This is a genomic window from Geodermatophilus africanus (assembly GCF_900107105.1).
GTDB lineage: Bacteria > Actinomycetota > Actinomycetes > Mycobacteriales > Geodermatophilaceae > Geodermatophilus > Geodermatophilus africanus.
Map to the genome: position 1 here is coordinate 57,672 of NZ_FNOT01000002.1, position 55,440 is coordinate 113,111.

General features: G+C 75.7%; 58 protein-coding genes and 1 pseudogene (2 of these 59 running past the window's edge). 34 read left to right on the top strand and 25 right to left on the bottom strand.

All coding sequences use genetic code 11. The features are described 5' to 3' along the window. The 3 genes from BLW63_RS02900 to BLW63_RS28860 form a co-directional block, all read left to right on the top strand. Nucleotides 1-153, top strand: the 3' portion of a protein-coding gene (locus BLW63_RS02900; protein WP_091151327.1) for a vitamin B12-dependent ribonucleotide reductase. 2,736 nt of this gene lie to the left of the window's left edge; 153 of the gene's 2,889 nt are visible here — the last part of the coding sequence; its start codon lies beyond the left edge, outside the window; its stop codon occupies nt 151-153. A gap of 297 nt (nt 154-450) precedes the next feature. Further along, complete coding sequence (locus BLW63_RS28855) at nt 451-951, top strand: nitroreductase/quinone reductase family protein (RefSeq protein WP_091151329.1); 501 nt, start codon at nt 451-453, stop codon at nt 949-951. Between the two features lie 135 nt (nt 952-1,086). Beyond that, entirely contained in the window at nt 1,087-1,686 is a 600-nt protein-coding gene (locus BLW63_RS28860; protein ID WP_425284237.1) for an alpha/beta fold hydrolase, read from the top strand. Between the two features lie 79 nt (nt 1,687-1,765). On the opposite strand, the gene BLW63_RS27745 is transcribed toward BLW63_RS28860, so the two are convergent. Then, a complete protein-coding gene (locus tag BLW63_RS27745) occupies nt 1,766-3,826 on the bottom strand; it encodes an epoxide hydrolase family protein (RefSeq protein ID WP_091151333.1) in 2,061 nt (686 codons plus the stop codon). Between the two features lie 373 nt (nt 3,827-4,199). On the opposite strand from BLW63_RS27745, the gene BLW63_RS02920 reads away from it, so the two are divergent. From BLW63_RS02920 to BLW63_RS02935, 4 genes are all read left to right on the top strand, one after another. Then, entirely contained in the window at nt 4,200-5,402 is a 1,203-nt protein-coding gene (locus BLW63_RS02920) for an MFS transporter (protein ID WP_091151335.1), read from the top strand. A 364-nt stretch (nt 5,403-5,766) separates the two neighbouring features. Continuing rightward, nucleotides 5,767-6,441 carry a SemiSWEET transporter gene (locus tag BLW63_RS02925; protein ID WP_091151337.1) on the top strand — a complete coding sequence of 225 codons (675 nt, stop codon included), beginning with the start codon at nt 5,767-5,769 and terminating at the stop codon, nt 6,439-6,441. 72 nt (nt 6,442-6,513) lie between these two features. Beyond that, the gene (locus BLW63_RS02930) at nt 6,514-7,458 is read left to right on the top strand and encodes a quinone oxidoreductase family protein (RefSeq protein WP_170856613.1); all 945 of its coding nucleotides are present in this window, start codon (nt 6,514-6,516) and stop codon (nt 7,456-7,458) included. Nucleotides 7,459-7,493: 35 nt separating this feature from the next. Further along, nucleotides 7,494-7,874, top strand: coding sequence for a DUF1801 domain-containing protein (locus BLW63_RS02935; RefSeq protein WP_091151340.1), 381 nt, complete (start codon nt 7,494-7,496; stop codon nt 7,872-7,874). A gap of 130 nt (nt 7,875-8,004) precedes the next feature. On the opposite strand, the gene BLW63_RS25980 is transcribed toward BLW63_RS02935, so the two are convergent. After that, nucleotides 8,005-8,400, bottom strand: coding sequence for a hypothetical protein (locus tag BLW63_RS25980; RefSeq protein WP_170856614.1), 396 nt, complete (start codon nt 8,398-8,400; stop codon nt 8,005-8,007). A 159-nt stretch (nt 8,401-8,559) separates the two neighbouring features. Between BLW63_RS25980 and BLW63_RS02940 the strand changes: the two genes are divergently transcribed. Further along, nucleotides 8,560-9,192: a GDSL-type esterase/lipase family protein gene (locus BLW63_RS02940; protein ID WP_170856615.1), complete on the top strand. Its 633-nt coding sequence runs from the start codon at nt 8,560-8,562 to the stop codon at nt 9,190-9,192. Beyond that, the gene (locus tag BLW63_RS02945) at nt 9,189-9,752 is read left to right on the top strand and encodes a GNAT family N-acetyltransferase (protein ID WP_244522316.1); all 564 of its coding nucleotides are present in this window, start codon (nt 9,189-9,191) and stop codon (nt 9,750-9,752) included. Before BLW63_RS02940 ends, BLW63_RS02945 begins: the two co-directional genes overlap by 4 nt. On the opposite strand, the gene BLW63_RS02950 is transcribed toward BLW63_RS02945, so the two are convergent. Further along, a complete protein-coding gene (locus BLW63_RS02950) occupies nt 9,713-10,636 on the bottom strand; it encodes a ketopantoate reductase family protein (protein WP_211516975.1) in 924 nt (307 codons plus the stop codon). The genes BLW63_RS02945 and BLW63_RS02950 overlap by 40 nt on opposite strands. A gap of 147 nt (nt 10,637-10,783) precedes the next feature. Here BLW63_RS02950 and BLW63_RS02955 point away from each other — a divergent pair, with 147 nt between their 5' ends. Further along, nucleotides 10,784-12,781, top strand: coding sequence for an HNH endonuclease signature motif containing protein (locus tag BLW63_RS02955; RefSeq protein ID WP_244522317.1), 1,998 nt, complete (start codon nt 10,784-10,786; stop codon nt 12,779-12,781). Between the two features lie 136 nt (nt 12,782-12,917). Here the strand turns inward: BLW63_RS02955 and BLW63_RS02960 are convergent, their stop codons facing one another. After that, nucleotides 12,918-13,403 carry a GNAT family N-acetyltransferase gene (locus BLW63_RS02960; RefSeq protein WP_091151349.1) on the bottom strand — a complete coding sequence of 162 codons (486 nt, stop codon included), beginning with the start codon at nt 13,401-13,403 and terminating at the stop codon, nt 12,918-12,920. A 98-nt stretch (nt 13,404-13,501) separates the two neighbouring features. On the opposite strand from BLW63_RS02960, the gene BLW63_RS02965 reads away from it, so the two are divergent. Beyond that, nucleotides 13,502-14,059 (top strand): dihydrofolate reductase family protein, encoded by a 558-nt coding sequence (locus tag BLW63_RS02965; protein ID WP_091151351.1) that lies wholly within the window; start codon nt 13,502-13,504, stop codon nt 14,057-14,059. Nucleotides 14,060-14,070: 11 nt separating this feature from the next. Here BLW63_RS02965 and BLW63_RS02970 read toward each other — a convergent pair whose 3' ends face one another. Continuing rightward, complete coding sequence (locus tag BLW63_RS02970) at nt 14,071-14,820, bottom strand: alpha/beta fold hydrolase (protein WP_211516976.1); 750 nt, start codon at nt 14,818-14,820, stop codon at nt 14,071-14,073. Between the two features lie 234 nt (nt 14,821-15,054). Here BLW63_RS02970 and BLW63_RS02975 point away from each other — a divergent pair, with 234 nt between their 5' ends. The 5 genes from BLW63_RS02975 to BLW63_RS02990 all read left to right on the top strand — a co-directional run bounded on the left by BLW63_RS02975 (nt 15,055) and on the right by BLW63_RS02990 (nt 18,112). After that, complete coding sequence (locus BLW63_RS02975) at nt 15,055-15,693, top strand: ATP-dependent Clp protease proteolytic subunit (RefSeq protein ID WP_091151355.1); 639 nt, start codon at nt 15,055-15,057, stop codon at nt 15,691-15,693. Then, nucleotides 15,690-16,169, top strand: a complete 480-nt coding sequence (locus BLW63_RS28865; RefSeq protein ID WP_211516977.1) for a maleylpyruvate isomerase family mycothiol-dependent enzyme — start codon at nt 15,690-15,692, stop codon at nt 16,167-16,169. Before BLW63_RS02975 ends, BLW63_RS28865 begins: the two co-directional genes overlap by 4 nt. Further along, on the top strand, nt 16,069-16,275 hold the full coding sequence (locus tag BLW63_RS27255; protein ID WP_211517022.1) for a DinB family protein: 207 nt from the start codon (nt 16,069-16,071) through the stop codon (nt 16,273-16,275). The genes BLW63_RS28865 and BLW63_RS27255 overlap by 101 nt, the downstream gene beginning before the upstream one ends. 110 nt (nt 16,276-16,385) lie before the next feature. Further along, the gene (locus BLW63_RS02985) at nt 16,386-16,796 is read left to right on the top strand and encodes a YciI family protein (RefSeq protein ID WP_244522367.1); all 411 of its coding nucleotides are present in this window, start codon (nt 16,386-16,388) and stop codon (nt 16,794-16,796) included. After that, complete coding sequence (locus BLW63_RS02990; RefSeq protein ID WP_091151359.1) at nt 16,793-18,112, top strand: RNA polymerase sigma factor; 1,320 nt, start codon at nt 16,793-16,795, stop codon at nt 18,110-18,112. The genes BLW63_RS02985 and BLW63_RS02990 overlap by 4 nt, the downstream gene beginning before the upstream one ends. Nucleotides 18,113-18,208: 96 nt before the next feature. Here the strand turns inward: BLW63_RS02990 and BLW63_RS02995 are convergent, their stop codons facing one another. From BLW63_RS02995 to BLW63_RS26605, 4 genes are all read right to left on the bottom strand, one after another. Further along, nucleotides 18,209-18,637, bottom strand: a complete 429-nt coding sequence (locus BLW63_RS02995; RefSeq protein WP_091151361.1) for a hypothetical protein — start codon at nt 18,635-18,637, stop codon at nt 18,209-18,211. Continuing rightward, nucleotides 18,634-18,882 carry a hypothetical protein gene (locus BLW63_RS03000; RefSeq protein WP_211516978.1) on the bottom strand — a complete coding sequence of 83 codons (249 nt, stop codon included), beginning with the start codon at nt 18,880-18,882 and terminating at the stop codon, nt 18,634-18,636. Before BLW63_RS03000 ends, BLW63_RS02995 begins: the two co-directional genes overlap by 4 nt. A 141-nt stretch (nt 18,883-19,023) precedes the next feature. Continuing rightward, nucleotides 19,024-19,842 (bottom strand): alpha/beta hydrolase, encoded by an 819-nt coding sequence (locus BLW63_RS03005; RefSeq protein ID WP_091151363.1) that lies wholly within the window; start codon nt 19,840-19,842, stop codon nt 19,024-19,026. A gap of 120 nt (nt 19,843-19,962) precedes the next feature. After that, nucleotides 19,963-20,118: a hypothetical protein gene (locus BLW63_RS26605; protein ID WP_170856616.1), complete on the bottom strand. Its 156-nt coding sequence runs from the start codon at nt 20,116-20,118 to the stop codon at nt 19,963-19,965. An 86-nt stretch (nt 20,119-20,204) separates the two neighbouring features. Here BLW63_RS26605 and mgrA point away from each other — a divergent pair, with 86 nt between their 5' ends. After that, a complete protein-coding gene (gene mgrA, locus BLW63_RS03010) occupies nt 20,205-21,236 on the top strand; it encodes an L-glyceraldehyde 3-phosphate reductase (protein WP_091151365.1) in 1,032 nt (343 codons plus the stop codon). Here mgrA and BLW63_RS03015 read toward each other — a convergent pair. Further along, the gene (locus tag BLW63_RS03015; protein WP_091152188.1) at nt 21,233-21,709 is read right to left on the bottom strand and encodes an SRPBCC family protein; all 477 of its coding nucleotides are present in this window, start codon (nt 21,707-21,709) and stop codon (nt 21,233-21,235) included. The genes mgrA and BLW63_RS03015 overlap by 4 nt on opposite strands. Before the next feature lie 39 nt (nt 21,710-21,748). On the opposite strand from BLW63_RS03015, the gene BLW63_RS03020 reads away from it, so the two are divergent. Beyond that, nucleotides 21,749-22,705, top strand: a complete 957-nt coding sequence (locus tag BLW63_RS03020) for a hypothetical protein (protein WP_091151367.1) — start codon at nt 21,749-21,751, stop codon at nt 22,703-22,705. Nucleotides 22,706-22,763: 58 nt separating this feature from the next. On the opposite strand, the gene BLW63_RS03025 is transcribed toward BLW63_RS03020, so the two are convergent. The 3 genes from BLW63_RS03025 to BLW63_RS03035 form a co-directional block, all read right to left on the bottom strand. Further along, nucleotides 22,764-23,933, bottom strand: coding sequence for an MFS transporter (locus BLW63_RS03025; protein WP_170856617.1), 1,170 nt, complete (start codon nt 23,931-23,933; stop codon nt 22,764-22,766). 14 nt (nt 23,934-23,947) lie between these two features. Further along, nucleotides 23,948-24,472 carry a MarR family winged helix-turn-helix transcriptional regulator gene (locus tag BLW63_RS03030; RefSeq protein ID WP_091151372.1) on the bottom strand — a complete coding sequence of 175 codons (525 nt, stop codon included), beginning with the start codon at nt 24,470-24,472 and terminating at the stop codon, nt 23,948-23,950. A 140-nt stretch (nt 24,473-24,612) separates the two neighbouring features. Beyond that, complete coding sequence (locus tag BLW63_RS03035; RefSeq protein ID WP_091151374.1) at nt 24,613-25,131, bottom strand: DinB family protein; 519 nt, start codon at nt 25,129-25,131, stop codon at nt 24,613-24,615. Nucleotides 25,132-25,282: 151 nt separating this feature from the next. Here BLW63_RS03035 and BLW63_RS03040 point away from each other — a divergent pair, with 151 nt between their 5' ends. Continuing rightward, nucleotides 25,283-25,495, top strand: a complete 213-nt coding sequence (locus BLW63_RS03040) for a hypothetical protein (RefSeq protein WP_139263460.1) — start codon at nt 25,283-25,285, stop codon at nt 25,493-25,495. Nucleotides 25,496-25,683: 188 nt separating this feature from the next. Further along, entirely contained in the window at nt 25,684-26,490 is an 807-nt protein-coding gene (locus BLW63_RS03045) for an SDR family oxidoreductase (RefSeq protein WP_091151376.1), read from the top strand. A gap of 10 nt (nt 26,491-26,500) precedes the next feature. Here BLW63_RS03045 and BLW63_RS03050 read toward each other — a convergent pair whose 3' ends face one another. From BLW63_RS03050 to BLW63_RS03060, 3 genes are all read right to left on the bottom strand, one after another. After that, complete coding sequence (locus BLW63_RS03050) at nt 26,501-27,898, bottom strand: FAD-dependent oxidoreductase (RefSeq protein WP_091151378.1); 1,398 nt, start codon at nt 27,896-27,898, stop codon at nt 26,501-26,503. A gap of 255 nt (nt 27,899-28,153) precedes the next feature. Further along, complete coding sequence (locus tag BLW63_RS03055) at nt 28,154-29,083, bottom strand: GGDEF domain-containing protein (RefSeq protein ID WP_170856618.1); 930 nt, start codon at nt 29,081-29,083, stop codon at nt 28,154-28,156. A gap of 146 nt (nt 29,084-29,229) precedes the next feature. After that, the gene (locus BLW63_RS03060) at nt 29,230-30,198 is read right to left on the bottom strand and encodes a S1C family serine protease (protein WP_091151382.1); all 969 of its coding nucleotides are present in this window, start codon (nt 30,196-30,198) and stop codon (nt 29,230-29,232) included. A gap of 100 nt (nt 30,199-30,298) precedes the next feature. Here BLW63_RS03060 and BLW63_RS03065 point away from each other — a divergent pair, with 100 nt between their 5' ends. Genes BLW63_RS03065 through BLW63_RS03085 form a run of 5 tightly spaced genes read left to right on the top strand, consistent with a single transcriptional unit; the run spans nt 30,299 to nt 36,177 of the window. Continuing rightward, nucleotides 30,299-32,272 carry an alpha-amylase family protein gene (locus BLW63_RS03065; RefSeq protein WP_244522318.1) on the top strand — a complete coding sequence of 658 codons (1,974 nt, stop codon included), beginning with the start codon at nt 30,299-30,301 and terminating at the stop codon, nt 32,270-32,272. Further along, nucleotides 32,269-33,387 carry a carboxylate-amine ligase gene (locus BLW63_RS03070; RefSeq protein ID WP_170856619.1) on the top strand — a complete coding sequence of 373 codons (1,119 nt, stop codon included), beginning with the start codon at nt 32,269-32,271 and terminating at the stop codon, nt 33,385-33,387. Before BLW63_RS03065 ends, BLW63_RS03070 begins: the two co-directional genes overlap by 4 nt. Nucleotides 33,388-33,423: 36 nt before the next feature. After that, nucleotides 33,424-34,215 (top strand): SDR family NAD(P)-dependent oxidoreductase, encoded by a 792-nt coding sequence (locus tag BLW63_RS03075; protein ID WP_091151388.1) that lies wholly within the window; start codon nt 33,424-33,426, stop codon nt 34,213-34,215. A 4-nt stretch (nt 34,216-34,219) separates the two neighbouring features. Then, complete coding sequence (locus tag BLW63_RS03080) at nt 34,220-35,503, top strand: erythromycin esterase family protein (protein ID WP_091151391.1); 1,284 nt, start codon at nt 34,220-34,222, stop codon at nt 35,501-35,503. Continuing rightward, on the top strand, nt 35,503-36,177 hold the full coding sequence (locus tag BLW63_RS03085) for an alpha/beta hydrolase (RefSeq protein WP_091151393.1): 675 nt from the start codon (nt 35,503-35,505) through the stop codon (nt 36,175-36,177). The genes BLW63_RS03080 and BLW63_RS03085 overlap by 1 nt, the downstream gene beginning before the upstream one ends. A 101-nt stretch (nt 36,178-36,278) precedes the next feature. Here BLW63_RS03085 and BLW63_RS03090 read toward each other — a convergent pair whose 3' ends face one another. Next, nucleotides 36,279-37,703: an NAD(P)/FAD-dependent oxidoreductase gene (locus tag BLW63_RS03090; RefSeq protein WP_091151395.1), complete on the bottom strand. Its 1,425-nt coding sequence runs from the start codon at nt 37,701-37,703 to the stop codon at nt 36,279-36,281. 119 nt (nt 37,704-37,822) lie between these two features. On the opposite strand from BLW63_RS03090, the gene BLW63_RS03095 reads away from it, so the two are divergent. The 7 genes from BLW63_RS03095 to BLW63_RS03125 all read left to right on the top strand — a co-directional run bounded on the left by BLW63_RS03095 (nt 37,823) and on the right by BLW63_RS03125 (nt 46,334). Further along, nucleotides 37,823-38,497: an alpha/beta fold hydrolase gene (locus BLW63_RS03095; RefSeq protein ID WP_091151398.1), complete on the top strand. Its 675-nt coding sequence runs from the start codon at nt 37,823-37,825 to the stop codon at nt 38,495-38,497. 49 nt (nt 38,498-38,546) lie between these two features. Further along, complete coding sequence (locus BLW63_RS03100; RefSeq protein WP_091151401.1) at nt 38,547-39,713, top strand: ROK family protein; 1,167 nt, start codon at nt 38,547-38,549, stop codon at nt 39,711-39,713. Between the two features lie 321 nt (nt 39,714-40,034). Then, nucleotides 40,035-41,603 (top strand): sugar ABC transporter ATP-binding protein, encoded by a 1,569-nt coding sequence (locus BLW63_RS03105; protein WP_091151403.1) that lies wholly within the window; start codon nt 40,035-40,037, stop codon nt 41,601-41,603. Beyond that, on the top strand, nt 41,600-42,766 hold the full coding sequence (locus BLW63_RS03110; RefSeq protein WP_091151405.1) for an ABC transporter permease: 1,167 nt from the start codon (nt 41,600-41,602) through the stop codon (nt 42,764-42,766). Before BLW63_RS03105 ends, BLW63_RS03110 begins: the two co-directional genes overlap by 4 nt. Before the next feature lie 95 nt (nt 42,767-42,861). Further along, the gene (locus BLW63_RS03115) at nt 42,862-44,004 is read left to right on the top strand and encodes a substrate-binding domain-containing protein (RefSeq protein ID WP_244522319.1); all 1,143 of its coding nucleotides are present in this window, start codon (nt 42,862-42,864) and stop codon (nt 44,002-44,004) included. Between the two features lie 66 nt (nt 44,005-44,070). After that, nucleotides 44,071-45,234, top strand: a complete 1,164-nt coding sequence (locus BLW63_RS03120; protein WP_091151408.1) for a Gfo/Idh/MocA family protein — start codon at nt 44,071-44,073, stop codon at nt 45,232-45,234. A 92-nt stretch (nt 45,235-45,326) separates the two neighbouring features. After that, complete coding sequence (locus BLW63_RS03125) at nt 45,327-46,334, top strand: sugar phosphate isomerase/epimerase family protein (protein WP_091151410.1); 1,008 nt, start codon at nt 45,327-45,329, stop codon at nt 46,332-46,334. 111 nt (nt 46,335-46,445) lie between these two features. Here BLW63_RS03125 and BLW63_RS03130 read toward each other — a convergent pair whose 3' ends face one another. From BLW63_RS03130 to BLW63_RS03145, 4 genes are all read right to left on the bottom strand, one after another. Continuing rightward, nucleotides 46,446-46,958: a plastocyanin/azurin family copper-binding protein gene (locus tag BLW63_RS03130; protein ID WP_091151412.1), complete on the bottom strand. Its 513-nt coding sequence runs from the start codon at nt 46,956-46,958 to the stop codon at nt 46,446-46,448. 158 nt (nt 46,959-47,116) lie between these two features. Continuing rightward, a complete protein-coding gene (locus tag BLW63_RS03135; protein WP_091151414.1) occupies nt 47,117-47,617 on the bottom strand; it encodes a hypothetical protein in 501 nt (166 codons plus the stop codon). 94 nt (nt 47,618-47,711) lie between these two features. Beyond that, nucleotides 47,712-49,280 carry a DEAD/DEAH box helicase gene (locus BLW63_RS03140; RefSeq protein ID WP_091152194.1) on the bottom strand — a complete coding sequence of 523 codons (1,569 nt, stop codon included), beginning with the start codon at nt 49,278-49,280 and terminating at the stop codon, nt 47,712-47,714. Nucleotides 49,281-49,491: 211 nt separating this feature from the next. Further along, nucleotides 49,492-50,517, bottom strand: a complete 1,026-nt coding sequence (locus BLW63_RS03145; protein WP_244522320.1) for a GlxA family transcriptional regulator — start codon at nt 50,515-50,517, stop codon at nt 49,492-49,494. A 96-nt stretch (nt 50,518-50,613) separates the two neighbouring features. On the opposite strand from BLW63_RS03145, the gene BLW63_RS03150 reads away from it, so the two are divergent. After that, nucleotides 50,614-51,933, top strand: coding sequence for an MFS transporter (locus tag BLW63_RS03150; protein WP_244522321.1), 1,320 nt, complete (start codon nt 50,614-50,616; stop codon nt 51,931-51,933). Between the two features lie 9 nt (nt 51,934-51,942). Here BLW63_RS03150 and BLW63_RS03155 read toward each other — a convergent pair whose 3' ends face one another. Then, nucleotides 51,943-53,127 (bottom strand): MFS transporter, encoded by a 1,185-nt coding sequence (locus tag BLW63_RS03155; protein WP_211516979.1) that lies wholly within the window; start codon nt 53,125-53,127, stop codon nt 51,943-51,945. Nucleotides 53,128-53,184: 57 nt separating this feature from the next. On the opposite strand from BLW63_RS03155, the gene BLW63_RS03160 reads away from it, so the two are divergent. Continuing rightward, on the top strand, nt 53,185-54,174 hold the full coding sequence (locus tag BLW63_RS03160) for an ArsR/SmtB family transcription factor (RefSeq protein WP_091151421.1): 990 nt from the start codon (nt 53,185-53,187) through the stop codon (nt 54,172-54,174). Nucleotides 54,175-54,232: 58 nt separating this feature from the next. Here the strand turns inward: BLW63_RS03160 and BLW63_RS03165 are convergent, their stop codons facing one another. The 3 genes and pseudogenes from BLW63_RS03165 to ppk2 all read right to left on the bottom strand — a co-directional run. Further along, on the bottom strand, nt 54,233-54,586 hold the full coding sequence (locus BLW63_RS03165; RefSeq protein ID WP_244522322.1) for a GMC oxidoreductase: 354 nt from the start codon (nt 54,584-54,586) through the stop codon (nt 54,233-54,235). A gap of 94 nt (nt 54,587-54,680) precedes the next feature. Further along, nucleotides 54,681-55,061, bottom strand: a pseudogene (locus BLW63_RS03170) (aldehyde dehydrogenase family protein); the annotation flags it as partial. A 48-nt stretch (nt 55,062-55,109) separates the two neighbouring features. Further along, nucleotides 55,110-55,440 carry the 3' end of a polyphosphate kinase 2 gene (gene ppk2, locus BLW63_RS03175; RefSeq protein ID WP_091151424.1) on the bottom strand. It continues 602 nt past the right edge of the window, so 331 of the gene's 933 nt are visible here — the last part of the coding sequence; its start codon lies off the right edge, out of view; the stop codon is at nt 55,110-55,112.

The following is a 55,440-nucleotide window of genomic DNA, read 5'->3' on the forward strand; positions in this document are numbered from 1 at the left end:
GCCAAGGAGGCCCACTCCTCGGCGGAGCTGCTCGAGCTGGTCACCGGCACCGCCACCGACGCGCCGCTGTGCATGACCTGCGGCACGAAGATGCGCCCGGCCGGCAGCTGCTACGTCTGCGAGGGCTGCGGCTCCACCAGCGGCTGCAGCTGATGTAGTCGGTCAGGGAAGTCACTGATGGCGCGGGCAGCAGTGTCCGGAAACGTCGGACACAATGTCCCGGACATGGCCACCGGGACATCCCCTGACCTGATCGCCCCGCCCACCGGCCCGGTCCCCGCATGGGGCCGGGCCGGTGGCATGGAACCCCGGGGAGGAGGCGTGCCGCTGACCTCCAGATGAAGGAGGCGGCAGCCCGACCGGCCCGAGTGCCGCCGTCGTGGGTCATGCACACGGCCTGGCGCGTCCACCGCGCGCTCCACCGTCCCAGCCGGGGCGCTTCCTGTGGACATGTCGAACAGGCGCGGCCGGGGTGCGCTACACCTCACGACCGTCGGGCGGTGGTCCTGCCAGGAGAGCAGCGTGATCATCGGCCATCTCGAGGACGGCGCCGACCTCGTCGCGCTCGCGATGAACGGCTGGGACGAGAGGCAGCCTGCCTGGTGGCTCAACCTGCAGGCGCACCCGGACGCCGTCGTCCGGCTGGTCGGCCAGGGCCGTCGCCCGGGGCGCGCCCGCGCTGCCACGGGTGACGAGCGGAACCGCCTGTGGCACCGCTGGCCCGCGGTGGAACCGCAGCTCGACGCAGGAGTGCCGTGGTCGCGGTCCGGGCGAAGAACAGGACGAACCGGATCACGGCCCACGCCCGGTCGACGAGGCTCGCCTCCCCGGTCGGGCGGAGGGAACCCACGAGCTGGGCGACCCGCCAGGGCGAGAGCCGGAGCCGCCCGGGGCGATCGGCGGCGGCGTGGCGTGCGTCGCCCGGCGCCAGGCGCGCGGTCATGCGGGTGACTGCCCGCCAGGGGCTACGGCCGCGCTGCAGCCAGACTTCCTTCGTTCCCGTGAGGAGCCACTCCCGGCCGTCCGGATCGCGGAAGGGGATTCGACCGGCAGATCTGCGCCCTGCAGGACCGAGGCTTCCGCGCCATCGGGTTCGGCAATCCGCTGCGCGGACCACCGGGCGACGCGACTGACCTCGCGGACTTCCTGCAGACCCTGACCGGGCCCATCGCACTGGTCGGGCACTCGTACGGCGGCATCGTCATCTCGGCCGCCGCGACCGGCAACGACCAGGTCACGGCGCTCGTCTACTTCAACGGCTGGATGCCCGACGAGGGCGAGAGCCAGCAGCAGCTCTTCGAGAGGTTCGAAGGCAGCCTCGTGCGGCCGGCCATCCGGCCCGTGCCGTTCACCGGTCCGACGGGAATCCGGGCGTCGACCTCTACCTCGACCCTGCGGCGTTGCACGAAGCCTTCGCCGCCGACGTGGACCCGGCCACGGCCACCGTCATGGCCGCGGCGCAGCGGCCGTTCGCCGAGGCCGCCTTCACCGGGCCGTCGAGCCCGCCGGCCTGGAAGGACGGGTCCCCTGCTGGTACCTGCTCGGCACCGAGGACAACGCGATCCCACCGGCGCTGCAGCGGTTCACGGCCGAGCGCGCGAACGCCACCATCGTGGAGGTGCCGGCCTCGCACGTCTCGTTCGTGTCGCAGCCCGAGGCCGCGACCCAGCTCATCCTCCGGGCTGAGGCCACGGCGCCGATCACCCGTGGCACCTGAGTCCCGCTCCGCCGTCTCCTCCTCGGCGATGCGGCACAGGCGGCTCGGTCACCGCGCGCCGGCGACCTCGGGGCGCGTGCGCCGCGCGTGGGCGACCGCCCAGTCGAGCACGTGGTCGGCGATCGCCTCCCAGCCGTCCTGGGCCGGCAGCAGGTGCGCGAACCCGGGGTACTCCTCGTGCTCGGTGAGCGTGTGCGGCGAGCGGTAGTGCTCGACGTTCGACCGCTGCACGCTCGGCGGCATGAGGTGGTCCTCGCCGCCGGAGACGAACAGCAGCGGAGCCCGGTCGTCGTTGGCGTAGTCGACCGCCGCGTCCTGGGGGCCCGGCATGAAGTTGGCCAGCACCGAGCTCCACAGGATTCGGCCGGACGCGGGGATCGCGTAGCGCTCGTAGAGCCGCCGCGAATCCTCCTCGGGGAACGTGTTGGTGAAGGCGTAGCGCCACTGCTCGTAGGTGAGCCCGACGGCGCGGTGCCGGTTGGCCGGGTTCTTGAACGCGACGAAGGTCGAGCGCAGCTGGGACAGCGGCAGCACCCGGACGCCCTCGGTGGGTGCGGAGTTGAGGACGACGCCGACCGCGCCGTGGCCGCGGTCGAGCAGCAGTTGCACGAGCGTGCCGCCGGCCGAGTGGCCCATCAGGATCGGCGGGCGGTCCAGGGTGCGCAGCAACTCCTCCAGGGACGCGATCACCTGCGGCAGGGTCAGCTCGGCGATCGGCGTCGGGTCGGCGTTGAGCGCCTCCACCTCCACCTCGAATCCGGGGTAGGCCGGGGTGAGCACCTGGTAGCCGCGCTGCTCGTACCGGGCCTTCCAGCCCTCCCAGCTGCGCGGGGTCACCCAGAACCCGTGCACCAGGACGATCGTGTCGGGCTCCCCCGAGGCGGACGGTGCGGTGCGTGGCGTGGGGATCTGTGGTCGGCGCAGAGAGCGGAACGCCGCCCGAAGCTCGGTGGCGAACAGCTCCGGCTCCTCCCAGGCGGCGAAGTGCCCGCCCCGCTCGGCCTCGTTGAAGTAGCTGAGGGTGGGATAGCTCGCCGCGACCCAGCTGCGCGGGGCCCGGAAGATCTCGCCGGGGAACGTGGTGTAACCGACCGGGATCCGGACCGGCGGAGGAGCCTGGCCGGCCGCCATCGCCTGCGCCCGTCCATCCTCCCAGTAGGACCGGGCCGCGGTGGCGCCCGTGGCGCCCAGCCAGTACGTGGTGAGGTTGTCCAGGATGTGGTCGCGGGTGAGGTTGCCGGCGGGCTGCCCGTCGACGAAGGCGCGGGTGATCTTGTAATAGCTGTCGGTGTCGTGGTCGAGCAGCCAGGCGGCCAGCGCGACGGGCGAGTCCAGCAGGGCGTAGCCGATCGTCTGCGGCCGGGTGGCCATCTCCAGGAAATAGCCGAACCCGGTGGCTCGGAACGTGGCGAGCGCCTCGAGGGCGGCGCGTTCCTCTTCGGTGTTCCCGGTCTGCGGCGCGCCCAGCACCGTCACGAGCAGGTTGGTGTGAATGCCCACGAGCCCCGCGGCTGCCTGGCGCGCCATCGCGTCGGTGACCGCGGCGCCGACGTCGCCGCCCTGTGCGACGTAGCGGGTGTAGCCGAGGCGGTTCATCAGCTCCGCCCAGGCCCGCGCCGTGCGGCCGGCGTTCCAGCCGAGCTCGGCCGGCTCGCCGGAGAAGCCGTAGCCGGGGATGGAGGGGAGGACGAGGTCGAAGGCGTCCTCGGCGGTACCGCCGTACGCGGTCGGGTCGGTGAGCGGGCCGACCGTCTCCAGCAGCTCGACGACCGAGCCGGGCCAGCCGTGCGTCATGATCAGCGGCAGCGCGTCCTCGTGCGGTGAGCGCACGTGGATGAAGTGGACGTCCACCCCGTCGATCTCGGTGGTGAACTGCGGCAGCGCGTTCAGCCTCGCCTCGACCCGGCGGCCCTCGTACTCGCTGGCCCAGTAGCGGGCCAGCGCCTGCATCGTCGCCAGCTGCACTCCCTGCGAGCGGTCGTGCACCAGCTCTCTGCTCGGCCAGCGGGTCGCCGCGAGGCGGCGCCGCAGGTCGTCCAGCGCCTCCTCGGGACACTCCACGCGGAACGGGCGGATGGCACTGCCGGTCTGATCTTCGACGGTCGTCATGGTCGGCTCCGCCCCTCGGCTGGAACTCGGCGCGGGGAAGTCGCAGACCGGGGGCGGGGCAGGTGAGCGCCTCACGAGCGGCCCGGGCGCGGTCACGGCTTCCGGGACGGTCGCTACCGTGACTCCGGTCACGGGGACGGGGCAGAGGCGAAAGCCTCCGCGCGGCATGTCGGGACGGCGGGTGACCACGCGTGCCTGCGGGGGGCGGTGGTGGACCGACGCCGAGCACGCACGGGTTGCGGGCCGTCTGCCACGAAACGAGATGAGTCGAATCCGACGGCACGTGGATCAGCTCACGTGCCGGCCCTGACCCAGGTGAACGGTGGCCGGGCCCCCGACGTGCCCCGGCCGGCGCCGTGCGAGCATCCGGGGCGTGCTGTGGCGGGGGCGGACGGAGTTGCCCCGTGAGGTCGGCATCCTCGCCGTCGTCGCCTTCGTCGTCGCCCTCGGCTTCGGCATCGTGGCACCGGCGATCCCGCTGTACGCCCGGTCCTTCGGGGTCGGGACGACGGCCGTCGGGCTGGCCGTCAGCGCCTTCGCGTTCTTCCGCTTCGTCTCGGCCTTCGGCGGCGGCTCGCTGGTCGAGCGATTCGGCGAGCGGACGGTGTTGTCCGCCGGCCTCGCCATCGTCGCGGTCACCACCGGCCTGGCGGGTCTGGCGGGGTCCTTCCCGCTCTTCCTCGCCCTGCGCGCGGCCGGCGGCGTGGGCAGCGCGATGTTCACCGTGGCCGCGCTGTCGCTGCTGCTGCGGGTCGCCCCGCCCTCGCACCGCGGTCGCGCCGCGGCGACGTGGCAGGGCGGGTTCATCCTCGGCGGGATCGCCGGCCCGGCGGCCGGCGGGCTGCTCGCCGAGCTCTCGCCGCGGCTGCCCTTCCTGCTCTACGCCGGCTTCCTGCTGCTGGCCGGCTCGGTCGCCATGGTCCTGCTGCGCCCGTCCGCCGTGACCCAGCGCTCCGCGGCGCCGGCGGCGACCGGCCCGGCCGCCACCACCGACCCCGTGGACCTGCGGACGGCCCTGCGCTCGCGGGTGTACCTGGCCGCGCTGGTGGCCAACCTGGGCGTGGGCTGGGTGCTGTTCGGTGTCCGCAACTCGCTGGTGCCCCTGTACGTCACCGAGGAGCTGGGCCGCACCGTGGCCTGGGCCGGCGCCGGGCTGCTCGCCGGTTCGGTGGCGCAGGCCCTGGGACTGCTGCGGTCGGGACGCCTGGCCGACACGTGGGGACGGCGCCCGGCGCTGGTCCTCGGCGCCTCCCTGGCCACGGCCTCGACCGCGGCACTCGTGCTGCCTCCGGTGCTCTGGGTCTTCCTGCTGTCGATGGCGCTGTTCGGGCTGGCCGCCTCCTTCCTCGCCAGCGTGCCGGCCGCGCTGGTCGCCGACGTCAGCCCGGCCCGCGGCGGCCGGGTGGTGGCGGTGTTCCAGATGTCGGCCGACCTCGGCGCCATCGTCGGGCCGCTCGCGGCCGGCTGGCTGACCGACGCCGTCTCCTACCAGGCCGCCTTCGCCGTCACGACGGCCGTGCTGGCCGCCGGGCTCGCTGCCGCCCTCGCCCTGCCGCGCACCGGGCGTCGCGGCTAGCTGAGCGAGGACGCCTCCACCTCCCGCGTCACCTGGGACGGCGAGGAGGCGACCCCCGCCTTTCCGGGGCTCGACGCCTGACGCCGCGCCGAGAGCTCGCCGACCGGTGCCCCGGTCCCCGCACCCGCGGGACCGGGGCACCGGCGTCCGCGGGACCGCCGAGGGCGGGGAGCGAGCGAGGTCACAGGGCGATCACGCCGGATCGCCTCCCGTCACGGGTGCCGAGTGCCGATGACCCCTCCGGTCATCCCTGCAGCCGTCGCGCTGCCGCCCACCGACGAGCGCCCGGAGCCGGCGTCGAGCCGCCCCAGCCCGCCGGTGGCCGCGCCCCGCGCAGTCCACCCGAACGGAACCCCGCTCCACCATGATCGCCGCCCTCGGCTTCGCCGCGGCCACCCTGAGCATCACCGTCGTCTGGCCCCAGGTCTGGCTCTCCTGCCGGCACGGCCGCACCCGTGGACTCTCCCCGACCGGCAGCTGGCTCGCCGTCGGGCTCGACCGCTGCTGGTTCACCTTCGGCCTGCTCGTCGGCGACGGGCCGCAGATCGCCACCCACGCCGTCGTCGGCGCCGGCAACACCGCCGTCCTGGCCGCCCTGCTGCGCGCCCAGCCACAGCTGCGCTCGCCCGAGGTCCTGCAGCGCACCGCCGCCGGGGCCGCCGTCCTGGCCGCGCTCGCCGCGGGCAGCGTCGTCGCCGTCGTCCTCGGTGCGGCGACGGCCGGGGTCGCGGCCCTGCTGAGCGCGGCCGTCACCCTGGTCGGCGTCGTCGCCGCGCTGCCCCAGCTCCTCGGCATCCTCCTCGGCCGGACCCGGGACCTGTCCGCGATGTCGCCGGCGCGCTGGTACCTCGGTGCCGGCTCGTGCGCCTCCTGGACCGGCTACGGCCTGCTGCTCGGCCAGCCGGCGGTGTGGCTGTCGGCGGGCTCCGGGCTGCTCTGCGCCGTCGTCACCTGCGCCGTCCTGCGGACCCGGCGCACGGCACTCCCCGCCGGGCGGCGGCCGGCGGTCGTCGCGCGCAGGGTGCTGGCCCCGGCCTGACCTGCCGGCGGCGCCCGGCGGGACGCCGGCGTCCGTGGTAGGCACCGGACAGGGCCGACGACGGGAGGCGACGTGCAGGCAGTGCTCATGGAGCGGACCGGTGGACCGGAGGTGCTGACCGTCCGGGAGGTGCCCGACCCCGAGCCCGGCGAGGACCGGGTGCTGGTCGACGTCGCCGCCGCCGGCGTCAACTTCCGCGACGTGTACGAGCGGGAGGGCCGTCCGCCCTACGGCGGCGAGCTCCCCAGGGTCGCCGGCGCGGAGGGCGCGGGCACCGTCGTCGGCACCGGGGAGCGGGTCGCCTGGCTCGACGTCCCCGGCAGCTACGCCGCCCGGGTGGCCGCGTCGCGCGACGAGCTGGTGCCGGTGCCCGACGGGGTGCCGCTCGACGTGGCCGCCGCCGTCATGCTGCAGGGCTGCACCGCCCAGTACCTCGCCGCCGACTCGCACCCGGTCGCCGAGGGCGACTGGGTGGTCGTGCACAGCGCCGCCGGCGGGGTGGGGCTGCTGCTCACCCAGCTGGTGCGCGACCGCGGCGGTCACGTGCTGGCGACGGTCTCGACCGAGGAGAAGGCCGAGCTCGCGCGCGACGCCGGCGCCGACGACGTCGTCGTCGGCTACGACGGCTTCCCCGCGCGGGTGCGCGAGCTCTCCGGCGGCGAGGGCGCCGCGGCCGTGTACGACGGCGTCGGTCGCACGACTTTCGCCGCGGGGCTGACCGCGCTGCGCCCGACCGGCCGGATGATCCTGTACGGCGCCGCCAGCGGGCAGCCCGAGCCGCTGCAGCTGCAGCAGCTGGCGCTGCACGGCTCGCTCTACGTCCAGCGGCCCACGCTCGGCACCTACACGCGCACGCCGCGGATGCTGCGGGAGCGGGCCGGGGCGGTGCTGGGGATGGTCGCCGCCGGCCGGCTCGACGTCCGCATCGGCGGCCGGTACCCGCTGGCCGAGGCCCGGCGCGCGCACGAGGACCTCGAGGGACGCCGGACGACCGGGAAGCTGCTGCTGGCGGTCTGAGGCCGGTGCTCGGGCCTGGGTGGTCCACTGTCGCGGTGAGCACCGGTGACCTCGACGTCCTGCTGACCCGGCTCGCGCCCGGGGTGGCCGACCTGGTGCGCGCGGCCGACGCGTTGGTGCGGCAGGTCGACCCGGACGTCGTGCGGGTGGTGTGGCCGCACCAGGGCACGGTCGGCTACGGCGTCGGCCCGGCCAAGAACAGCGAGCACTACGCCTACCTCGCGACCTTCGCCCGGCACCTGAACCTCGGCTTCAACCACGGCGCCTCCCTCGACCACGGCGGCCTTCTCGACGGCGCCGGCACGGCGTTCCGCAAGCTCACCGTGCGCCGCGCCGAGGACCTCGACGACCCGCGGCTGGTGCCGCTGCTGCGCGCCGCCCGCGCCGAGCGGCTCGCCGCCCTCGGCCGGGCCTGACCCCCCACCGCACGGGTCCGCGTCTCCCGGCTGCTGCCCGGGGGTCGGGAGGAGACGCCGGCCTGCCACGTCTGCTCGCTGTGCCCGTCCACCGACGGGGACGGCGACCACGGGCTCGCGGCGCAGCTCGTCACGGCGCGGGCGGCAGACGCGCCCGCACCCGGTCGCTGAGCTCGACGACGTAGGGCACACGGCGCAGCTCGGCGGTAGAGACCGCCACACCACGGGCGCGCAGGAGACCGGCGAGCTCCCGCCACGGGTGGTCCTCGCCGGTCTCCTCGGCGTCGTCGGGCAGGACGGTCGCGAGGACGTCGGCCGCCAGCCCCGCGAGCGTCTCGTGCCGCCACGCCGCCCCGGACTCGTCGGCGCCCGGCCCGTGCAGCCGGCTCGTGAAGCCGCGGTCCGCGCGCAGGACCAGCCGCCGCCCGTCGGCGAGGTCGGCGAACTCGGTCACCCCGAAGGAGAGCTCGGGGCCGGACTCCCGGGTCAGGTCGCACTCCGCACCGAGGCGGACGACGGCGGTCACGCGGGCATCCTCGCGCCCCCGCGGGTACGGCAGCTCGGCCCCGGTGCGGCACTACGCTGCCGGTGTGACCGCCGGACCCGCCGCCTCCGCCGTCGCCGCCGCCGCCGTGACGTCGCGACGCCGCGGTGGCCGGCCCGGGGGGCGTCGTCCCGCGCTGCCGTGACCGGCGGTCCGGACGTCCGGGTGTGCGTCCTCGGCGACTCCTTCACCGCGGGCGTCGGTGACCCCGCCGGCGCGGGCTGGGTCGGGCCCGTCACGGCGGCCGCCCGCGCGGCGGGCTGGGAGCTGACCGCCTACGGCCTCGGGGTGCGGCGGGACACCGCCGTCGACGTCGCGCGGCGCTTCGTGGCGGAGGCGTCGTGGCGGCTGCGGGACGGCGACCGGTACGGGGCGGTCGTCGCGGTGGGCCTCAACGACGTCGTGCTCGAGGACGGGCGCCGGCGGGTCGCGCGGGAGCGGTCGCTGGCCGCGCTGGCCGAGGTGCTCGACGGCGCAGCTGCGCGGAGCTGGCCGGCGCTGATGGTGGGTCCGCCGCCGGGATCGGACGCCGGGGAGAGCGCCCGCGCCGCCGACCTCTCCGCCGGGATGGCGCAGCTCTGCGCCGGGCGGTCGGTGCCGTTCGTCGACACCACGGGGCTGGCGGACGACGCGGTGTGGGTCGCGGAGGTCGCGGCCGGCGACGCGTACCACCCGTCCACCCGCGGATACGCGCGGCTGGCCGCGCTGGTCGAGCCGGTGTTCCTCCGCTGGCTCGCCGGGCACGTCGCGCCGTCGTCCCAGGGAGTGCCGTGACCGGCGAACTCCCACCCGGCCTGAGCGCCCGCCACCCCGTGCCCGACGACCACGGCCGGGTCGTCGCGGTGGTCGACTCGTGGTGGGACGGTCTGGGCGGTCCGGACGGCACGCGGCAGCGGGCGCTGCTGCTGTCCCGGCTGTTCTTCGAGCACTTCTCCGACAGCAGCTGGGTGGTCGAGGACGCCGCCGGAGAGCTGCGCGCCTTCCTCGTCGGGTTCCTGTCCTCGGCGCAGCCCGACGTCGGCTACGTGCACTTCGTCGGCGTCGACCCGGCGCTGCACCGCCAGGGTGTGGCCGGTGCGCTCTACCGCCGCTTCGCCGAGCACGTCGCAGGGCGGGGCGCCCGTCGGCTGTCCTGCCTGACCAGTCCGGGCAACGCCACCTCGGTGCGGTTCCACCGCGGACTCGGCTTCGCGGTCGTCCCCGGCGACGACGCCGTGGACTGCGTCCCGGTGCACTGTGACCACGACGGGCCCGGGCTGCACCGGGTGCTGTTCACGCTGACCCTGGAGGACGGTCAGCTCCCCGGGTGGCGCTCCCGCAGCTCGTCGACGTAGCGGGCGGTGACCGGGACGGCGATCCCGTGCCGGGTGGCGGCCCGCACCACGGCCCCGCCGATGGCGTCGAGCTCGAGCGGGCGACCGGCCGTGGCGTCGCGCTGCATCGACGAGCGCATGCCCGCGGGGACGCCGTCGAAGAAGGCGACGACCTGGTCCTCGTCGGCGGGCGCGCCCTCGGCACGGGCGACGGCGGCCACCTCGCCGATGATGGCCACGAGGTCCTCCCGCCGCGACGCGCGGACCTCGCCGGCGGTCGCCTGGGCGGCGGTGGTCAGCAGGGCCAGCGGCGCCAGGAAGTTCAGCTTGCTCCACAGCGCGGCCGCCTCGCCGTCCCCGACCCGCACGGTCACGCCGGTCCGTTCGAGGGCGTCGGCCAGCCGTCGCACCCGCTGCTCGAGCGGGGGGACGGCGACCAGGTCGACGGTGACGAACGGGCTGCCGTGCTGGATCAGACCCGGTGCCGTGCGGGTGCTCTCGACGCGGATCGTCGCCGGCACGACGCCCGCCTGCGGGTAACGCCGGCGCAGGTGGTCGACGTGCTCGACGCCGTTGAGCAGCGGCACCACGAGCGCGTCGCCGAGCACGTCGGCCGGCGCCCGCTCCAGGGCGTCGTCCAGCTGCGTGGCCTTGACGGTCACGAGCAGGACGTCGACCGGCTCGGCCAGCCGCTCCGCGGCCTCCACCGAGGTCGTGAAGTCGCCGAACTGCCCGCTCTCCACCCGGATGCCGTCGGCGCGCAACCGCTCCGCCGTCGTCGCACTGGCCAGGCAGGTGACCGCCGCGCCGGCTCGCGCGAGCAGCGCCGCCAGCAGGCCGCCGACCCCACCGGGACCGAGCACGGCGACGCGCAGGCCGGTCAGGGCGTTCTGTCCGTCGGTCACGCCGACATGCAAGCAGAAGCGGGCTGGGCGACGTCAGGCCCGGCCGCTGCACCGGGCGGGTGGTCGAGTCGGGCTGGATCTCCCAGAGCAGCCCTGACCTGCAGGTTCACCTTGTACTATCCGCGTTTCGAACGTATGATCGAACACATGGACGACGGGGCGGGCACCGTGTCTGCGCCCGTGGTGGGGTGGGCGTCCGGGCCGCTGGGCGCGGTGCAGGCCGCGGATCGGGAGATCGCCCGGCAGACGGCGGTCCGGGCCCGGGCGGTGGCGGCGTTCGCCGCGTCCCGGCCGGCGTCGGTCGACCGGGCGCAGGGGGAGCCCGGGGCGATGTCGGCCGAGCGGTGGGCGGCCCGTCCGGAGGTGCTGCGGGCGGTGTCGGAGTGGGCGACGCCGGAGCTGGCGATCGCGCTGAACCTGACCCGGCGGGCCGCGGAGGTGCTGCTGGAGGAGTCCCTGACGCTGGTGTCCCGGCTGCCCGCGACGCTGGGTGCGCTGGAGTGCGGGCTGCTGCACCGGGGGCATCTGTGGCACCTGCTGGACAAGGTCGCACCGGTCGCCGACGACGGGCTGCGCGCGGAGATCGAGGCCGAGCTGTTGACCTGGGTGGGTCGCCGCCGGACGGTGACGTCGCCGGCGCAGTTGGGCGACAAGGCCCGCGTGCTGGTGGCAAAGCGGGACGCGGCGGCCGCCGGGCGGCGGCTGGCGAGGGCCCTGGCGGAGCGCGGGGTCTCGATCCGGCCGGACCGGGTCGAGGGCATGGGTGTGGTGAGCGTGTACTGCGCGCTGCCCGAGGCGCGGGCGTTCTACGGCGCCCTGGTGCGGTGCGCCGAGGCGCTGGTGGACGAGCCGGGCGGGCCGGTGCGCACCCGCGGGCAGAAGATGGTCGACGCGCTGCTGGACCTGGTGCTGCGGCCCGGTGAGACGGAGTTGCCGCCGGTGCGGGTGCTGCTCACGATCGTGGCGTCGGTGGCCACCATGCTGGGCGGGGACGCCCCGGCCGAGCTGGACGGGGAGGTGCTGCCGGCGGAGCTGGCCCGCCAGCTGGTGCGCGCCTTCGCCGGCCAGTCGCCGGTTGCGGATGTGCCCGAGGCAGAGCCGGCGCCCGCTGTGGCATGGCAGGAGGTCGAGCAGGCCGAGCTGGCTGCCTGGTGGGACGAGGTGGAGCGCCGCCTGTTCGCCGGCGAGCTGCTCGAGGAGCCCGACGGGGAACCGGACCCGCTGTCCGCCGACGATCTCACCGAGGTCGAGCGCGACGGATCCGACTGGCCGCCCGGTCCCGGCACCCCTCGCCTCTGCGCCGCCGAGGATGCGGGCACCCGATCCGCCGGGATGCCGGACTCCGAAGGCCCGCCGGACACCGACCGGGCACCGTCACCGGACACCGCTCGGCCGCCGGGCGGCGACCCGCCGCCGGGTGGCTGGTGGGCGGCCGCGGACCGGGCGGTGGAGGGTGCCGGGGCGGCGGTGCACGCCGCCCGCACGGCACTCGGCCACGCCGCCCGCAGTGTGCGCACCGCGGCCCAGGCCGACGCCGCCGACGAGGCCGTCTGGGCGGCGGGCCCGGCCGGTCAGGTCGGTGCGGCCACCGACACCCTCGGCGCGCTGGCGGTGGCCGCGGACGCCCAGCGCGAGCGGCTCGCCGCGCTGCTGGACGCGACCGCCGGTGGCGGGCTGGCCGACCGGCCGCGCCTGGTGCTCGCCGACGCGGTGAGCGGCGCACTGCTCACGCTGACCGACCTGCCCGGGCTGCGCCGCACCGGCACCTGCGGCAAGCCGGCCTGCCGCCGTCGCCCGCAGTCCTGCACCCACGACCTCACCGGCCGGCCCGGCCTGGCCCCGCCCGACCCGACCGACGGCTACCGGCCGACCGCCGCGCTGGACCGGCAGGGCCGGGCCCGGGACCGCCGCTGCCGGTTTCCCGGCTGCCGCCGCCGGGTGCCCGACGCCGGCGAGCTGGACCACCACCGGCCGCACGCCGTCGGCGGGCGGACCGCCGCGGCGAACCTGGCCGGCTACTGCACCGGCGACCACCGCGGCAAGCACCAGGCCCCCGGCTGGCGCCACGACCTCGCCCCCGACGGCACCCTCACCGTCACCACCCCCACCGGACTCACCGCCGTCACCGAGCCACCGCCCTACTGAGCCGTGAAGGGGCGGTCACACGCCGGCTCCTCAGCTCCGCAGCGCACTCCAGCAGCCAAGGGCGGGACCCGACCCGGCGGTACCGCTGCCCGGCGCCGTCGTCGAGCCGGCTGCAGTGTCCGCGCGCGAGGGGTGCTCATCCCGGCTCCAGCGACACGGCCATGAGGACGTCGTCCACGTACCGGCCCTCGAGCAGGAACTCCCCGCGGCGCACCCCCTCCACCGCGAAGCCGCAGTCGGCGTAGAGCGCTCGTGCCCCGTGGTTGGTCGCCAGCACGTAGAGGGTCAGCCGTCGCGCGCCGCGCCGCCGGGCCTCCTCGATCGCCGCGGCCACCAGCACCCGCCCCACGCCGCGGCGCTGCGCGGCCGGGTCGACCGCCAGCCCGCCCACCTGGAGGACGTGCCGGTTGGCCGCCACGGCCGTCGGCCGGCGCAGCTTCACGTAGCCGACCACTGCGCCGTCCAGCTCGGCGACGAGGACGTCCTCGGGCGCGTCATGGGCGAAGAGGTCGACGTCATCCGGCCACAGCGGCACGGGAGCCACGGCCGGCGACCACGTCGCGCGGTCGAGCGCCGCGAGCCGGCGCTCGTCGTCCCGGGTGGCCCTGCGGAGGGTGGTCACCTCGCACCACCGAAACCCCCGGGGTAGCCGACCGGTGGCGATGAGTCCGGCCCGGCCGGCCGGTCCCACTGGCAGGACGACGAGGACGGGAGGGACCCATGGCCCGGCTGATCGCGGGGATGACGGTGTCGCTGGACGGCTACGTGCAGGACGCCGAGGGCAGCGCGGCCGCGCTGTACACCGACCTCGTCGACCTGCAGGACTCACCGTACATGAGGGCGATGCAGGACGAGACCGGCGCGGTGCTGATGGGCCGCCGGACGTTCGAGATGGCCGGCGACACCGACAGCTACGCCGACAGCTACGAGCTGCAGGTGCCGATCTTCGTGCTCACCCACACGCCGCCCGCGGTCGCGCCCAAGCGCAACGAACGGCTGTCCTTCACGTTCGTCACGGACGGTGTCGTGTCCGCCGTCGCGCAGGCCGCCGCGGCGGCGGGGGAGCGGGCCGTGACCGTGGTCGGCGGCGTCGACCTCAACCGCCAGCTGCTCGCCGCGGGCCTGGTCGACGAACTGCGCGTCGACGTCATGCCCGTCCTGCTCGGCGCCGGTCTGCGGCTGTTCGACGGCACACCGCCCCTGGCCCTGGAGAAGCTCGGCGTCGACGACGTCGGCCCGCGGACCAGCCTGCGCTTCCGCGTGCTGCGGTCGGGCTGAGGCGGGCGCGGTCAGAGGGTGGTCCAGAAGCCCTCGAGCACCGCGGCACCGCGCTGGGGGTCCTCGACCATCCACCAGTGCCCGAGGCCGTCGAGCACCTCGGCCCGGGCACCGGCGCGGGCCGCAGCACGACGCCGCTGGGCGTCCGTGCCGACGAAGGAGTCCTCCGACGGGAGCAGCGCCAGCCCGGGGCGGGCGGCGGCGGCCTCCAGCGACCGGCCCGCCTCGGTCATCGCCGGCTGGGCCGCCGAGCGGTAGAGCGCCAGGACCGCTCGGCCCATGTCGTCGTCCTGCCCGGCGGCCACCTGCTCCGCCACGCTTTGCGGAAAGCCGAACGACACCAGCCGCGCGGCCTTGTCAGCGGGACTGCCGCCCAGCATCTGCGCGATCGACTCCTCGCCGACGCCCGGTTGCTGCCACGCCTGCGCCAGGTCGTGCCAGAGGTAGTCCTCGTCGAAGATGCCGACCGCGTCGCTGACCCAGCTGCGCACCAGGTCGGGCCGCGCCATGGCCACGTTCACGACGTGGGCGCCGCCCCAGTCGTGGCCGACCAGGTCGACCGGCTCGCCGATCCGCTCGAGCTCCCCGACCAGCCAGTCGCGGTACTCGAGCACGGTCGCTCCGAAGCCCGGCGGCAGCGGCGCACCGAAGCCGGGCGGGGCCAGCCGGACGACGTCTCGCTGCAGGCAGCTCGCGAGGGGGTCCCACAGCGCCGGGGTCTCGGGGTTGCCGTGCACGAGGACGGCGGGCGGGTTCGTCACGGGCGGCTCCTCGCGGTGTCGGTGCAGGGGCGCAGTCGGAGCCTGCACCACCCACCTGGGAGACGCGGGGGACGACGGACGTCCCGGCTGCGCCGCCGTCCTCGACGATCGCGGTCGGACCATTTCGCTGCAGGCACAAGAATTGCGCGACGGGCGAAATGCGCCATTCCGGCCGCGCATCCCGTGGTGGTGGGCGATTGACTCCGACCACAGGTCCACGGAAGGGGTCGGTCCATGCACGCCACCACACCCACCAGCGTCGACGCGCCGTTCCTGCAGGCAGGGAACGGGCCCGCGTCACTGCACGACGCCGTCTCCGACCGGCTGCTGCGGGAGCGCATCGTGTTCCTCGGCAGCCAGGTGGACGACGACATCGCCAACCAGCTCTGCGCGCAGATGCTGCTGCTCTCGGCCGACGACCCGCGCCGGGACGTCCACCTGTACATCAACTCGCCGGGCGGCTCGGTCAGCGCCGGGATGGCCGTCTACGACACCATGCGCTTCATCGACTGCGACGTCGCGACCTACGCGTTCGGGATGGCCGCCTCGATGGGGCAGTTCCTGCTCACCGCGGGCACGCCCGGGAAGCGGTTCTCGCTGCCGCACACCCGGATCATGATGCACCAGCCCTCGGCGGGGGTCGGCGGGACGCAGTCGGACATCACCATCCAGGCCGACATGCTGCGGCGCCTCAAGCGGGACATCAACCAGCTGCAGGCGGAGCACTCCGGGCAGAGCGTCGAGCAGATCGAGCGCGACTCCGACCGCGACCGCTGGTTCACCGCCGGACATGCCCGCGAGTACGGCCTCGTCGACCACGTCGTCCCCTCCGCCGCGGCGCTGCCCGTGCCCGGCCCGGTCGGCGCCCCGTGACCCGGCCGGACGACGCGGTCGCGCGGTACCTGCGGGCCCTGGATCGGCTCGGCGCCGTCGTTGACGCCGTCCCGGCGGAGCGCTGGGACGCGCCCACGCCCTGCTCCGGCTGGTCGGTCCGCCAGTTGCTGGGTCACGTCGTCGACGGGCAGGGCCAGGTGCTCGCAATGCTCGCCGGGGAGGGCCCCCGGGCGCCGGTCCCCGAGCCGGAGGCACTCGGCCTGCTCGCCGGCCCGGACCCCGCCGGCTCGTGGCGGCGCGCGCACCGGGCAGCCGTCGCGGCGCTCGACGGTGCCGCACCCGGCGCCGTAGTGGCCCACCCTGCTGGGCCCGCGGACCGTCGAGCAGCTCCTCGGCATCGCCCTCGTCGAGCCCGTGGTCCATACGTGGGACCTGGCGACGGCGACCGGACGTCCGGCCGACCTCGATCCCGACGCGGTCCAGGCCCTGCTGCCCGGCGTCCTCGCACTCGGTGAGCAGCTGCAGGCCAGCGGCATGTACGGGCCGCCGGTCCCCGTGCCGGACGACGCACCGGCGCAGGACCGGCTGCTGGCGGTGCTCGGTCGCCGGCCGCCCGGGTGACCGTGTGGATCCCTCGTGCGCGGTGTCGATCCGGGGGTGCCGCCGTTCGACCGAGGGGTGAGAGGGTCCGACGGGGACCCGGGAACGGTAGGGAGACCACCGTGAAGTACATGCTGATCATGCGTGCCACCGACGAGACGTACGCCGCCTCCCGGGACGTCGACTTCTCCGAGGTCCTCGAGTCCATGGGCCGGTTCAACGACGAGATGATCCGGGCCGGCGTCCTGGTCGCGGCCGAGGGGCTGGAGGACGCGGCGAAGGGCGTCGTCGTCGACTACTCCGTGCAACCCCCGGTGGTCACCGACGGCCCGTACGGGGAGACCAAGGAGCTCTTCGGCGGCTTCTGGATCCTCGACGTGGCCTCGCTGGAGGAGGCCGTGGAGTGGGCCAAGCGGGCGCCGATGGCCGGTCCGGGCAGCAAGGCCGAGATCCGCCGCGTCGCCAGCATCGACGAGTTCCCGCAGGACAACGAGTGGATCCGGAAGGAGCGGGAGTGGCGGGTGGCGACCGGCCAGCTGTGAGCCGTCCGGGGGGTGGCCGCCCGGCCACCCCCCGCTCCACGGGCGGCCGGGAGGTGGTCGAGGCGGTGTGGCGGATCGAGTCCGCGCGCATCACCGCGACCCTCGCCCGCTACACCGGGGACCTCGCCCTGGCCGAGGACGTGGCCCAGGAGGCACTGGCCGAGGCGCTGGTCACCTGGCCCCGGGACGGCGTGCCGCGCGAGCCCGCCGGGTGGTTGCTGACCGTGGGACGACGCCGCGCCGTTGACGCCTTCCGCCGCCGCTCGGCCCTCGACGAGCGGTACGCCGTGCTGTCCCGGGACCTGACCGAGGGCGGTGCCGTCACCGGGACGGCCGCGCCCGACCCCGGCGGACCGGACCGGGACCTGCTCTGGGACCCCGACCGCATAGACGACGACGTGCTCGCGCTGGTGTTCACCGCCTGCCACCCGGTGCTCTCGCGCGAGGCGCAGGTCGCGCTCACCCTGCGCGTCGTGAGCGGTCTGACCAGCGACGAGATCGCCCGGGCCTTCCTGGTCCCGACCGCCACCGTGCAGGCGCGCATCACGCGGGCCAAGAGGACGCTCGCCGCGGCGCGGGTGCCGTTCGAGGTGCCGCCGCCCGAGGAGCGGCGCGCGCGGCTGGGTTCGGTGCTCAGCGTGCTGTACCTCGTCTTCACCGAGGGGTCGACGGCCACCTCCGGGACCGAGTGGATCCGGCCGGACCTGGCCCGCGAGGCGGTCCGGCTCACCCGCGTGCTGGCGCGGCTGGTGCCCGGCGAGCCGGAGGTGCACGGCCTGCTTGCCCTCCTCGAGCTCACCGCCGCCCGGTTCCCCGCGCGCGTCGGCGACGACGGCGAGCCGGTGCTGCTGGAGGCGCAGGACCGCCGGCGGTGGGACCGCGCGGCCGTCCGGCGCGGGCGGGCGGCACTGGCCCAGGCCGGGCTGGTCGGCCGCGGCCTCGGTCCCTACGGCGTCCAGGCCGCCATCGCCGAGTGCCACGCGGTCGCGCCGTCGGTCGCGGCGACCGACTGGGAGCGGATCGTGCTCCTCTACGACGTGCTCGGCCGGATCGCGCCGTCCCCGGTGGTCGAACTCAACCGGGCGGTCGCCGTCTCCTTCGCTCACGGGCCCGCCGCCGCGCTGCCCCTCGTCGACGGGCTGGCGCGAGCGGGCAGCCTGCCGGGGTCGCACCTGCTGCCGAGCGTCCGGGCCGAGCTGCTCGCGCGGCTCGGCCGGTTCGACGAGGCGCGGCGCGAGGTCCAGCGAGCGGTGCAGCTCTGCGGCAACGAGCGCGAGCGGGACCTGCTCCGCCGCAAGGCCGCCGCCTGGGCCTGATCGGGCCTCCACCGAGTACCGCCCGGCCGGCGACCGGCTGGTGAGTTCGGCACGATCGGCCCGACACCCAGGGCGGCAGCGTGGCAGCCCGGGCGGTCAGCGCCTCCGCAGCCGGACGAGCACCAGCGCGCCGAGCACCAGCCCGGCACCGGTCAGCCCCCACCGTGCCGCTTCGCTCGACCGCAGCAGGCGCACCGCGTCGACGCGCACCCGCCGCGTCCCCCACAGCAGGCGGCCGACGGGCGAGTCGACGTCGGCACCGAGGACGGCGACCTCGCCGGTCGGCGCCGCCAGCACCCCCGTGATCCCCTCGGCCGCCAGCGCCTCGGCCACGGTCGCCACGCTGCCCCGTGCCGACGCGGACCCGGTCGCCCGGGCGGCCGCGCGCAGGTGGTCGACGAAGCCCCGCACGTCCTCGGTGACCACCCGCACCTGACTCCCGGCCGACTCGACCCGCACCGGGGCGCCGTCCACCTCGATCGACAGGTCGGCGAGCACCTCCAGGCGTCCGCCGTCCGGCGTCATCCCCGGCTGGCGTTCTCGGCAGTCGTGATGCGTAGCGTGCCGTTGAGCCGCCACGTCGCCCGCGGGGCGTCCGGGCCGGTCTCCCGCGGCACCTCGACGAGCATGTCGACGAACTCGTAGTTGATCGCCGCGCCCTTGCCGGTCAGGTAGCTCCACATCTCCTTGCCGAGGTCGGCGAAGCTCGTGGTGTCGTGCGACTTGATGTCGCGGGCACCGGTCGCGGCGTCGGTGTCGGTCATGCTCATGGGGGCTGCCTCGCTCGTCTCGCCGGGGGCGGGGGCGCCCCGTCGCGTCCCCTGGCCCAGCATCCGGTGGTGCACGACCGTTCGCCACCCGGACCGGCCGCGACCGCGGCGGCCCGGGTGCACCAGGCCGACCCGGGGGACTCAGGCCTGGCCGACGGCCGCGCCGACCTGGGCGAGGATGAACGCGGCCACCACGTCGTGCACGGCGTCCCGGTCGTGCTCGTTGAGGACGTCGTGCAGGTCGCCGGGGAAGGTGCGCAGCGTCGCCCGGGGCAGCCTGGCGACCAGCGCCCGCGAGTGCTCGACCGGGACCATCGGGTCGCACTCACCGTGCAGGAACAGGGTCGGGATCGACGGCCGGCCCTCGGCCACGCCCGCCGCCACCGCGGGCCAGGCGGCCTCCACCGCCTCCATGGTCTGCCGGGGGACGGTTCCGCGGTGGACCAGTGGGTCGTGCAGCAGCGCGTCCAGGTACTCGGGGTGGGTGCTGAACATGGCGCTGGGGTCGGGGTCCTCGACGCCGTCGGCCTCCTTGGCCATCAGGGCCTCGACCCAGGGCAGGCACTGGGCCGGTGGGGCGGAGACGACCAGCGCCTGCGCCAGCTCAGGGGACCGCTGGGCCAGCAGCAGTGCGGCCACGCCGCCGCCGGAGTGCCCCATGAGCACGAGCGGGCGGCCCGGGTGCTGGGCCTGCGCCAGCCCGGCCAGGGTGCGCGCGTCGTCGACGTAGTCGTCCCAGGAGAGGATCAGGTCGCGCTGGCCGTCGCTGCGGCCGTGGCCGATGGCGTCCAGGGCGTGCACGGCGATGCCGTCGGCGGCCAGTCGCCGTCCCAGGGGTTCGTAGAGGCCCAGGTGCTCGCCGAAACCGCCGTGGCAGAAGACGACGACGGCACGGACCTCGCCGTCGGGCAGCCAGGCGGCGTGGTGGATGCGGCCACGGGAGCCGTCGAAGAAGGGCATCGCGCGCCTCCGTGCGGTCGGGCGGACGGGTCCCCGCTGCGGCGATGGTCCTCCGCGGCGGCAGCGGCCGGAGGGGCCCTCCGACCCTCCCGGGCAGCACCCCGCACCGCGGGCCGACGGTCAGACGCGGGTGTTCCGCCCGCCCCGGCCCACCAGCCCGGTGACGACGACGAGGACCAGCCCGACCACGGCCAGCCAGAACAGGCCCTCGACCACCGCGCCGACGACGGCGACCACCAGCCAGACGAGGACCAGGACGCCGAGGAGTCGCAGCACGGCACACCTCCGGTGCGGGTCGGGGTCCCAGCGTAGGACCGGGGCGGCCCGGTTCGGGCGGCCGCGCGCCGGGCAGGATCGCGGCCATGGCCTACCGCGCAGCTGACGACCGCTACGACTCCATGACCTACCGGCGCACCGGCCGCAGCGGCCTGGACCTCCCGGCGGTGAGCCTGGGGCTGTGGCACAACTTCGGCGACGACGTCCCCCTCGACCGGCAGCGCGCGATCCTCCGGCGCGCCTTCGACCTCGGCGTCACCCACTTCGACCTGGCCAACAACTACGGCCCGCCGTACGGCTCGGCCGAGACCAACTTCGGCCGGCACCTCCGGGACGACTTCCGCCCCTACCGCGACGAGCTGGTCGTCTCGACCAAGGCCGGCTACGACATGTGGGCCGGCCCGTACGGCCAGGGCGGCGGTGGGCGCAAGTACGTGCTCGCCAGCCTCGACCAGTCGCTGCGCCGGATGGGCCTGGAGTACGTGGACGTCTTCTACTCGCACCGGCCGGACCCGACCACGCCGCTCGAGGAGACGATGGGCGCGCTGCACAGCGCCGTCCAGGCCGGCAAGGCGCTCTACGTCGGCATCTCGTCGTACTCCCCGGAGGACACCGCCAAGGCGGCGGAGATCCTCGCCGACCTCGGGACGCCGCTGCTGATCCACCAGCCCTCGTACTCGATGCTCAACCGCTGGATCGAGACCGAGGGGCTGCTCGACACCCTCGAGGACGTCGGCGCCGGCTGCATCGCCTTCTCCCCGCTCGCGCAGGGGATGCTCACCAGCAAGTACCTCGGCGGCGTCCCCGAGGGCTCGCGCGCCAGCCAGGACAAGTCGCTGTCGACCGACCTGCTGACCGAGGAGGCGCTCGGGCACGTCCGTGCGCTCAACGGCATCGCCGAGGAGCGGGGGCAGAGCCTGGCGCAGATGGCGCTGGCCTGGGCGCTGCGCGACCCGCGGGTGACCAGCGTGCTCGTCGGCGCCAGCAGCGTCGGCCAGTTGGAGCAGAACGTCGGCGCGCTCGAGCGGCCGGACTTCACCGACGACGAGCTCGCCGCCATCGACCAGCACGCCGTCGACTCGGGCATCGACCTCTGGGAGGCCCCGCGCACGGCCTAGTCGTCAGGCCGTTCCACGAGCGTCGCCAGCCGGTCCAGGGCCATCCGCCAGCCCAGCTCGTTGTCCGCGGGGGCCACGCCGTCGGGCACCCCGTCGTGGACGGCGGTCAGCTCGGTGCCGCCGCCCGGGGCGTCGGCCAGCGTGATGGTGCTGGTCATCTCGCCCTGCATCGCCGGGTCGGCGGTCTCGAACACGTCGGCCTCGACGACCTGCTCGCCGGGCACCAGGCGGACGAAGCGGCCGCGGTAGGTGTCGGTGTGCGCCGTCGTCTTGCCCTGCGGCCCGGGCGCGTCGTAGGTGAGCGAGACGCGCAGCGTGCCGCCCTCACGCGCGTCGAACTCGTGCACCACGCAGGTCATGCCCTCCGGCACCTTCCACCGGGCGACGGCGCCGGGGTCGAGCAGCGCGCGGTACACGGCGGCGCGCGGCGCGTCGAGGCGCCGGCTCACCCGGGTGGTCGTCACGGCGGCCATCGTGCCGCGGGGCACCGACGGCGTGGCAGGGTCGGCCGCGTGGATCTCGACGAGGTGGCCGACGAGCTGTACGGGGTGCCGCCCGACGAGTTCGTCGCGGTGCGCAGGCAGCGCCAGGACGACGCTCGCGCCACGGGCGACCGGACCCTCGCCCGCGAGGTCGGCGCGCTGCCCAAGCCGACCGCGGCCGCCTGGGTCTGCAACCTGTTGGTGCGCGAGCAGCGCGCGGAGGTCGAGGGCCTGGTCGAGCTCGGCGACCTGCTGCGCCAGGCCCAGGAGAGCCTGGCCGGCGACCAGCTGCGGGCGCTGGACCGCCAGCGCTCCCAGCTGCTGACCGCCCTCACCCGCCAGGCGACCGCCCTCGCCCGCGAGCACGGCGTGCGGGTGGGCGGCACCGTCGAGACGCAGGTCGCCGACACGCTGCGCGCGGCGATGGCCGACCCGGAGGCCGGCGAGGCGCTGATGTCGGGCCGGCTCACCGGCGCGATGTCCTACAGCGGCCTGGGGACGACGGACAGCCGGCCGGTGCTCCGGCTGGTGCCCCCGCGTTCCGAGCGGGAGGCGACGCCCCGGCCGCGGGGCGGCACCGCGACCGCCCGCCGGCGCCGCGACGACGACGCCCGGCGGGCCGCGGAAGAGGAGGCGCGACGGCGCGAGGAGGAGGCGCGGCGGGCGGCCGAGGAGCGCCGCCGGCGCGAGCTGGCGGAAGCGCGGTCGGCGGCGGAGCAGGCGACCGCGCTGGCCGCGGAGGCCGTCGCCGCGGCCGAGGAGGAGCGGCACCGGGTCGACGACCTCGACGCCCGCCGGGCCGACCTGCAGGCCCGGGTGGCGGAGCTGGCCGACGAGCTGGCCCGCACCGAGGAGGAAGCCGCACGGACCGCCGACGCGCTCAAGCGGGCCGAGCGGCACCGGCGGACCGCCGATCGGCACGCCACCGAGGCGACCGCCGCCCGCGACCGCGCGGTGGCCGCGCTGCGGGCGCTCGAGGAGGGTTGAGCCCCGGGGGCGCGGCCGGTGGTCGTCGACGAGTGGCTGCTCGACACGCCGCCGCTGGTCACGCCGGTCGGGGGGCGGGGGGACGACGTCGGGTGGGGTGCAGCAGCCCGATGGTCGCGGCGAGCGGTGCACACGCGACGAAGACCGTGGCGAGGCCGGCCTCCCCGGCGACGACGCCGGCCAGAGGCGGACCGGCGACCAGCCCGAGGGCCATGGCCAGCATGGCGGTGACGATCCCGGTGGCGGGGGCGCGCGGTACAAGGGCGTTGTTCCAGATCAGCAGCAGCCCGATGATCGCGATGAAGCTCGCGCCGTAGAGGACCGCCGAGACGAGGACGAGGCCGGGCGCCGCGGCCAGGAGCAGGCAGGACGCGGCCAGCGTCGCCGCCGTGGCCGCGAGCAGGCGGGGGAGCGAGGTCCTGGCCAGCAGCGCCCCGACGAGTCCTCCCGCGACGCCGCTGATCCCGACCAGGGTCTGGAAGGCCCCGGCGCTGACCCCGCCCAGCGGCGCCTGGGCGGCGGCGACCTCCACACCGAAGGTCGCGTAGCTGCCCGAGACCAGACCGGCGAGGAACGCGGCCAGCAGCAGCCGCCCACCCTGCTCCCGTGCCACCGCCAGCAGGCTCCCGGCCCCGGTGGCGCCCTCGGTGGAGGGGGTCCCGCGGGGCAGGGTGCGCACCGCCCAGATCGTGACCACGAGGGCCACGGCGGCGAACGCCGACCACGCCACCCGCCAGGACCCCGTGGTCAGCAGGCTCACCGGCCCGGCCACGGCGACGCCGTAGGCGGTGCCCGAGTTGACGACCCCGTGCCCGCGTGCCCGGCGGTCCGCAGGCAGGTGCTCCTCGACCGCCGCCACGTAGGGGGGCCACACCAGGGCCGGGCTCGCGCCGGCGACGGCGACACCCACTCCCAGGGTCAGCGGGCCGGTGGCCGCGGCGCACACCGCCATCCCCGCGACGGCGGCCGTCCCACCCGCCGTCACGGTCGTGCGTGGCCCCCACCGGGACAGCAGCGTGGGGCAGGCCAGGGAGGCGACCAGGTAGCTGGCGTACCCGGCGCCGCCGATGACGCCCAGCTGGCCCAGCGACAGCGCCAGGGAGGTCCGCATCTGCGGCAGCAGGAGCCCGTAGCCGTAGCGCGCGAGGCCGAAGGCGACCGCCACCACCGCCAGGCCGGACCCGATCAGCGCCCACGGTGGGACCCGCTCGGCGTCCGGCGCGCTCACGGCCGGGACGCCGGTCACGTCCGCACGCCGTCGTCGGACGGCCAGCAGTCCAACGGGCAGCCCGGCGCCTGCCGGCACGCGGCCACGTCGCACAGCCGGCAGGTGCGCAGGACCTCCGTCCAGCTGCTCGGCAGGGCGGTCACGAGGTCCGGGAGCAGGTGCTCGAGCGCCGTGCGCTGGTCCTCGTCGAGGGCCGCCACCGTCCGGCGTACGGCGTCCTCGCGGGCGTCCAGCACCCGCCGCGCCGTCTCCGTGCCCGTCTCGGTCAGCCGCAGCAGGACGGTGCGCCGATCGGTGGTGCTCGGCGCACGGGTGACCAGACCCTGGGCCGAGAGGCGGTCGACCAGGCGCACGCCGCCCGAACCGCCCACTCCCACGACCGCGGCCAGGTCGGACACGGAGGTCTCCGGACGGCGGTGCAGGTGCACCAGGACGGCGGCCGCGGCGCCACCCGCACCGCAGGCGGCCTCGGTCGCCGCCGCCACCCGGTCCGCTACCGCCAGCGCGAACACGCCGACCAGGTTCGTCAACCTCTCCATGGCATGAGCGTATGACTGACTCAGTCATATGTCGACTCGAGAGCACAGGCTCGACCATGCGACTGCGTGCAACGGGCCCCTCAGGGCGCCGGGTGCCGCCGGCCGGCCGTGGACGACCTCGCGGACCCGGCTCCGGCGGCTCAGCCCATCGTCTTCTGGCCATCCAGCGACTCGCGCAGGATGTCGGCGTGCCCGGCGTGCTGGGCGGTCTCCGCGACGATGTGCAGGAACACCCGGCGGGCCGAGCGGGTGGCGCCCGGCTCGAACCACGGCGCCGCCGGCAGCGGGTGCGACGCGTCGAGGTCGGGCAGCGTGCGCACCAGGTCGTCGGTGCGCCGGGCGACCTCCTCGTAGTGCGCCAGGACGCCGTCCAGCGTCTCGTCGGGGCCCAGCCGGAACTCCTCGGCCCACCTCGCCATCTGCTCCGGGTCGTCGGGCCCCGGCATGGAGCCCGGCCCCTCCAGCACGAACCGCACCCAGCCGGCCTCCTGGGAGGCGACGTGCTTGAGCAGCCCGCCGAGGGTGAGCTCGCTCGCGGTGGTCCGCTGCCGGGCCTGCTCCTCGCTGAGGCCCCGGACGGTGAACCGCAGGAAGTGCCGCTGGGCGGCCAGCGCCTCCAGGATGTCGGCCCGCTCGCCGGTCAGGGTGGTGGTGTCCATCACCGTCCGCCTTTCCGCAGGGGTTGGGGGTGCCGCCGACGTTAGGGGGCGGGGCGGACGGTTCGGGCCGTCGTGCGCGTGGAACGTCGGCGACCCGAACCTGTCATACCTGGGTCCTACCGTCGGATCGTCCGATCGAGGGGAGGCCGCCGTGACCGACACCGTGCGCAGCACCGAGAGGCCGCAGACCGCGCCGTCCAGCACCGAGGAGATCGACCTGGCGATCGCCGTGGCGGCCGTCGCCGTCGGCGCCGCCCGCCGGGCGGAGGAGCGCTGCCCGTCCGGCGAGAACGCCCAGCGGGTCGCCGACGCGGTGGCGGCGGTCGACGCGCTGCTCGACCGGCGCCTCGCGGCCGCCGCCTGACGCCCGTCGGGCGGCCCCTGCAGGTCCCGCTACAGGCCAGGTGACGTGCTGGAACGGCCACCCTTCAGGGGCCCTCCGCCTGAGCCTCGATCGGCCCTCCTGCGGGGGTCCGCCGCGAGCCTGCGAGTGGTGGGGGGCAGGAGGGTCCTTCGAGGGGGGATGGGTGGTCCGTCAACTAGCGTCGGGCCATGACCGCACCCGCGTCCCGTACCGCCATCGTGACCGGCTCCGAGTCGGGCATCGGCCGGGCCACCGCCGTGGCCCTCGCCGAGGCCGGCTGCGACCTCGGGATCACCTGGTACCGCGAGCGTGAGGCCGCCGAGGCCACCGCCGAGGAGGTGCGGGCACTGGGCCGCCGCGCGGAGGTCCGGCACGTCGACCTGACCCGGCTGCCGGAGGCCGCCGACGTCGTCGACGAGCTGGCCGAGGCGCTCGGCGGGGTCGACGTCCTGGTCAACGACGCCGGCACCGGCCACTCGACGGCCCTCCTCGACACCGGCTTCGCCACCTGGCGCGAGGTGCTCGCGACCGACCTCGACGCCGCGTTCCTCTGCCTGCAGCGGGCCGCCCGGCGCATGGTCGCCGCGGGCCGCGGCGGGCGGATCGTCAACATCACGAGCGTCCACGAGCACCAGCCGCGCGTCGGTGCGGCCGCGTACTGCGCGGCGAAGGGCGGCCTGGGCCTGCTGACCCGGGTGGCGGCGATCGAGCTGGCCGAGCACGGCATCACGGTCAACGCCGTCGCGCCGGGCGAGATCGCCACGCCCATGACCGGCCAGGAGGACGAGGACCCGACCGCCCCGGGGCACGAGCGGCCGGGTGTCCCGCTGCGGCGTCCCGGCGACGCGCGGGAGGTCGCCGCCGTCGTCGCCTTCCTCGCCTCGCCGGAGGCCGGCTACGTCACCGGGTCCTCGTACGCCGTGGACGGCGGCATGCTGCAGATGGGTCCGATGGCCGGCTCGCACCTCACGTCCGACGACTGGCGCCGCCCCTGACCCGCGCCGTTCAGCCGGCCAGCAGCTGCAGCAGCTGCGCCCGGTCGGGGCCGGGGGTCACCGGCGGCGGCTCGGCGGCGTGCGCGGCCAGCCGCTCGGCCATCCCGGGCCGCTCGAGCACCTCCTGGGGCTGCGCCAGGCAGGTGATCACCTCGAGCAGCGCGCGGTAGGCGTCGGCGTCGCGCGCGGCGGCGGTGACCAGACCGGTGCGGGCCGGGTCCGGCGGCGGGGGACGGCGGCCGGCCCGGAGGGCGTCCATCTCGGCGATGCGCGTCCGGTCGGCGGCCAGCTGACTGCGGTAGAAGGGCGCGACCTCGCGCTCGGTGAGCTCGTCGAAGGTCCGGGCCAGCTCGACCGGGTCGTCGGCCGACGCCCGCACGACCGCCCTCAGCAGCTGGGCGTGCACCGCGCCGACGGAGATGCCGCGCCCGGCCGAGGGGTTGGTGCAGGCCCAGGCGTCGCCCACGGCGAGGAGGCCGGTCACCACCGGGACGCCGTCCACCACCAGGCGGCGGTAGCGGTCCAGCACGCCGGCCATCGCGAGCACATCGGTGATCGGCTCGCCGTCCAGCCAGTGCGCCTGCCGCGGGCAGGCGGCCACCACCCGGTCGAAGACCGCCGCTCCGCGCAGCGCCTTGAGCGGGGCGTCGCGGGTGGGCCCGAACACCGTCACCGACCAGGTGTCGTTGTCCCCGCCCAGCGTGATGAGCGAGATGCTGCCCACCGGCGCCAGCTGGGGTCCCATCCGCCGCGGCTGCTCGGGCCCGGTGAAGTAGCGGGTGTAGTAGACGAAGCCGCTGCTCTGGCTGTCCGACTGCGCTGGGCGGGCACCCAGGTCGGCCAGCCAGTCGGCACTCGGCGAGCGTCGTCCGGTCGCGTCGACGACGAGGTCCGCGGTGAGCTGCTCGCCGGTGTCGGTGCGCACCCCGGTGACGTGCGGGACGCCGGGCAGCGGCGCGGGGCCGGCCACCAGACCGGCGACCCGCACCCCGCGGCGGATCGAGAGCCGCGGGTGCTCCTCCGCGGCCACCGCCACCACGGCCTCGGTGACCGGACGCCGCCCGGTGACGAAGCGGAAGCGCTCGTCCCCGGGCCGGGGGGCGCGGTCCTGGATCGACGGCGGCAGCGACTCGAGGTAGTCGACCCGGACGCACCCGCCGTCGGCGAGCCGCTCGGTCAGCCCCGGCAGCTCCCGGTCGACCACCTGGCGGAAGCGCGGGAAGAGGGTGTGCGGCTGGCGGAACTGGGCGACCCCCGCCCGCCGCCAGCCGTCCCAGGCCTCCGCCGGCGTCCCCGGCGGATCGGCGGGATCCGGCTCCAGGACGGTGACCTCGTGCCCGTCCTCGGCCAGCATCAGGCCCGCGCACAGGCCGATGACCCCGCCGCCGCACACTACGATCGCCGCCATGCCGCCTCCCGGGTCCGCTGGGGACGCTGCCACCGGGCGCGGGGGACCGGACAGGGCCGGAAGCCACCACGGGGGGCGGCGGTGTCGCGACCCGTTGCTCCCTCGCCGTCCTCGGCCCGCGCTCTCGGGCCCGACTCGGCTGGGTGGTCCCGAGTCCCGAGTCCCGAGTCCGACGGAACCGCGTGGCCGGGCGGCCCGGGGACACGTGGGCGCCCGGCCTCCCGGCCCCCCGGACCCGCGGGCGACGCGGCCGCGTCAGGTGCCGCGCTTGCGGCGCTTGTTGCGGTAGAGGTCGCCGTCGGCGCGCGCCAGCAGGTCGGCCAGGGTGTCGCCGGAGCGGGCGGCCGCGGTCCCGGCCGACCAGGCCGCGGGGTGGGCCGCCCGCAGCCGGGTCAGCAGGTCCTCGGTGCGGGCGGCGTCGGTGCCGGGCAGGCTGAGCACGAACTCGTCGCCGCCGTAGCGGCCCAGCAGGTCCGACAGCCGCAGCTGGGCGCTCCACGCGGTGGCCAGCTCCTGCAACAGGGCGTCGCCGGCGCGGTGACCCGCCTGGTCGTTGACCGCCTTGAAGTCGTCGAGGTCGATGAGCACCACCGTGAACGGCTCGTCGCTGCGGTGCGCGTACGCCAGGCCGCGGTCGGCCGCCGCCTGCCAGGCCCGCCGGTTGGCCAGCCCGGTCAGAGGGTCGGTGGCCGCGGCCCGGTACACGTCGCCGGAGATGCGCGACTGCACCTCGGTGAGGACGACGACGGTGGCCACCGCGGTCAGCCACAGCGGGAGGAAGCCGGTGGGCGCCGCGGCGAGGGCGCCGACGGTGGTGAGCACGAGCATCAGCCCGACGTGCACGCGGGCCGCTCGGCGCGAGAAGAAGTGCCCGCTGAAGACGCCGACCGACACCATCGCCGGACCCAGCCCGACGATGCCCACCGACGTCGCCGCGCGCCAGGTCAGCAGGCCCAGGGCCGCGGAGGCCAGCAGGACCGCCGCGTGCAGCACCCACGGCTCCGACCGCTCGCGGCTCAGCCACAGTGCGACCGACACGGCGGCCCCCAGCCCGGCCAGCGCCCACAGCAGTGCCACCGGCGACCGCTCGGACACCGGCACCAGTGCACCCACGGCACACAGCGCCGCGCCCACTGCGTAGAGCAGTGAGAGCAGCGCGAAGCCGCCCGGTCGCAGCGGATGCATGGGTCCCCCGTTCGTCCGGGCCAGCATCAGCTGCCCGGACGACGCTGCGGAGTGCTACGGAACCGGCCCGACCCGTTGGAGGGAGGCACCGCCGCCCGTCCGGGCGAGTCCCGGCCTCACTCCGCGTCACCCTGCGGTGTGGGCCCTCACCCGCCCGTGAGCTCGGTCGGCACGGTGATGACGTCCACCATCGCGCCGCGGCGGTACACGGTCACCGGCAGCGGCCGGCCGATCGCGTCCTGGAACAGCAGCCGCTGCAGGCTCTGTGCCTCGGCGACCGGCCGGCGTGCGGCCTCGAGCACCAGGTCGCCGGCCTTGAGCCCGGCCCGGTCGGCCGGCGACCCGGGGACGACGTCCACGACGCGCAGCCCCCGCCGGCGCCCGGTGCGCTCGGCGAGCTCCGCCGGCAGCGGGGCCGGGGTGCTGACCAGGCCGAGGTAGGCGCGGCGCACCCGGCCGTCCCGGACGAGGGCGTCGACGATCCGCCGGGTGGTGTCGTTGATCGGCACCGCGAGCCCCAGTCCCCAGCCGGCCACGGCGGTGTTGACCCCGACCACCCGGCCGGCGGAGTCGGCCAGCGCCCCGCCGGAGTTGCCCGGGTTGAGCGCGGCGTCGGTCTGGATGACGTCCTCGACGACCCGCGCGGTGCGGCCGTCCTGGGTGGGCAGCGACCGGCCCAGGCCGCTGACGACCCCCGCCGTCACCGAGCCGGCCAGCCCCAGCGGGTTGCCGACGGCAACCACCAGCTGGCCCACCCGCAGGGTCGCGGCGTCCCCGAGCCGGGCCGGCGAGGGGGTGGCGCCCCGTGCCCGCACGACGGCGAGGTCCGACAGCGGGTCGGCGCCCACGACGTCGACCGCGGCCTCGCTGCCGTCGGCGAACACCGCCCGCCCCGCGCGGGACCTCCCGACGACGTGGGCGTTCGTGAGCAGCAGCCCGTCACCGGGGACGACGACCGCCGACCCCGCGCCGCCGCGACCGCCCGGCCCGGTCACCTGCAGCGCGGCGACGTGCGGTGTGAGCTCAGCGGCGACCCCGGTGACGATCTGCGAGTAGGCGTCCAGCACGGACTCGTCCGTCGGACCCGGGGTGGACGGCTCCGGCAGCACCCCCATGGTGCACCTCCTCGATTACGCGCTTACACGAGTGAACCCCCGTGCCGGCGCCCGTGGGAGCGGTCATGCCGTGGGCGAACAGCGGCCCGATACTGGCGCGGTGACGATCCCGGCGACCGCCCGCCGAGCAGCGGCGGAGCAGGCGTGGGCGCGGCTGCGGCCGGACGTGGCGGCCGACGCGGTCGCAGCCCTGGGCCCGGCCGAGGGCGACGCCTTCCTCGCCCGCGCCGACCTCGCGCTCTACGACGTCCACGAGCCGCTGGCCACCCTCTACGGGGACGCCGCCGACGAGTTGTTCGCGCGCGTGCTGCGGGCGGCGCTGGCCGCGGCGGTCGAGCGTCCCGGGCCGCTGCGCCGCACCGACCGGCGCCGCGAGGTCGACCCGGCGTGGTTCCAGCGCTCCCGCGTGCAGGGCTACGTCTGCTACGTGGACCGGTTCTGCGGCACCCTCGACCGGCTGCCGGAGCACTTCGACCACCTCGAGGCGATCGGCACCACCTACCTGCACCTCATGCCGCTGCTCAGACCGCGGCCCGGCGAGAACGACGGCGGCTACGCGGTGATGGACTACCGCGCCGTCGACCCCCGGCTGGGCACGATGGCCGACCTCGAGGAGGTCGCCACGGCGCTGCACGACCGCGGCATGGCGCTGTGCATCGACCTGGTGCTCAACCACACCGCCCGCGAGCACCCCTGGGCGCGGGGCTGGCTCGGCGGCGACCCGGCCTTCGCCGGCTTCTACACCGCCTTCCCCGACCGGACGCTGCCCGACGCCTACGACGCGACCATCCCCGAGGTCTTCCCCGACCGCGCACCGGGCTCGTTCAGCTGGGTGCCGGAGGCCTGCGACGGCGCGGGCGGCTGGGTCTGGACGACGTTCTGGCCCTACCAGTGGGACCTGGACTACGCCAACCCCGAGGTCACGCTCGCCATGCTGGGGGAGATCACCTGGCTGGCCAACCGCGGCGTCGACGTCTTCCGGATGGACGCCGTCCCGTTCATGTGGAAGCGGCTGGGCACCAGCTGCCAGAACCAGCCCGAGGGCCACAGCCTGCTGCAGCTGCTGCACGCGGCCACCCGGCTGGCCGCCCCCGGCGTCATCTTCAAGGCCGAGGCGATCGTCTCACCCGACGACCTGGTGGCCTACCTCGGCGGCCACGACCGCTACCGCCCCGAGTGCGAGCTGGCCTACCACAACCAGCTCATGGTGCTGATCTGGAGCAGCCTGGCCACCGGCGACGTCCGGCTGGCCCGGCAGTCGCTGCGCCGCATGCGGGCGGTCCCGCCCAGCGCCACCTGGGTCACCTACGTGCGCGGCCACGACGACATCGGCTGGGCCGTCGCCGACGCCGACGCCGCCGCGGTCGGCCTGGACGGGTTCGCCCACCGCCGCTTCCTCAACGACTTCTACGCCGGCCGCTTCCCCGGCTCCTTCGCCCGCGGCGCGCTGTTCCAGGAGAACGAGACCACCGGCGACGCGCGCGTCTCCGGCTCGGCCGCGTCGCTGTGCGGCATCGAGGCCGCGCTCGAGGCCGGCGACGACGCCGCGCTGGACGCCGGGGTCCGCCGGCTGGTGCTGCTGTACTCGGTCGCCTACGCGTACGGCGGCATCCCGCTGCTCTACATGGGCGACGAGCTGGCCCTCCGCAACGACACCGGCTACCTCGCCGACCCCGCGCTCGCCCCGGACAACCGCTGGATGCACCGCCCGCCGATGGACTGGGACGCCGCCGACCGCACCACCGACCCGGCGACGCTCGAGGGCCGGGTCTGGCGGGAGATCCGCCGGCTCGGCGAGGTGCGCCGCTCGCTGCTGGCGCTGCGCGGCGGCGTCGAGTCCGCGGTGGTGGACGCCGGCAGCGACGCGGTGCTGGTCTGGCGGCGCAAGCACCCGCGCAGCGGCACCTTCGTCGGCCTGGCCAACTTCTCGCCGCGCCCGCAGGCCGTGGACGCCGACACCGTCACCGGCTTCGGCAGCTTCGAGCAGGTGCACGGCAGCGACGGCGTCCTCCCGGTGCGCGACGGGCGGGTCGTCGTCCCTGGACTCGGCTTCGCCTGGTACGCCGAGCCGTGAGCGCCCTCGGCGCCCCGGCCGCCGGGGGCACCGTCGGCGTGGAGGAGGAGTTCCACCTCGTCGACCCGGACAGCGGCGCGCTCACCGGCAGCCCCGAGGTCGCGGCCGAGGCGCTGGCCGGCGCGGCGGGCGAGCTGGTCAAGGCCGAGATCGTCACCTCGCAGCTCGAGACCGGCACCGTCGTCTGCCGCGACCTCGGGGAGCTGCGGGCCGGGATCCTCGCCGCCCGCTCCGCGGCCGCCGCTGCGGCGGCCCGCGGGGGGTTGGCCCTGCTGCCGGCCTCCACGCACCCGTTCGGCTCGTGGCGCGACCAGGAGCTGACCCCCGACGAGCGGTACCGCGACATCGTGGACCGCTGGGCGCTGCTGGCCCTCCAGCAGGACATCTGCGGCTGCCACGTGCATGTCGGCGTCCCCGACCTGGACACCGCGGTGGCGGTGATGGACCGCTCCCGCCCCTACCTGCCGGTCCTCCTCGCCCTCACCGGCAGCTCGCCGTTCCACGGCGGCCGGGACACCGGCTACGAGAGCTTCCGCACCCAGTGGTGGACGCGCTGGCCCAACGCGGGCGCCCCCGAGCGGATCGGCGACGGCGCGGCGTTCCGGGCCCTCGTCGAGGGGCTGGTCGCCTCGGGCGTGGTGAAGGACGCCACCCACCTGTACTGGGACGTCCGCCCCTCGGTGCGCTGGCCGACGCTGGAGTTCCGGCTGGGTGACGTCTGCACCCTGGTGGACGACGCCGTGCTGTTCGCGGCGCTGGTGCGCTCGCTGGTGCGGGTACTCGCCGGCCGGGCCGCCCGGGAGGAGCCGGTGCCCGACGTCCGGCCCGAGCTGATGCGCGCGGCCCGCTGGCGGGCGGCCCGGCACGGCCTGGACGGCGAGCTGTTCGACCCGGTGGCCCGGCGGCTGGTGCCGGCCGGTCAGGCGGTCGCGGCGCTGCTGGCCGAGCTGGAGGAGGACCTGCGCTCGCACCGGGAGTGGTCCGAGGTCCGGGAGCTGCTGACCGGGCTCCAGCGCCGCGGCACCTCGGCGGCCCGGCAGCGCCGGGTCCTGGCCCGGACCGGCGACTCGCGGGCGGTGGTGGCCGCCGTCGTCCAGGAGGGCCGGGCCGGCTGAGGCGTGCCCGCCGCCCGCCGGGGTACCGGGACCCCCATGACCGAACCGCGTCCCCTCGCCCTCGTCACCGGCGCCTCCAGCGGCATCGGCCTCGAGCTGGCCCGCCAGTTTGCCGAGCACGGCTTCGACCTCCTGGTGACCGCCGAGGACCCCACGATCGACACCGCCGCGGCCAGGCTGCGCAGCTCCGGCACCGCCGTGTCGGGCTTCCAGGCCGACCTGCGCACCGCTGCCGGGGTCGACGCCCTCTGGGACGCCGTCCAGGCCACCGGGCGCCCCCTGGCCGCGGCCGCGCTCAATGCCGGCGTCGGCAAGGGCGGGCCGTTCGTCGAGAACCCGGTCGAGGACGAGCTGTCGATCATCGACCTCAACGTCCGGTCGACCGTCCTGCTGGCGAAGCACGTCGTCCGGGACATGGCGGCGCGCGGCGAGGGCCGGGTGCTGTTCACCTCGTCGGTCGCCTCGACCATGCCCGGGCCACACCAGGCGGTCTACAACGCCTCGAAGTCCTTCGTGCAGTCGTTCGCCGAGGCGCTGGCCACCGAGCTGCGCGACACGGGGGTGACGGTCACCTCCCTGATGCCCGGGCCCACCGACACGGAGTTCTTCGAGCGCGGCGACCTGATGGACACCAAGCTCGGTCAGGGCCCCAAGGACGACCCGGCCCAGGTCGCGAGACAGGGCTTCGAGGCGCTGATGAAGGGCGAGACCAAAGTGCTGGGCGGCTCGGCGATGAGCAAGGCGCAGGCCGTGGTCAACTCGGTGCTGCCGGACCGGCTCAAGGCCGCCGGCCACGCCAAGATTGCCGAGCCGGGGGGCGCGGAGTAGGGCCGTGGTCGGCGTCCGGGACCTCGCCCTGCCGCTGCGGGACCCCGCGGACCTCGACCCGCTGCTCGACCGGGTCGGCGACGCGCGCGTCGTGGCGGTCGGCGAGGCCAGCCACGGCACCGCCGAGTACTACGCCTGGCGGGCGGCGCTGACCCGCCGCCTGGTCACCGAGCGCGGCTTCGGCCTCGTCGCCGTCGAGGGCGACTGGCCCGACTGCTACCGGGTCAACCGCAGCGTCAAGCTCCGCGAGGGTGCCGACGCCGACCCGCGCGACGCCCTCGACGCCTTCGCCCGCTGGCCGACGTGGCTGTGGGCCAACGACGAGGTGGTCGCCTTCTGCCGCTGGCTGCGCGAGGTCAACGCCGGGCGCCCGCCCGACGAGCGGGTCGGCTTCTACGGCTTGGACGTCTACAGCCTCTGGGACTCGGTGCACGAGCTGGTCGGCTGGCTGCGGGAGCACGAGCCCGAGCACGTGGACACCGCCATCCGGGCGCTGCGCTGCTTCGAGCCCTTCGGGGAGGACGGCGCCGAGTACGCCTTCGCCTCCCGCTTCGCCCCCACCAGCTGCGAGCAGGCCGTCGTGGACCTGTTGCAGCGCCTGTGCGAGGGGCGGGGGAGGGTCGAGGCCGCCACCGATCCGGAGGCCCGCTTCTCGGCCGAGCAGAACGCCGCGGTCGTCGTCGACGCCGAGCGCTACTACCGGGCCATGGTGCGGGGCTCGGCCGAGTCGTGGAACGTGCGCGACGTGCACATGGTCGACACGCTCGACCGGCTGCTCGACACCGCCGACCACAAGGCCGTGGTCTGGGAGCACAACACGCACATCGGGGACGCCCGGGCCACCGACATGGCCGACGCCGGCATGGTCAACGTCGGGCAGCTGCTGCGCGAGCGGCACGGCGCCGACGACGTCGTCCTGGTCGGCTTCGGCGGCTACCGCGGCGGCGTGGTCGCCGGCAGCGCGTGGGGCGAGCAGGTGCAGCGGATGTCCGTCCCCGAAGCCCGCCCCGGCAGCCTGGAGGCGCTGTTGCACCAGGAGATCGGCCGGGATGCGCTGCTCGTGTGGGAGCGCGGCGGTGTCCGGCCCGCCGAGCTCGACCGGCGGCTGGACCACCGGGCGATCGGCGTCGTCTACCGCCCCGATCGGGAGAGGTGGGGCAACTACGTGCCCACCGTGCTGGGGGAGCGCTACGACGCCTTCCTGTACTTGGAGGACACCTCGCCGCTGCGGCCGCTGCACCTCGAGCGCGCCGACGAGCACGTGCCGCCGCTGGCACACGCGGTGTGATGACGGCGCTCCCGAACGCTGCCGAGGAGCGGCTGGCCGCCCGGCCGGTGTCCACCCCGGCTGCGGTGCCGTACCCGCCGGGGTCCCGGACGCTCGAGCTCGGCCCGCACGCGCACGCGCAGCTCGTCGTCCCCGACGGGCCGCCCCGGCCGCGGCCGCTGCTGGTGTTCTTCCACGGCGCGGGCGGGACGGCGGCGCAGTCCGTGGACCTGGTCGGCGCGCCGGCCACCGCCCGCGAGGCCCTGGTGCTCGCGCCGTCGTCGGTCGCCGCCACCTGGGACCTCATCGCCGGGGGCCTCGGCCGGGACGTCGCGGTGCTCGACGCCGCGCTCGAGCAGGTCTTCGCCCGGCAGCGCGTCACCGGGGTGGCGTTCGGCGGCTTCTCCGACGGCGCCTCGTACGCGCTGAGCCTCGGGCTGGCCAACGGCGACCTCGCCGAGGCGGTGCTCGCCTTCTCCCCGGGGTTCGCGTCCCCGCCTCGGCGGGTCGGCCGGCCACGGGTGTGGATCTCCCACGGCACCGACGACCGCGTGCTGCCCGTCGCCCGGTGCGGCCGGCGGCTGGCCCGCGAGCTGGACGCGAGCGGCTACCCGGTCACCTACGAGGAGTTCGACGGCGGCCACGTCGTCCGGCCCACGGACGTGACCGCCGCCCTCACCACCTGGCTGGGCTGAAGCCGGCTCCGGCCTGGCCCCCCTGCAGGGTCCCGCCGCGAGCCTGCGAGGGGTGGGGAGGACGGGGTCCTTCCATGGCGGGGGGCAGGGGGGTCCTCTTCCTAGGCGGACCGCCGCTCAGTGACGTCCTCGGCCGGTGCCAGTGCGTCCTTGGGGCCGCCGGTCTTGGAGACGACGAAGGTCGAGCCGAGGTGTTCGAGGGCCAGCCGGCCGTAGACCTGCTGCTGCGTGGCGACCCGCTCGGCGCGGCCACGGCCCAGGAAGCTGACCATCCAGTGCAGCACCGCGGTCAGGCGGCTCTTGAAGCCCACGATGTACATGAGGTGCACGACCAGCCACAGCACCCAGGCGAAGAAGCCCTCGAACTTCAGGTTCTTGATGTCGGCGACGGCGGAGAACCGGGAGATCGTCGCCATGTTCCCCTTGTCGCGGTAGTGGAACGGCTGCTGCGGCTGCCGCCCGGCGATCCGCCGCGTGATCGCCTCGGCGGCGTACCGGCCGCCCTGGATCGCGACCTGGGCCACGCCGGGCAGCTTGTCCAAGGCCATCATGTCGCCGACGACGTGCACCTCGGGGTGGCCGGGCAGCGTGAGGTCGGGCTGCACGTCGATGCGGCCGGCGCGGTCGATCTCCGCGCCCGACTGCTCGGCCAGGAGCCGGCCGAGCGGGCTGGCCTGCACACCCGCCGCCCACACCTTGGTGGCCGCCTGGATGCGGCGGACCTGCCCGTCGCGGTCCTTGACCTCCAGGCCGTCGGCGTCGAGGTCGGTGACCATCGCGCCCAGCTGCACCTCGACGCCGATCTCGTTGAGGTGCCGGCGGGCGCGCTCCCCGAGCTTCTCGCCGAACGGCGGCAGCACCTGCGGGGCGGCGTCCAGCAGGACCACCCGGGCCTGCGTCGGGTCGATGGAGCGGAAGTCCCGGCGCAGGGTGCGGTGCGCGAGCTCGGCGATCTGGCCGGCCATCTCCACGCCGGTCGGGCCGGCGCCCACCACGACGAAGGTGAGCAGCCGGTCGCGCTCGGCGGGGTCGGTGGCGAGCTCGGCGAGCTCGAAGGCGCCGAAGATGCGGCCGCGCAGCTCCAGCGCGTCGTCGATGCTCTTCATGCCGGGCGCGAACTCGGCGAAGCGGTCGTTGCCGAAGTAGGACTGCCCGGCGCCGGCGGCGACGATCAACTCGTCGTAGGGGTGCACGGTGGTGCGGCCCAGGATGGTGGAGGTGACCGTGCGGGCGGCCAGGTCGATGTCGGTGACCTCGCCCAGCACGACGCGCGCGTTCCTCTGGTGCCGCAGGATCTCGCGGGTGGGCGGCGCGATCTCGCCCTCGGACAGGATGCCGGTGGCCACCTGGTAGAGCAGCGGCTGGAACAGGTGGTGGCTGGTCTTGCCGATGACGGTCACGTCGACGGGGGCCCGCTTGAGCGCCTTGGCGGCGAACAGGCCACCGAAACCGGAGCCGACGATGACGACCCGGGGCCGACCGGACGGGGAGGCGCCGACCGGGTCGGCCACAGGTGATGTCGTCATGATGAATAAGTCTCCCACCTCGGCGTCGTCAGGACCCGGACGCTTCGGGGCGATCCACGTCACTGTCCGGCGTCCTACCCGCTGGTGAGGGCCTCACGCGGGCGAGGTAGACCGGTCCCGTGTCGAAACCCCCGGCCCGGCCGGTCCTCGTCCCCGGTCTGGGGCTCGACGAGCGCTCCTCGTCCCGGCTGCGGCAGCTGCTGCCCGCCGACGTCGTCCTGCTGCCGGGCACGGGGCTGGCCGAGCCGGTGCCGCCGCTCGAGCAGCTCGCGGCCGCCCTGCGCGCACGGCTCGGGGAGGGGCCGGTCCTGCTGGTCGGCCACTCGCAGAGCTGCCAGGTCGTCGCGGCCGCGGCCGGGGACCCGCGGGTGGCCGGGCTGGTGCTGCTCGGGCCGACCACCGACCCGCGCCTGCGGTCGCCCGCCGAGCTGGCCCTGCGGTGGCTGGGGACGGCGGTCGGCGAGCGGTGGCCGCGCGCGCTGCTCGTGCTGCCGCAGTGGCTGCGCACGGGGCCGCGGGCGATGCGCCAGTTGTGGACCGCACTCGCGCCCGACCGTATCGACGCCCGGCTGCGGACCGTCCGGGTGCCGGTGACCGTCGCCCGCGGCACCCGGGACCGGCTGTGCCCGCACGACTGGGCCGCGGCGGTGGCCGCGGCCGCCCCGCAGGGCCGGCTGGTCGAGATCCCGGGGGCTTCCCACCTGACCCCGATGACCCATGCCGGGCAGGTCGCGGCGCTGGTGCGCGCCGCCGCGGGGTCGGCCGAGCCCGGGCGGCGCCGCACAGCCACCTGATCGGCTCGCGACAGCCGGGCGGGTGGCCGGTGCGTGTCACGATGTGCTCGTGGCCCACTCCTCCGCCTCGGCCGGCGCGCTCCTGCGGCACGTCCGCACCGGTCGCGCGCGCAGCCGGGCCGAGCTGGTCGCGCTGACCGGCGCCTCGCGGAACACGGTCAGCGCGCGGGTCGACCAGCTGATCGCGGCCAACCTGCTCGCCGAAGGCGGGCGCGGGTGGAGCACCGGCGGCCGGCCGCCGACGCTGCTGCGCTTCAACAGCGGTGCCGGCTGCGTGCTCGCGGTGGACCTGGGCGTGACCAGCGTCGACGTCGCCGTCACCGACCTCTCGGCCGAGATCCTGGCCACCGTCGGCCACCCCATCGACATCGCCGACGGCCCCGGCCCGGTGCTCGCCGAGGTCGACCGGTTGGCCCAGCTGGTCCTCGCCGAGGCCGGCCTGGAGCCGGTCGACGTGTGCGCCGTCGGCGTCGGCGTGCCGGGGCCGGTGGAGCACTCCAGCGGGCGCCCCTCCCACCCGCCGATCATGCCGGGCTGGCACGACTTCCCGATCCCGAGCGCGTTCGGCCGCTACGAGTGCCCGGTCTACGTCGACAACGACGTCAACGTCATGGCGCTGGGAGAGATGGGCGCCGCCGGGTCGGTGCAGGACGTGCTCGTGGTCAAGGTCGGCACCGGCATCGGCTGCGGCGTCATCGTCGACGGCCGGGTCTACCGCGGTGCGCAGGGCAGCGCCGGGGACATCGGGCACATCCACGTCAGCACGCCCGACGGCCGCGTGGTGACCTGCCGCTGCGGCCAGGAGAACTGCCTCGAGGCGCTCGCCGGCGGGGGCGCGCTCCTGCGCGACGCCGTCGCGGCCGGGCTTCCGGTCGGCAGCACCCGCGAGGTCGTGGAGCGGGCGGCGCACGGCGACGGCGCGGCGATCGAGCTGGTCCGCGAGGCCGGCCGGACGATCGGCACGGTGCTCGCCGCGCTGGTCAACTTCTTCAACCCGCACCGCATCGTGGTCACCGGCGGCGTGGCGCAGGCCGGCGTCCCGCTGCTGGCCGGGATCCGCGAGTCGGTCTACCGGCGGTCGATGCCGCTGGCCGCCCGCGCGCTGGAGATCACCGTGAGCGCGGCCCCCGAACTCTCCGGCCGGATCGGCGCCGCCCTCATGGCCATCGAGGGCTTCCTCGACGAGGAGGCGGTCGAGCAGGCCCTCGTGAGGTGACACGGTGACACTGTCGGCCTCCCGGCCGACACCGCGGCCAGGTGCCGTCCCCGGCTGTCGCTGAGCCGCTGCGCCGCTCGGTCGCGGGACCCTGCGGGCCCCACTCCTCACGACAGCACCGCGGCCAGGTGCCGTCCCCGGCCGTCGCTGAGCCGCTGCGCCGCGCCAGCGCCGCCCGTCCGAGACGACGAGTGATCGCCCGTTCCTCCATCTCGTTTCGGCAACCCCCGTGACGTGGCCTTGACCACAACCGGGAGCACCCTTATGTTCTGCGCTCAGCCGACTAATGATCAGCAGTGAGCAGAAGTCTGGGTGGTGCCGATGTCTTCCTCCCTCTCGCCGTCGGGTGGGCCTCCGCTGCTGGAGGTGCACGGCGTCGTGAAGTCCTTTCCCGGTGTCCGGGCGCTCGACGGCGTCGACCTCGACGTCCGCGCGGGGGAGGTGCACTGCCTGCTCGGCCAGAACGGCGCCGGCAAGTCCACGCTCATCAAGGTGCTCGCCGGGGCGCACCAGCCCGACGCGGGCCGGATCACCTGGCGCGGCGAGCTGGTGCGCCTCACCGACCCGCAGGCGGCCATGTCGCTCGGGATCGCGACCATCTACCAGGAGCTCGACCTGGTCGCCGGCCTGACCGTCGCCGACAACGTCTTCCTGGGCCGGGAGCACGCCCGGCTCGGGGTGACCCGGCCGGCCTCGGCCAACCGCGCCGCCGCGCGGCTGCTCGAGCGCCTCGGCCACCCCGACATCCGGCCCACGGCCGAGGTCGGCTCGCTGCCGGCGGCCGCGCAGCAGATGGTCAGCATCGCCCGGGCCCTCTCCCAGGACGCGAAGCTGATCATCATGGACGAGCCGTCGGCCGTCCTGGACAGCGAGGAGGTCGAGCGGCTGTTCGCGGTGGTCCGCGACCTCACCGCGCACGACGTCGCCGTCGTCTACATCTCCCACCGGCTCGAGGAGATCCGCGAGGTGGGCGACCGGATCACCGTCCTCAAGGACGGCCGCACCATCGCCACCGGCCTGCCCGCCCGGCGGACGACGACCCGCGAGGTCATCTCGTTGATGACCGGCCGCGACATCGAGTACGTCTTCCCCGAGCGCCGGGAGCTGCCCGACCCCGACGCCGCCCCCGTGCTCGAGGTCGAGGGGCTGGGGCTGCGCGGCGCCTTCGCCGACGTCTCCCTCACCGTCCGCCCCGGGGAGGTCGTGGGCCTGGCGGGCCTGGTCGGGTCCGGCCGCTCGGAGATCCTCGAAACCGTCTACGGCGCCCGCCGGGCGACGTCCGGCACCTTGCGGGTCGGCGGCCGCAAGCTGCGTGCCGGGGACGTCGGCGCCGCGGTCGCCGCCGGCGTGGGGCTGGCGCCCGAGGAGCGCAAGAGCCAGGGGCTGCTGCTCGGCGAGTCGGTCTCCCGGAACATCAGCCTGTCCAGCCTGGCGCGGTTCGCCCGCGCCGGCTTCCTGTCCCGGTCCGCCGAGACCGAGGCCGCCCGGCAGCAGGTCACCGCGCTCGAGGTCCGGCCGGCCGACGTCGACCGGGAGGTCCGGACGCTGTCGGGCGGCAACCAGCAGAAGGTCGTGCTGGCCCGCTGGCTGCTGCGCGACTGCCGGGTGCTGCTGCTCGACGAGCCCACGCGGGGCGTCGACGTCGGCGCACGGTCGGAGATCTACGCGCTGGTCCGCGGGCTCGCCGACCGCGGCGTGGCCGTCGTCGTGGTCTCCAGCGAGATCCCCGAGGTGCTCGGTCTGGCCGACCGGGTGCTGGTCATCGGCGACGGCCGCGTGCTGGCGGAGGAACCGGCCGGCGCGCTCGACGAGCACCGCGTGCTCGACCTGGTCATGGAGGACGCGGCCCACGGCGCCGCACACGCACAGCGCGAAGGGGACGTGGCATGAGCAGCACGACCGTGACGACGGGGACCGACGCTCCCCGGCAGCCCTCCGGCGCAGCAGGGCGCCGCAGCGGCCCCGGCTTCCTCGCCGGGCCCGTGGGCCGCAACCTCGGCCTCGTCGTCGCCTTGGCGGTGCTCTGCATCGTCGGCACCGCCACCGCCCCCGACCGGTTCCTCGACGTCGACAACGTGCTGACGATCCTGCGGGCGGCCGCGGTGATCGGCGTGGTCAGCATCGGCATGACGTTCGTGATCATCGGCGGTGGCATCGACCTCTCGGTCGGGGCGATCGTGGCGCTGTCCTCGGTGTGGGCGACCACGCTCGCGACCCAGGCGATGGCCACGGACTTCCACTGGATCGTCATGGTGGTCACCGCGCTGCTGGTGGGCGCCGGCTGCGGACTGGTCAACGGGATCGTCATCGCCTACGGCAAGCTCGTCGCCTTCATCGCGACGCTGGCCATGCTCGCGGCCGCCCGCGGCCTGGCGGAGATCCTCGCCAACCGGCGCACCCAGATCGTGCAGGACCGCGACTTCCTGGCCTTCTTCTCCGGCGACGTCCTCGGCGTCCCCACGCTCGTGGTCATCTTCGCGCTGGTGGCCGTCGCCGGGTGGGTGCTGCTCAACCGGACGACGTTCGGCCGGCGCACGTTCGCCGTCGGCGGCAACGCCGAGGCCGCGCGGCTGGCCGGCATCCGGGTGCAACGGCACACCATGTGGCTCTACGTGCTCTCCGGCGTCACGTGCGGCATCGCCGCGGTCATGCTCATGGCGCGGACGACGACCGGCAGCTCCACCCACGGCACGCTGTACGAGCTGGACGCCATCGCCGCCGTGGTCATCGGCGGCACGCTGCTGATCGGCGGCCGCGGCACCATCGTCGGCACCGTCCTCGGCGTGCTGATCTTCACCACGCTCGGCAACGTCTTCACGCTGAACAACCTGTCCAGCTCGGCTCAGGCGGTCGCCCGCGGCGTGATCATCGTCGTCGCCGTCCTGCTGCAGATGCGGCTGGCGACCGGCTCCTTCAGCCTCGGCCGGCTCGGCCGCGGCTCGGGCACCGGCAGCCCGCCCGCCCCGGCCGGCGCGGCCGGCACGGTCTCCGGCGGCGCGACCCCCGGCGGACCCGGCGGCCCCGCGCCCGGCGCGACGACCGACCGCCCCTGACGCGGTCCGGGGCACCCGTCCCCGGACCGGCACCACCGCACGACCCCGACCACCTGGCCGACGACAGCCAGGGAGGCGATACCCGAGGAGAGAACATGTCTGCAGCGAGGCAGCGCCCGTTCCGTCGCCCGGCGACAGAGCCGGGATCATCGCAGCGAGGAACGAGCGACGAGCGGACCGGCTCGCGGAGCCGGTCCCGAGGGCGTCGGGTCACGTCGACCGCGCTCGCCGTCCTCGGCGCCGGCGTCCTGGTCGCCGGCTGCACGAGCAACACCCCCGAGGCCTCCGGCGGCGGGGGCGGCGGCGGGGGCGGCGAGGCCGCCAGCCCGAACGACGAGGTCGGCGAGACGGTGCGCATCGGGTTCTCCGCGCCGGCCGCCGACCACGGCTGGATGGCCGGCATCAGCCAGGCCGCCCAGGCCGAGGCCGACGGCTACGAGGACGTCGAGCTCTCGATCGCCGAGGGCACCAACGACGTCAGCACCCAGATCAGCCAGGTCGAGACCTTCATCAACGAGGGCGTCGACGCGATCGTGCTGCTGCCTTTCGACGGCGCCGCCCTGACCCCCGTCGCCCTGCGGGCCATGGAGGCCGGCATCCCGGTCATCAATGTCGACCGCGAGTTCAACAGCCCGTTCGCCGCCCAGGCCACCATCCTCGGCGACAACTACGGGATGGGCGTCTCGGCCGGCCAGTACATCTGCGAGCAGGTGGGCGACCAGCCCGACGCCGTCGTCGCGGAGATCGCCGGCATCGACTCGCTGCCGCTGACGCAGGACCGCAGCCAGGGCTTCGCCGACGCGCTGTCCGAGTGCGGCCTCAACGTGGACAACCGCGTGGCGGCGGACTTCACCGTCGAGGGCGGGGAGCGGACCGCGGCCAACCTGCTGCAGGCCGCGCCGCAGATCGACGCCATCTGGAACCACGACGACGACCAGGGCGTCGGCGTCCTGGCCGCCATCAACAACGCCGGCCGGGACGAGTTCGTCATGGTCGGTGGCGCCGGGTCGGCCAACGCGATGCGCGAGATCCAGGGCGGCCAGTCGGTGCTCGACGCGACGGTCATCTACCCGCACACCCAGGCCGCGGACGGGATCGCGCTCGCCCGGCTGATCGTGCAGGGCAAGAGCCTGTCCGACCTCTCCTCGCAGGGGGTGCCGCAGCGGATCGTGCTCGACGCCCCCGTCGTGACCGCCGACAACGTCGACCAGTACATCGACGCCGCGTTCGAGTCCTGACCCGCTGACACGCCGGTCGCCGGGGGACGGCGCGCCGTCCCCCGGCGGCTCCCGTGAGGAGACCGCATGACCCCGACCCTCGGCGTCGGCCTGATCGGCTACGCCTTCATGGGCGCCGCGCACTCGCAGGCCTGGCGCACCGCCCCCCACTTCTTCGACCTGCCGATGCGGCCGGAGCTCACCGTGCTGGCCGGCCGGGACGCCGTCCGCGTGGCCGACGCCGCCGGGCGCCTCGGCTGGTCGTCGGTCGAGACCGACTGGCGCCGCGTGCTCGAGCGCGAGGACGTCGACCTCGTGGACGTCTGCACGCCGGGCGACACCCATGCCGAGATCGCGATCGCCGCGCTCGAGGCGGGCAAGCACGTGCTGTGCGAGAAGCCGCTGGCCAACACGGTGGCCGAGGCCGAGGCGATGGCCGAGGCTGCCGCCCGCGCCGCGGCCCGCGGCGTGCGGTCGATGGTCGGCTTCACCTACCGCCGGGTCCCGGCGATCGGGCTCGCCCGGCAGCTGGTGGCCGAGGGCCGGCTCGGCGACATCCGGCACGTCCGCGCGCAGTACCTGCAGGACTGGATCGCCGACCCCCAGGCGCCGATGTCGTGGCGGCTGGAGAAGGACAAGGCCGGCTCCGGCGCGCTCGGCGACATCGGCGCGCACATCGTCGACCTCACGCAGCACATCACCGGGCAGCGGCTCACCGGGGTCAGCGCGCTGCTGGAGACCTTCGTCGAGGAGCGGCCGCTACCGGCCTCGGAGGGCTCGCTGTCCGGCGTCGCCGGCCAGGGCACCGGCACGGTGACCGTGGACGACGCCGCGGTCTTCCTCGGCCGGTTCGACGGCGGGGCGCTGGCCACCTTCGAGGCGACCCGGTTCGCCCTCGGCCGGAAGAACGCCATCCGCATCGAGGTCAACGGCTCACGCGGCAGCCTGGCCTTCGACTTCGAGGACATGAACGTCCTGCACTTCTTCGACGGCGACGAGCCGGCCGCGACCGCGGGCTTCCGCCGCATCGTCGTCACCGAGCCCGAGCACCCCTACGTCGGCGCCTGGTGGCCGGCCGGGCACGGCCTGGGCTACGAGCACGGCTTCACCCACCAGGTCGTCGACCTGGTGACCGCCATCGCCAAGGGCGAGGACCCGACGCCGTCCTTCGCCGAGGGGCTGCAGGTGCAGCGGGTGCTCGACGCCGTCGAGCGCAGCGCCGCCGAACGCTCCGTGTGGACCGAGATCTGACGAAGGACCTCGTCCTCCCCACCCCTCGCAGGCTCGGGGCGGCGCCCGGGACGAGGCCACACACGCTCATCGGAAGAGAGGACACCCCTTCGATGCCCCGCCCCGTCACCCTGTTCACCGGCCAGTGGGCCGACCTGCCGTTCGAGGAGGTGGCCCGGCTCGCCTCCGAGTGGGGCTACGACGGCCTGGAGATCGCCTGCTGGGGCGACCACCTCGACGTCGAGCGCGCCGCGAACGACGACAGCTACGTCCAGGAGAAGCTCGCGCTGCTGGACAAGCACGGCCTCAAGGTGTGGGCCATCTCCAACCACCTGCACGGCCAGGCCGTCTGCGACGACCCGATCGACGAGCGGCACAAGGGCATGGTCAACGCCCGGGTGTGGGGCGACGGCGAGCCCGAGGGCGTGCGGCAGCGGGCGGCCGAGGAGATGAAGCTGACCGCGCGGGCGGCACGCAAGCTCGGCGTCGACGTCGTCGTCGGGTTCACCGGGTCGAAGATCTGGAAGACCGTGGCGATGTTCCCGCCGGTGCCCGACTCGATGATCGAGGACGGCTACCGCGACTTCGCCGACCGCTGGAACCCGATCCTCGACGTCTTCGACGAGGTCGGCGTCCGGTTCGCGCACGAGGTGCACCCGTCTGAGATCGCCTACGACTACTGGACGACGGTCCGCACCCTGGAGGCCATCGGCCACCGCGAGGCCTTCGGGCTGAACTGGGACCCGAGCCACTTCGTCTGGCAGGACCTCGACCCGGTCTCGTTCATCTGGGACTTCAAGGACCGGATCTACCACGTCGACTGCAAGGACGCGAAGAGGCAGGTGGGCAACGGCCGCAACGGCCGGATGGGCTCGCACCTGCCCTGGGCCGACCCGCGGCGCGGCTGGGACTTCGTGTCGACCGGCCACGGCGACGTCCCGTGGGAGGCCTGCTTCCGGATGCTCAACACCATCGGCTACGACGGGCCGATCTCGGTGGAGTGGGAGGACGCCGGCATGGACCGCCTCGTCGGCGCGCCCGAGGCCCTGGCGTTCGTGCGCCGGCTGGCGTTCGACCCGCCGGCCGCGGCCTTCGACGCCGCCTTCGCCAGCGGGAACTGACAAAGGACCCCTCTGCCCCCCACCACTCGCAGCTCGCGGTGGGCCCCTGCAGCGGGGCCGCTCCGCTCCCCGCCGCTCGCACTCCTGCGGCGGGGAGCAGAGGGTCCTCCCTCAGGCGTCGACCGTGACCGGGGTCTCCATGCCCGACGCACGGTGGCTGCCGACCGAGCAGTAGAAGACGTAGTCGCCCTGCTCGAGGGTCACCGTCAGGGTGGCCGACTGCCCCGGCTGGAGGATGTCGGTCGCGGCGACGTCCGCGCCGTCGCGCTCCACCACGAAGTCGTGCGGCATGCGGCCCTCGTTGACCACCTCGAAGGTGTACGAGCCGGCGGAGTAGGAGTCCTCCGCGAGCTCGATGTACATCTCGCCCTCGGTGACGGCGACCGTTTCGCTCTCGGCCTCGGCCGGGGGGGCTGCCGGCGACGAGGGCGCGCTCGCCGCCGCGCTGCTCGAGGGCGCGGCCGCGGACGTGTCGGCGGCAGGGGTGTCGGCCGCAGGGGTGTCGGCGGCGGTGCCGCCGGCGTCGTCCCCGGAGCACCCGGCGACCAGGCCGATCCCGACGGCCAGGACCAGTGCTGCGGCGGCGCGGCGGGGGGAGCGGGCGGGAGTGGTCGGGTCGGGCACGCGGACCTCCTCGGGACGACGGCGACACCACCCCGACGGCGGCTCCCCGTTGCCCCGCGATGCTCCAACGGTCATGGACCCAGCGGAACCCCCTTCGTCGGGGTTCGTTCGCGGGCCGCCACCCCGGGGGAGGTGGCGGCCCGGTCCCGGACGGGCGGTCAGGCGGCGCGCTCGGCGGCGCGGGCGACCTTCTTGTTGGCCTTGACCAGGGTCTTCGCGGCCTTGCGCACCCGGCGCGGCTGGCGGTCGATCGTCCCGCGGGTGAGCAGGCCGATGCCGATGCCGAGCAGCCACACGTCCTTGGCCACCGTCAGCCCCTCCTGAGTCGGCGCCAGACTGCCCGGCTTCCGCATACCGGGCGTGTTCAGGTAGAGCCCGAGCAGCCCGCCGGAGAAGCCGGTCAGCACCGCACCGGCCACCGCGGTCGGCACGAACGGCGTCAGCAGCGCCGCCCCGACGGCGATCTCGCTGTAGGACAGCACCCGGACGAACGTCGCCGGGTCGACGCTCTTGAGGAACGGGTAGGTGCCCGACGCGAACCCGTGCAGTCCGGCCGCGGTGCCCTCGTCGGCGCCGCGCTTGCCCAGGCCGCTGTTGAGGATGAACGCGCCGGCCGAGATGCGGGGCGCGATCTCGGACAGGGTGATGGGCAGTGCCATGGTGCTCCTCGCTGGTCGCGGGCGGTCAGGGCCCGGTCTGACCCTGGTCGAGGGAGCAGTGCCCACCACCCGGGGCATCAACCCTGGGTCCCGGTCAGCGGCCGCCGCGGCGGGACCGGCCGCTGAACGACGCCGCCGAGTGCGTCCCGGCGCGTGCGGCGAGCTCGGCCCGGGTGCGCGCCGGACCCGACGCCCGTCCCTGGCCGCGCGCGGACGCCGTCCCGCCGCCCGACACGGTGCCGGCCTGCCCGGCGGAGCGACCCGAGCCGCCCCCCGACCGGCGGCGCCGGCCGCCGCCCTGGCTCTGCGGCTGGGGCTCGGGCGCGGGTGCAGGCTCGACGTGCGGCGCGACCGGGCCGGTCAGCGCGGTGATCTCGGCCGCGCCCGGGCGCACGGCGCTCACCGCCGGCGTGATTCCGGCCTGCCGGGCCAGGGTGCGGACCTCGCCGGCCTGGTCCGGGGTGGAGACGGTGACCACGGTGCCGCCGGCGCCGGCCCGGGCAGTGCGGCCGGAGCGGTGCAGGTAGGCCTTGTGCTCGGCCGGCGGGTCGACGTGGACGACGAGCGCCACGTCGTCGACGTGGATGCCGCGCGCGGCGATGTCGGTGGCGACCAGCACCCGGGTGCTGCCGGTGCTGAACGCCTCGAGGTTGCGCTCGCGGGCGTTCTGACTGAGGTTGCCGTGCAGGTCGACGGCGGGGACGCCGGCCGCGGTCAGCTGCTTGGCCAGCTTCTTGGCCTGGTGCTTGGTGCGGGTGAACAGCACGCTGCGGCCCAGCCCGGAGGCCAGCTCCCGGACGACGGCGGCCTTGTCGGCGGCCTCCACCCGGAACACGTGGTGGGTCATCGTGGTCACCGGCGCGACCGCGGGGTCGACCGAGTGCGTCGTCGGCTCGGACAGGTAGCGCTTCACCAGGACGTCGACGCCGTTGTCCAGCGTCGCGGAGAACAGCAGCCGCTGGCCGGTCGCCGGGGTGCGGTCCATCAGCCGCTTGACGCCGGGCAGGAAGCCGAGGTCGGCCATGTGGTCGGCCTCGTCAAGGACGGTGATCTCGACGGCGGAGAGGTCGCAGTGGCCCTGGCCGATGAGGTCCTCCAGCCGGCCGGGGCAGGCGATGAGGACGTCGATGCCGCTGGCCAGTGCCTGCACCTGCGGGTTCTGGCCGACGCCGCCGAAGACGGTGGTCGCCCGCATGCCCAGCGCCCGGGCGAGCGGGTCGACGACGGCGAGCACCTGGTTGGCCAGCTCGCGGGTCGGCACCAGCACGAGCGCGCGCGGCCGCTTCGGCTGCCGGCGGCTGTCGGAGGCGGCCAGCCGGGCGACCAGCGGCAGGCTGAAGGCCAGCGTCTTGCCCGAGCCGGTTCGCCCGCGGCCGAGCACGTCGCGCCCGACGAGGGTGTCGGGCAGCGTGGCCACCTGGATCGGGAACGGCGCGGTGATGCCGTCGGCGGCGAGCACTTCCACCAGCGGGGCGGGGACGCCGAGGTCGGCGAACGAGGCGTCGGCGGGGAGGGCGGCCGGGACGGCGGGCGCGGGAGCCGGGGCCGGCCGTGGCGCGGTCTCCGCGGGAACGGCGGGGCGGGCGCCCCGGCCGCGGCCACCGCGGCGGCGACGGGGGCGGGTGTCCGCGGGGGCAGGGGTGGTCGGGTCGTGCGGGGTCATGGGGTTCCTGACGCTCGGGGTGGCCGTCGTCGGCCCGGCGCCCACGCGGCGCACCTGCGGAGCAGGGCGGGCACGTCGTGGGCGGGACGTCGGACGACCGGGCGCGCCTCGGTGGCGCAGCCTCGGTCCGACGTCGAGTCCTGCAGCTCCGGATGAGCGGAGGGCGGCGCCGGTGCCACCACTCAACCAGACGCGGCGCCGGCCCGTGCGCTCACACGAGGGAGGTCCCGATCACACCGCCGCCGCGGTAGCTGCGCCGGTAGGTGCCCGGTGCGACGCCGATGGCGGCCCGCAGGTGCTGGCGCAGCGACGCGGGGGTCCCGAACCCGGCGTCGGCGGCCACCCGGTCGATGGGCGCGTCACTGGACTCCAGCAGCTGCCGCGCGAAGGCGAGCCGCTGCCCGGCCAGCCAGCGCAGCGGCGACATCCCGGTCTCCTCGCGGAACCGGCGGGTGAAGGTCCGGACGCTCATCCGGGCGTGCGCGGCGAGGTCGGCCAGCGTCAGCGGCTCGCCCAGCCGCTCAGCGGCCCAGGCCCGCGTGGCCGCCGTCCCGACGTCGCCGGACTCGGGCAGCGGCCGCTCCACGAACTGCGCCTGGCCGCCCTCCCGCCACGGGGCGACGACGTTGCGCCGGGCCACCCGGTTGGCCACCTCGCTGCCGTGGTCGCGGCGGACCAGGTGCAGCAGCAGGTCGATCCCGGCGGCGACGCCGGCGCTGGTCAGCACGTCCCCGTCGTCGACGAAGAGCACGTCGGGGTCCAGGCGGACGGCGGGGAAGTTGCGCCGGAACGCGTCGACGTCCCGCCAGTGGGTGGCGGCGGGCCGCCCGTCGAGGAGCCCGGCGGCCGCCAGGACCGACGACCCGGTGCAGATGGACACCATCCGGGCGTGCGCGGCCGCGTCGCGCAGGGCGTCGCGCAGCTCCGGCGGGATGCGGCCCTCGCGGACCGCGGGGCCGCCCATGATCCCGGGGACGACCACCGTGCCGGCGCTCCGGAGCACCGACCCGTCGTGTTCGGGCTGGACGGCGAAGCCGTCCGCCGTCCGGACGGGCCGGCCGTCGAGCGTGGCGACCCGCACGCGGTAGAGCGGGGAGCCGTCGGCGGCCTCGGCGAGGCCCAGCAGTCGGTACGGCAGGCCCAGCTCGAAGCCGACCACGCGGTCCACCGCGAGCACGGCCACCTCGTGCGGGACGCCGGGTGCATGCGCCAGGGCCGGACTCGGGCCGGGTGTCATGGCCGGACTTGGGCCGGATGTCATGGCCGGATCCTTGCACATGTTGACCTGCGGGCCACTCCCTGGGCCGTGACGTCGTCCGCCATGCTGTCCGCCGTGACGAGAACCGCCGCGCCGCGCACGTACCGGGTCCACCCGGCCTGGTGGGTCGCCGGGGTGACCTTCCTGGCCCTGGTCGGCGCCGCGGCCTTCCGCGCGGTGCCCGGCGTGCTCATCGAGCCGCTGCGCGCGGAGTTCGGCTGGTCGGTCACGACGATCTCGGCCGCCGTGGCGGTCAACATGGCGCTCTACGGGCTGACCGCGCCGTTCGCCGCCGCGCTGATGGAGCGCTTCGGCATCCGCCGGGTCGTCGTCGGCGCCCTGCTGCTGACCGCCACCGGCAGCGGGCTGACCGTGTTCATGACGACGAGCTGGCAGCTGGTGCTGCTGTGGGGCTTCCTCGTCGGGCTGGGCACCGGGTCGATGGCGCTGTCCCTGGTGGCGACGGTGACCGGCCGCTGGTTCGTGGCCCGCCGCGGCCTCGTGTCGGGCATCCTCACCGCCGGTGGGGCCACCGGGCAACTGGTGTTCCTCCCGCTGGTGGCCTGGGCCGACGCGACGTGGGGCTGGCGCTCGGCGTCGCTGGGCACCACCGCGGCCGCGCTGGCCGTCGTCCCCCTGGTGCTGTGGCTGCTGCGCGACCGGCCGCGCGACGCCGGTGTCGTCCCCTACGGCGGGACGGCGGCCGACGACGCCGACCCGGTGCGCACCGGCGCGGCCCGGACGGCGGTGCGCGGGCTGGTGTCGGCCGCCCGCACGATCCCGTTCTGGCTGCTCGCCGGCGGGTTCTTCATCTGCGGGCTGTCGACCAACGGGCTGATTCAGCCGCACTTCATCCCGGCCGCGCACGACCACGGCATGCCGATCACCACGGCCGCCGGGCTGCTCGCCGTGGTGGGGATCTTCGACATCGCCGGCACGGTGCTGTCGGGCTGGCTCACCGACCGCACCGACCCCCGGGTGCTGCTGCTGGCCTACTACGGCCTGCGCGGGCTGTCGCTGTTCCTGCTGCCGACCCTGTTCGGGCCCGACCTGCACGTCAGCATGGTCGCGTTCATCGTCTTCTACGGCCTGGACTGGGTGGCCACGGTGCCGCCGACCCTGGCGCTGTGCCGGGAGTTCTTCGGTGCGCGGGCGCCGGTGGTGTTCGGCTGGGTGTTCGCCTCGCACCAGGTCGGGTCGGCGTTCGCGGCCTTCGGCGGCGGCGTGATCCGCGACGGAACCGGCTCCTACGACCCGGCCTGGTTCCTCGCCGGGGCGCTGTGCATCGCGGCGGCCGCCATGTCCTTCCTGATCCCGCGCAGCCCGCGGCCGGCCGTCGGCACGGCGCTGCCGACCGACCGCGACGAGGCCGCGGCCGCCCAGGCGCACGGCTGAGGAGGGCGCTCACGCGCGGGCCGGCGCCGCCGCGGCGGCGGCCCGCGCCAGGGGCCGGGTGAGCACGGCCGAGGCCAGCAGCGAGCCGAGCGCCAGGAGGCCAATCGCCACGGCCGGCGACGCGAGGTCGGCGAGGGCCCCGGCGAGCACGGCGCCCAGGCCCTGGCAGGTCGTGCGCGTCGACGACTCCGCGCCGAGCACCTGGCCGCGCACCGGCGCCGGGGTGAGCGCCAGCAACTGCTCCTGCTGCGCCAGCGAGGCGGCGTAGCCCACGCACGCCACGGCGGCGAGGAGGACGGCGACCGGCAGGCCGGGCTGGAGGAGGAACGGCACGAAGGGGGCGGCCAGCAGGAACCGCAGCGGCGTGCTCGCCCGGCGCCGTCCGGCTGCGGTGAGGAACCGCCCGACCACCAGGTCCCCGGTGAGCATCCCCGCGGCGGCCGCGGCCAGCAGCCACCCCGCGGCGTCCCCGGCGTACGGGACGAACAGCGCCTCGCACCCCACGACCAACCCGTTGGGCAGGCACAGCGCCAGCAGCAGCACGCGGGTGTCGCGTCGCGCGAGGACCAGCCGGTTGCCCCGCGCGGTCTCCCGGACGCCGGGCCGCGCGGTCCGCCGGGGCGCACGCTCCCGGACGCCGGAGCGCAGCACCGGCACCGCGACGGCCGACAGCGCCGCGGCCACCGCGAACACCTGGGCGGTGGTCAGCAGGCCCAGCAGGACCCCGCCGGTGGCGAACCCGACGATCTGGCACGCCCCGACCGCGACGTTCATCGCCGAGCGGGCGAGGGCGAATCGCTCGGCCGGCACCACCTCGCTGAGCAGTCCCCAGCGCACGCCGCTGCCGAGGGAGAGGACGTAGGCGCCGCCCAGGAGCAGCGCCAGCCGGCCGGCCGTGCCGAGCGGGAGGGCGGCCTGCAGCACGAGGCCGGCGGTCGACAGGACCCCGACGACGGTGAGGGCACGGCGCGGGGCGGAGGCGTCGGCCGCGGACATCAGGGTCGCGGCGCCGAGGACCTGGACGGTCGACGGGCCGAACAGGGCCACCGCGCTGAGCAGCGCCGAGCCGGTCCGCTCGTGGACCACGACCGCCAGCGCCAGGCTCGCCGTGGTCGAGGCGGCGACGGACAGCGCGCTGCTGGTCCACAGGGCCCGGAACTCGCGGTCGGCGAACAGCTGCCGGTAGGTCGTCACCGGCCCAGGCTCGGTCGCGCGGCCGGACACACCCAGGCTTTCGGCTACGGTCGAAAGGTGGGTGAGCTGATCGTGGACGCCGACGTGCTGGCGCGCACCCGCTTCGGCAGCTCGCCGTGGGCGGAGACCCTCGCCGGCCTGTCGATCCTGCTCGCCCCCCAGGTCCAGCCGTGGCACCGGGACTGGCGCACTGCGCACCTCCCGCAGCTGCGCGCCCGGCTGGCCGGGGACGAGGTCGCCGCGGCGCTGGTGCGCGCCGCGTTCTCGCGGACGTGGACGGCGGACTTCCTCACCGTCCCGCCCCACGCGCCCGACCTCACCCTCGACGAGGAGCTGGAGCACCTCGAGTCCCTGCCCGACGACCGCATCCGGGCCGACCTGGAGTACGTGTCGGGCCCGCTGCCCGCCGTCCTCGGGGCGACCGGGCTGGCCGCCCGGGCCGCCGAGCTGCTGCGCTGGACGTGGCGCACCGGCATCGCACCGGAGTGGGAGCGCCGGCGCCGGGTGCTGCGTGCGGACGTGGTGTCGCGCACCGCCCGGCTGAGCACGGAGGGCTGGTCCGGGGTGCTCGACGGCATCGGCCCCGGCGTCCGCTGGCTGGCGCACGGCCGCCTGCAGGTCAGCGCGCAGCCGTACCCGCCGCGGGACATCCGCGGCCGGGACCTCATGCTCATCGCCGCGCACAGCCGGGGCAGCTCGGTCTCCTGGCACCTGCCCGACCGGTACGCGCTGGTCTACCCGGTCGTCGGGGTCTTCGCGACCGCGCCCGCGCCGCTGCCCGAGCCCCTGGCCCGGCTGCTCGGCCGCTCGCGCGCCCGCGTCCTCACCCGGCTGCGGACGCCCGGCAGCACCAGCGCGCTCGGCGCCGAGCTCGGGCTCCCCGTGGGCAGCGTCGGCGGCCACCTGCGGGTGCTGCTCGACGCCGGGCTCGTCGAGCGGCGCCGCTCGGGCCGCGAGGTGCTCTACTGGTGGAGCGACGCCGGCCAGGCCCTCGTCACGGCCGCCGGCGCGGTCCCGGACGACGCCGGGGCACCGCAGCCCGGGTGACGACGGCCCCTCCGGAGGCGCCCGCCGCGAGCGGGCGAGTGGGGAAGAGGGGTCTCTCTCAGGCCGTGCCGGTGAGGGCGGGGTCGACAGTGCGTCCGGTGATCAGGTCGGCCGCTCGCTCGGCGACCATCATGGTCGGGGCGTTGGTGTTGCCGCGCACCAGCGTCGGCATCACCGAGGCGTCGGCCACCCGCAGCCCGTCGACCCCGCGCACCCGCAGCTGCGGGTCGACGACCGCCTCGTCGTCGGTGCCCATCCGGCACGAGGACACCGGGTGGTACAGCGACTCGAGCGTGTCGCGCACCGCCTGCCGCAGCCCCTTGCGGGAGCGCACCGCCCCGCCGGGGGACCACTCTCCGGCCAGGACGGCGGCCAGCGGGCCGGAGGACGCGATCTCCCGCGCCTGCTCCACCCCGCACACCAGCCCGTCGAGGTCGCGCTCGTCGGTTCCACGGGCCGATCACGCCGACCACGCCGAGCGGCTGGTACTCCAGCCACGCCGCGTGGTTGGCCGCCAGCAGGCCCAGGCTGACCCGGCGCGGGCCGAGCACCTTCCGTGCGTGGGTGGCAGCCCAGGCGAGGTGGTCGACGGCGAGGGTGATCTCGAGGATCGCGTCGGCGTGCGGCTTGCCGGTCTCCCGGTGCACCAGGTCGGCCAGCTCGTGCAGCCGGCGGGCGAGGTAGCCGCGGTAGGCCGCCAGCCGCTGCCGGCGGCCGTCGAACCCGACGTCGGCCCACGCGGCGGCGGCGACGCGGGCCCGGGCCACGGCCGCGCGGACGTCGTCCGCCCCGTGCACGGGGAACACCCCGACGACCGCGCCCGTCGCGGGGGCGGTCGACTCGAAGCTCCCGGCCGCGCGGCGGTCCGGCTGCTCGGCGAGCGACATGGGCGGAGGTTACCCGCGGGTAGCCAACGTCGTCGGGAACGGTGCCGGTCAGCGAGCCGCCGCCAGCTCCTCCCGCTCCAGCGCCTCGCGGTCGGACTCCAGGACGTCGGCCGCGGCCACCACGATGTTCGGGTCCGGCCGCCCGACCACCGCCTCGTCCCGGCCCTCGTAGGGCAGCGCGGACAGCACGTACCGCAGCGCCTCGAGCCGGGCCCGCTTCTTGTCGTTGCTCTTGACCACCGTCCACGGCGCGTGGTCGGTGTCGGTGGCGGCGAACATCGCCTCCTTGGCCGCGGTGTAGTCGTCCCAGCGGTCCAGCGAGGCCAGGTCGGTGGGGGAGAGCTTCCACTGCCGCACCGGGTCGATCCGCCGTACGACG

Bases quoted from the DNA above. Each gene is read 5' to 3' on its own strand.
- BLW63_RS02925 (WP_091151337.1), top strand. From the start codon at position 5,767: ATGATCGCCGCCCTCGGCTTCGCCGCGGCCACCCTGAGCATCACCGTC.
- BLW63_RS03045 (WP_091151376.1), top strand. From the start codon at position 25,684: ATGACCGCACCCGCGTCCCGTACCGCCATCGTGACCGGCTCCGAGTCG.
- BLW63_RS03000 (WP_211516978.1), bottom strand. From the start codon at position 18,882: ATGAGCATGACCGACACCGACGCCGCGACCGGTGCCCGCGACATCAAG.
- BLW63_RS03135 (WP_091151414.1), bottom strand. From the start codon at position 47,617: ATGGCACTGCCCATCACCCTGTCCGAGATCGCGCCCCGCATCTCGGCC.
- BLW63_RS03075 (WP_091151388.1), top strand. From the start codon at position 33,424: ATGACCGAACCGCGTCCCCTCGCCCTCGTCACCGGCGCCTCCAGCGGC.
- BLW63_RS03050 (WP_091151378.1), bottom strand. From the start codon at position 27,898: ATGGCGGCGATCGTAGTGTGCGGCGGCGGGGTCATCGGCCTGTGCGCG.
- BLW63_RS03030 (WP_091151372.1), bottom strand. From the start codon at position 24,472: ATGGAGAGGTTGACGAACCTGGTCGGCGTGTTCGCGCTGGCGGTAGCG.
- BLW63_RS02975 (WP_091151355.1), top strand. From the start codon at position 15,055: ATGCACGCCACCACACCCACCAGCGTCGACGCGCCGTTCCTGCAGGCA.
- BLW63_RS03105 (WP_091151403.1), top strand. From the start codon at position 40,035: ATGTCTTCCTCCCTCTCGCCGTCGGGTGGGCCTCCGCTGCTGGAGGTG.
- BLW63_RS03125 (WP_091151410.1), top strand. From the start codon at position 45,327: ATGCCCCGCCCCGTCACCCTGTTCACCGGCCAGTGGGCCGACCTGCCG.
- BLW63_RS03110 (WP_091151405.1), top strand. From the start codon at position 41,600: ATGAGCAGCACGACCGTGACGACGGGGACCGACGCTCCCCGGCAGCCC.
- BLW63_RS03090 (WP_091151395.1), bottom strand. From the start codon at position 37,703: ATGACGACATCACCTGTGGCCGACCCGGTCGGCGCCTCCCCGTCCGGT.
- BLW63_RS03015 (WP_091152188.1), bottom strand. From the start codon at position 21,709: ATGGCCGCCGTGACGACCACCCGGGTGAGCCGGCGCCTCGACGCGCCG.
- BLW63_RS03035 (WP_091151374.1), bottom strand. From the start codon at position 25,131: ATGGACACCACCACCCTGACCGGCGAGCGGGCCGACATCCTGGAGGCG.
- BLW63_RS02955 (WP_244522317.1), top strand. From the start codon at position 10,784: ATGGACGACGGGGCGGGCACCGTGTCTGCGCCCGTGGTGGGGTGGGCG.
- BLW63_RS03060 (WP_091151382.1), bottom strand. From the start codon at position 30,198: ATGGGGGTGCTGCCGGAGCCGTCCACCCCGGGTCCGACGGACGAGTCC.
- BLW63_RS03005 (WP_091151363.1), bottom strand. From the start codon at position 19,842: ATGCCCTTCTTCGACGGCTCCCGTGGCCGCATCCACCACGCCGCCTGG.
- BLW63_RS03145 (WP_244522320.1), bottom strand. From the start codon at position 50,517: ATGACACCCGGCCCGAGTCCGGCCCTGGCGCATGCACCCGGCGTCCCG.
- BLW63_RS03120 (WP_091151408.1), top strand. From the start codon at position 44,071: ATGACCCCGACCCTCGGCGTCGGCCTGATCGGCTACGCCTTCATGGGC.
- mgrA (WP_091151365.1), top strand. From the start codon at position 20,205: ATGGCCTACCGCGCAGCTGACGACCGCTACGACTCCATGACCTACCGG.
- BLW63_RS02965 (WP_091151351.1), top strand. From the start codon at position 13,502: ATGGCCCGGCTGATCGCGGGGATGACGGTGTCGCTGGACGGCTACGTG.
- BLW63_RS02985 (WP_244522367.1), top strand. From the start codon at position 16,386: ATGCTGATCATGCGTGCCACCGACGAGACGTACGCCGCCTCCCGGGAC.
- BLW63_RS03140 (WP_091152194.1), bottom strand. From the start codon at position 49,280: ATGACCCCGCACGACCCGACCACCCCTGCCCCCGCGGACACCCGCCCC.
- BLW63_RS03085 (WP_091151393.1), top strand. From the start codon at position 35,503: ATGACGGCGCTCCCGAACGCTGCCGAGGAGCGGCTGGCCGCCCGGCCG.
- BLW63_RS02995 (WP_091151361.1), bottom strand. From the start codon at position 18,637: ATGACGCCGGACGGCGGACGCCTGGAGGTGCTCGCCGACCTGTCGATC.
- BLW63_RS03115 (WP_244522319.1), top strand. From the start codon at position 42,862: ATGTCTGCAGCGAGGCAGCGCCCGTTCCGTCGCCCGGCGACAGAGCCG.
- BLW63_RS28855 (WP_091151329.1), top strand. From the start codon at position 451: ATGTCGAACAGGCGCGGCCGGGGTGCGCTACACCTCACGACCGTCGGG.
- BLW63_RS27745 (WP_091151333.1), bottom strand. From the start codon at position 3,826: ATGACGACCGTCGAAGATCAGACCGGCAGTGCCATCCGCCCGTTCCGC.
- BLW63_RS03055 (WP_170856618.1), bottom strand. From the start codon at position 29,083: ATGCATCCGCTGCGACCGGGCGGCTTCGCGCTGCTCTCACTGCTCTAC.